The sequence below is a fragment of the Brevundimonas sp. TWP2-3-4b1 genome, assembly GCF_049897665.1.
Taxonomy (GTDB): Bacteria; Pseudomonadota; Alphaproteobacteria; order Caulobacterales; family Caulobacteraceae; genus Brevundimonas; species Brevundimonas subvibrioides_B.
Genome location: NZ_JAFCWQ010000002.1, coordinates 1 through 56,692, shown reverse-complemented (window position 1 = coordinate 56,692; position 56,692 = coordinate 1). Strand labels below are relative to the sequence as shown.

The window sequence follows — 56,692 nt, the reverse complement described above, 5'->3', positions numbered from 1 at the left end:
GCAGGCGCCGCCGCGGTTCGAATACCGGCTGACCGAGGCAGGCCGCGACCTCTATCCGATGATCATGGCCATGCACGGTTGGTCGGAACGATGGCTGTGCCCGGACGGCTCGCCGCTGCGGCTGATCGAAACCGGGACGGGCGACCCGATCTCGGCAGTGGTCTGCGACATCGCGACCGGGCGGAAGATTGACCCGCGCAACATTCGCTGGGAGGTCGAGGCGGCGGCGCCGGTCGAGACCAGCGCCGCCTGAGTCCGATCAGAAACTACGGCTGATCGCGATGCCGTAGGAGCGTGGCGGGCCGAAGACGCTGAAGCCCACCCCGACGTTCTTGATGATGTGCTGCTGGTATTCCTCGTCGCCCAGGTTTTTGCCGTAGACGGCGATCTTCACCCCGTTCGCGGCCTCCCATGACGCATAGGCTCCGACCAGGCTGTGGGCCGGCGAGCGGACCTCAGGATTGTTAGACGGGTCGAAGAAGAAGTCGTCCGTCCATTGATAGTCGATGCGGGCAGCCAGCTCGCCGCCCCACATATCCCACTCGCCGTCGGCGTACAGGGTGTACTGGCTCTCCGGCGAACGCGGCAGGATCAGGCCGTTGTAGCGGAGGATCGAAGCGCCAGAGACGGCGTTGGACGTGTATTGGGCGTCGAGCGAGGTGTAGGAACCGCCGATCGTCAGGTTGTTCGTGACCGCGAAGGCGCTCTCGATCTCATAGCCATTGACCTCGGCCTGGGCGTTGGACGTGACCAGGTTCAGACCCAGCAGCTCATAGACCTGCAGATCGTCGTACTCGAGCTTGAAGGCGGCGGCGTTGAAGCGCAGCCGGCCGTCCATTACAGTCGACTTGATTCCGAGCTCGTAGTTGTCGAGCAGTTCCGAGCGCAGCGGCGTGCCGGCCTGGACGCCCGTCTGGGCGCCTGACGGGAAGGACCCGGCCTTGTAGCCCCGGTCATAGGAAGCATAGAGGCGCACGTTGTCGAACGGCTCAACCGCCAGGGCGATCTTCCAGGTCGGCTCCTCGAAGCTGGCGTCGGCGCGGACGTTGTAGGGGGACCCGGTCGGCCCCAGGGGGATGCCGACGGGCGGGTTGAGACCCAGGTCATTGTCCAGCGCGACCTGATGGATCTCGCGCTCGTCATGGGTCCAGCGGGCGCCAAGCGTCAGTTCCCAGATATTGGCGAACGGAATGGTCGCCTGACCGAAGGCGGCGTAGCTCGAGTTCGCGGCCGTCTGGTTGAATGTGGTGTCACCGCCGAACGACGGCGGCGCGATCGGCAGCGCGGCCTGGACGATGAAGCGCTCCGAGCGGTCCACGTCCTCGCTGAAGTAGTAGACACCGGCGACCCAACTGACTGCCGAGTCCGGCTTGGAAACCAGGCGGAACTCCTGGCTGAACTGGCTGGCGTCCTCCGTGGCCCGGTCATCAACCATCAGCGGGAAGTTCGGGAACGGCAGCCCGCCGAGGTTATCGCGCCAGCTGTATTCGTTGTTGCGATAGGAGGTCAGGGAGACGACGTCGAACGCCTCGGCGGCATACTCGGCCCGCACCGTGGCGCCCCAGTTGTCGCGGTCCTGATAGTTGTCGGGCGAGGAATAGCTCTGGCGAACATCCAGCCCGGTGCGAAGGCCGTTGATGAGGGCGACAAAGGCCGGAGCCGTGCTCGACGTCGTGACCGGAATACGGGCGTGACCGTCCATCCGGTCGCGAGAAACATCGACCGATCCGGTCAGCGTCCAGGGACCGGCCTCGGTCATCAGCGAGACTCGCGCGCCGAACTGGTTGCCGCCCTCCAGCCCTCGCTCTGAGGGCACGTTCTCGGCATAGCCGTCGTTGGAGTTGACGCGGACGGCCAGGCGGGCGGCCGAAGCCTCGCCCATCATGCGGTTGATCACCGCCTCGCCGCCCCATTCGTTGAAGCTGCCATAGCGCAGCAGCGCCATCGTCGTGTCTTCAAGCTGGGGCTTGCGGGTATAGACGTTCAGCGCGCCGCCCGAGGCGTTGCGGCCGTACAGGGTGCCCTGGGGCCCGCGCAGGATCTCGACCCGCTCGATGTCGAGGAAGGCCAGGGAACTGGCTCCAGCTCGACCGATCGAGACTTCGTCAATGGAGACCCCGATGGAGGGGTCGCTGGCGGCCGAGTCGCTCGTGGTGCCCACCCCGCGGATGTAGAGCTGGGGCTCGCCGATATTGAACTGGGTCAAGGTCACGCCCGGCGCCTTGGACGCCACATCCTGGATGCCCTGGGCCGCCGTGCGCTCCAACGTCTCGGCGTCGAAGGCGGTAATGGCGATCGGCACGTCCTGCAGCGACTGTGCGCGACGCTGGGCGGTGACGATGATGTCGTCCAGCGAGGCGGCCTCGTCCTGCGGCGCGGGCGTTCCAGTACTTTGGGCGAAAGTCGGCGTAGCCAGGCCGGCGGCCAGAATCAGCACGGCGGCGGACGCGGTCTTCCCGATGATGGTCTTCATGTTGGCGGTCCCGTTCCCATGATTGGCCCCCTGTTGCCGGAAGCTCTGCCGAGAGGCTTGCGCCAACAGACCAGATTTGCAAGTCCTTTTACGCAAGTGTTGAGCGAGGAGAGTTCATGGCCGACCGATCGCTGGAGAACCGTGTTGTCATCGTCACGGGGGCAGGGCGCGGCCTGGGTCTGGCCTATGCGCTGGATCTGGCAGCGCGGGGCGCGAGTGTGGTGGTCAACACCCGACCCAGGGCTCAGGGCCAGCCGGCCTCAGCCGATGCGGTAGCCGCCCGAATCCGCGCGGAGGGCGGCAAGGCCGTGGCCTGCGCCCTGGCCGTCGAGCAGGACGGAGCCGGAGACCGGCTCCTTGCGGCGGCGCTGGACGGGTTCGGTCGCATCGATGGGCTGATCAACAACGCCGGGGTGCCCGAGGCGATGAGCCTGCATAAACAGAGCGTCGAACAGGTGCGGGGCGTCTTCGACATCAACTTCTTCGGAACCCTGACGGCGACCCTGCCGATCTATCGGCACATGCGCGAACAAGGGGCGGGCCGAATGGTGATGACCACCTCGGCGGCCGGTCTGCACGGGGTGCACGGCATGGCGGCCTATTCGGCGTCGAAGGCAGCAGTGATCGGCCTGATGCGGGTCATCGCCCTGGAGGGCGCGTCCAAGGGCGTCCACGCCAACGCCGTCGCCCCCTACGCGCTGACCGCAATGACCGAGAAATACGTCGACGACGCCACCGCCGCAGCCATGCCCGCCGAACTGGTCGCGCCCGTGGTCAGCTGGCTGGTCAGCGCAGGTTGTCAACTGAACGGCGAGACCCTGGTCGCCGGGGCCGGCAAGGTACGGCCCGCCTGGCGGATCGAGGGGCCGGGGGTAGATTTCGGACGGGATCCGGATATGCCGCTGGAGCGGTTCAACGCGGGCCGCGAGGCGATGATGTCTGGCGAGACCTGGTCGCGTCCTTATGACGGTAACACCGCTTTCGAGGAGTTCCTGGCCGCCAGGCCTCCCAGGGCGTGAAACCTGACTTGCGTTAAGATACCGCTGCGCGTAACTTGCCTTTCTGGATGGATGGAGCTTGAGCCATGGCCGACGACGCCGCCGTAGCCCGCAGGATCTCGACGGGCGAATTGACCGGCCTTAACACCCTGAATCCCTATCTGCAGGGCCTGTACGAGCCCGTCGCGGCCGAGACGACGGCGCTGGAACTGCCGGTCATCGGCGAGATACCGAAGGATCTGCACGGGTCCTTCGTCCGCAATGGCCCGAATCCACATGAGGCTCCCGAGGGGATGCACCACTGGTTCGACGGCGACGGCATGATCCACGCCGTCTATTTCGAGAACGGCAAGGCGGAGTACCGCAACCGCTATATCGGCACCGACGACTATCGCGCCGAGAAGGCCGGCAAGGCGATCGGCGCCGGCGGCGTCCTGATGCCGTCGTCGAAGTCGCGGCCGGATTCGATGCGGGGCGAGCTCGTCTACAAGGACACGGCCAACACAGACCTTGTCTTCCACAACGGCTCGCTGATGGCCCTGTGGTACATCTCCGGCAAACCGGTGCGGGTCGATGCGCGCACTCTTGAGACGCTCGGCAACGAGGACTTTGGCGGCGGCCTGTCACGCCACGTCTCGGCCCACGGAAAGGTCGATCCGAGGACCGGGGAGTTCTGCTTCTTCGACTACTCCCTGACAGAGCCGTGGATGACCTGGGGCGTCGTGTCGAAGGACAATGTCCTGACCAACTTCCAGCGCGTCGACCTGCCCGGTCCGCGCCTGCCGCACGATATGGGGCTGACCGAGAACTACGTCATCCTGCACGACCTGCCGGTGGTCTTCACCGAGGGCGGCCTGCGCAACCACATGTGGCAGATCAAGGTGGCCGATCAGCCGGCGCGGTTCGGCGTCGCGCCCAAATACGGCACGGGCGACCAGATCAGATGGTTCGAGACCGAGACCTGCTACATCTATCATGTCGTCAACGCCTGGGAGGACGGCGACGAGGTCGTCATGACCGCCTGCATGATGCAGCCGAACGGCTTCCCGCCGAACCCGGCCTATGGCCCCTACGCCTCGATGGTCAACGTTCTGGCGCTGAACGCCGTGCCGGTCGAGTGGCGGATGAACATGGTCACGGGCGAGGTGAAGAAACGCCAGCTCGACGACCGCATCGGCGAATTCCCGGTCATCAATCTCGACCACACCGGCGCCAGGGCGAAATGGTCCTACCATGTGTCGATGGCGCCGGAGGAACTGCAGCGGTTCGATGGTCTGCTGAAATACGATCTCGGCACCGGTCAGGCGCAGGAATACAAGTTCGGCGGCGGCATCGGCGGGTCCGAGCCCGTGTTCGCACCCCGCGTCGGATCGACCTCCGAAGACGACGGCTATGTTGTGGTCTTCGCCACGGCGCCGGACGGAACCTCCGAGGTACAGGTCCTGAACGCCCAGGACTTCGACAAGGGCCCGATCGCACGCATCCCCCTGCCCGTCCGCGTGCCGGCCGGATTCCACGGAACCTGGGCGCCCGGCGACCAGATCGCGGCCTGATCCGAACCTCGGGGAGTAGCTTGTGACCGCATACATTCTGGACGCCGTGCGCACGCCGCGCGCCAGGGCCCGCCCCGACGGAGGCCTGGCCTCGATGAAGCCGCATGAGCTGGTCGGCGGTTTGATCGACGCCCTGGACGCCCGCAACGGCGGCGCGGCGCGGAAGGTCGACGCCCTGATTCTGGGAGCCGTCGGCCAGGTCGGGGCGCAGGGGGCGAACGTCGCCCTCGTGTCCAAGATGTACGCCGGGCTGCCGGACGAGGCCTATGCCTATTCGATCAACAACTACTGCGTCTCGGGTCTGACCGCGATCGGGCAGGCGGCGCAGATGGTCGAGGCGGGCGGGGCGAAAACCGCTCTGGCCGGCGGGGTCGAGATGATGTCGCGCGTGCCTTTCATGGGTGACAAGGCCGACTACTACGAGGACGCCAGCTTCCCGCCACGCACCCGCTACATCCCCGTCGTCGTCGCCGCAGACAGATTGGCGGAGGACCTCGGCGTCAGCCGCGAGGAGATGGACGCCGCGGCCCTCACCTCGCAGCAAAGGACGGCCGCCGCCGAGGGCACGCCCCTGGTCAAATCCCGAATCCCGCTCAACGGCCTCGACAGGGAGGAACCGGCCCGGGGCTCGACCACCGCCGAGAGCCTGGCCGCCATGCCCGCCGCCTTCGGCGCGCTGGGCGAACAGTATGCCGATGCTCTGGAAGGCAGGGTCATCGACCACCGACACACCGTCGCCCACGCCCCGCCGATGTGCGACGGCGCCGGCCTCGCCATCGTCACCGGCGAGGCGGCCGGGGCGCGCGCGAAGATCGTCGCCTATGCCGAGGCAGGCGGCGACCCGGCCGCGTCCCTGACCGCCGGGTTCACGGCCATGGACCGGGCGCTGGCCAGGGCGAACCTGAGCCTCGACGACATGGACCGGATCGAGTTCATGGAGGCCTTCGCCGTCACCATCGTCAAGTTCATGCGCGAGCGGAAGGTCGACCCGGACAAGGTCAATGTCGGCGGCGGCCACATGGCCAAGGGCCACCCGATGGGGGCGACCGGCGCCATCCTGCTGTCGTCGCTGCTGGATGCGCTCGACGCCTGCGAAGGACGCTACGGCATCGTCGTGGCGCACGGAGCCCAGGGCATCGGCTCGGCGATGATTGTCGAGCGACTGGGCTGATGGACGGGTCCGCGACCAGTCTGGACGACCGTCGCATAGCGCTGATCGCGCGCCATGCGCCGACGCTGGCGTCCGCCATCGACGCGGTCGAGACGCGCAAGAGCTGGAGCCCCTACAGCGACAGTCCGTCCACGAAGATCCACGGCCCCGACAAGCCGGGCGCGGGCAAGGCGGCGTTCGAGGCGCGTCTGGGCACGACCTTCGACCTGGGCCAGCCCGGCGTCGTCGGCGAGGTCGGCGAGGAGGTCTCGCCCTTTACTCAGAAGCCGCTCGGCATCCGCTATCCGCAGAGCGATCCGGAGGCCCTGGTCGTTTCGGCCGTCAGCGCCATGGGCGCCTGGCGCGAGGCCGATTTCGAACTGCGCATCGCCCTGTGCCTGGAGATCGCGGCGCGTCTCTACGACCGAAATTTCGAGATGGCCCACGCGGTCATGCATGTCGCCGGCCAGAGCTATACCCAGGCGTTCAGCGGCTCCGGCCCCAATGCGCTGGACCGGGGCGTCGAGGCCCTCGCCTATGCCGCCAAGGCGATGCGCGATGTGACTCCGTCGGCGACCTGGCGCCGCACGTTCGCCGGCGAACAGGTCACCCTGGAGAAGACCTATGTGCTGGTCCCGCGCGGCGTGGGGCTGGTGATCTGCTGCGCCTCCTTCCCGACGTGGAACGCCTATCCGGCGATGTTCGCCAGCCTGGCCACCGGCAATCCGGTCATCGTCAAGCCGCACCCCATCGCCATCCTGCCCATGGCCATCGTGGTCGAGACCAGCCGCGCCGTGCTGACCGAGTTCGGCTTCGATCCCAACCTGGTGATGCTCGCCGTCGACACCCTCACAGATCCTGTCGCGCAGACGCTGGTCGACGACCCGCAGGTGCAGATCATCGATTTCACCGGCAGCCCCCGCTACGGCGGCCATCTGGAACGCACCGTCGTCGGCAAGCAGCTGTTCACCGAGACGGCCGGGGTCAACACGGTGGTCATCGAGAGCGTCGCCGATCTCAACGCGGTCGCCCGCGCCGTCGCCCGTTCGTCCAGCCTGTTCTCGGCCCAGATGTGCACCAGCCCGCAGGTCATCTACATCGCGCCCGACCTGTTCGAGCCCATGTCCGCCGCCATCGTCGAACAGATCGACGCCATCGCCTCCGACCCCGCGCAGGCGGCCGGCATTATGGGCGCGATCCAGGGCGAGGTGTCCCTGACGGTCGTGGCCGAGGCGCGCGCCGCTGTCACGGACATGGCCGGGGTGCGGACGCTCCGCGAACCCGCACCCTACGCCCATCCGCAGTTCCCGGCCGCCCGCACCCTGACCCCGCTGGTCATCGCCGTGGAGGACGGCCAACACGTCGATCTGTATGCGGAGGAACGGTTCGGTCCGGTCCTGTTCCTGGTAAGGAAGGACGCCGACGAGGCGGTGATGGAGGCCACCTGGCTGGCCCGCACCAAGGGCTCGATCTCGTCCTACCTCTATGCGACCGACGAGGATTTCATCGAGAGGGCGACGCCGGCTTATGAGGCCGCCGGCGCCAATCTGTCGATCAACCTGACCGGCGCGATGTGGATCAATTTCGCCGCCGCATACAGCGACTATCACGTCACAGGGCTGAACCCCGCAGGCAACGCCTGCCTCGCGGATCTCGCCTTCGTCGCCTCGCGCTTCCGCATAGTCCAACGAAGACGGCCCGGGGCGTGAGCGGCGACGTCTTCATCGCCGGGATTTCGATGACCCGCTTCGGCAAGCGGCCGGACGACAGCGTCAAATCCCTGACCGCCGAGGCCGTGACGGCGGCCCTTGCCGACGCGGGCGCAGCCGTCGGCGACATCGAGGCGGCCTGGTTCTCCAATACGCGCCAGCCGATGCTGGAGGGCCAGAACACGGTGCGGGGCCAGATCGCCCTGCGGCCGCTGGGCCTGACCGGTATTCCGGTGGTGAACGTCGAGAACGCCTGCGCCTCCGGCTCGACGGCGCTGCTCTCGGCAATCCACTGGATCAAGGCCGGCGCGGGCGATATCGCCCTGATCGTCGGGGTCGAGAAGATGGTCTGGCCGGACCGCCCCGAGCGCGTTGCCGCGGCCTTCGCCGGCGGCACGGACATCCACGACCGCGAGGGGGTCGTCGCCTATATCCGGTCGATGGGCGGCGAGGACCCCGGACCCGATCGCAGCCTGTTCATGGACTTCTATGCAGCCCAGGCCCGCGCCCATATGGCTCGCCACGGCACGACCCAGGAAGACTTCGCCCGTATCGCGTCCAAGAACCACAGCGTCGGCGCCCTGAACGAGCGCGCCCAGTACCGCACGCCCATGACGGTCGACCAGGTCCTGGCCGACAAGCCCGTGGTCTTCCCCTTCACCCGCGCCATGTGCGCCCCTGTCAGCGACGGTGCGGCGGCGGCGGTGGTCTGTTCGGCGGCCGGTCTGGCGCGCCTGTGCGGGCCGGGGCGGGCTGTCCGCGTGCGCGCCTGCGTCCTCGTCAGCGCCAGCGACCGGGCGGCGAACGACTTCGAGAATCATATCGGCCGCCGCGCGGCGGCGAAGGCCTATGAACAGGCCGGCATCGGTCCGGTCGCCGTCGATCTCGTTGAGGTCCATGACGCCACCTCCTATGCCGAGGTGCAGCAAATCGAGAACCTGGGTCTGGCAGAACCGGGCACAGTCGGCGCCCGCCTTCGCGCAGGCGACTTCGCCCTCGGCGGCCGGACCCCGGTCAATCCGTCGGGCGGTCTGGTGTCCAAGGGGCATCCGGTCGGGGCGACCGGGATCGCCCAGCTGTTCGAGTTGACCACCCAGTTGCGCGGCGAGGCCGGGGCGCGGCAGGTCGAGGGCGCGCGCATCGCCGCGGCCGAGAACGGCGGCGGCTTCCTCGGCGTCGAGGAAGCCGCGACCGTCGTGACCATTCTGGAGCGGGCGGCATGACCCACCCGATCCGCGCCCTCTATGACAACCGGGCCGCCAAGGCCGATCGTCCCGCCCTGTTCGACGGCGATGTGACCCTGACCCACAGCGAATTGATCTCACAGGTCGAGGCGGCCGCCGGCGACCTGGCGGCGCGCGGCGTTGGACCGGGCGACCGTGTCGGACTGTGCGCGCGGAACAGCTGGCGCCACGTCGTCGCCTATCTGGCCATCCTGCGGGCCGGCGCGGTCTGGACGCCGCTCAATCCCCGCAACGGCGCCCGTTTGAACAGCGACTTCCAGGCGCGTGCGAATCTGGCCCTGACCCTGATCGACGCCGCATCGAGCGAGTCCGCCCGCGCCTCAGCCAACCCCCTGTCGCTGGAGACCTGGCTGGATGGCCTGGGCGCCGCGACGCCGCCTCCGATCGCGGACGATCCCGGCGCGCCGTTCGCCCTGAAGTTCACCGGCGGCTCCACCGGCGTGCCCAAGGGCGTCGTCCAGAGTCAGGTCAGCGGGGCGGCCGCGTTGCGCTCGCTGGCCGAGTTCTACCGCTTCACCGCCGGCGATGTGAACCTGGCCGTCGCGCCCCTGACCCACGGGTCATCCCACTATGTCCTGCCCGTGCTGGCGGCGGGTGGAGCGCACATCCTGCTGGCCGAACCCGACCGCGCGGCGATACTGACCGAGCTCAAGACGCGGGTGACCACCGTCTTCATGCCCCCGACCCTGATCGCCTTGCTGATGGGCGAGGCCGAGTTCCAGCCCGACGACTTCCCCCGCCTGCGCCACCTGACCTATTTCGCCGCGCCCATGTCGCCGGACCGGATCGCAAAGGCTATCGCCCGTTTCGGCCCCGTCGTCTCCACCCTGTACGGCCAGACCGAGGCGCCCATGACCATCACCGGCCTGTCGCCCGCGGAGATGGCTAATCCCGACAAGCGCGCCAGTGTCGGCCGGTTATTCGCCGGGACACCGGTGCGGCTGCTGACCGCCGATGGCGATCTGGTCGAGCGGGGCGAGGGCGAGATCATGGTCGGCGGCGACCTGACCCGGACCCACTATCTGGACGCGCCCGAGCTGACGGCGGCGTCGCGCCACGAGGGCTGGCTGAAGACAGGAGACATCGGCCGGATCGATGACGACGGTCTGCTGCATCTGATCGGCCGGTCCAAGGACCTGATCATTACCGGCGGCTACAATGTCTATCCGGGCGAGGTCGAGGCGGCGCTGAACCTGCATCCGATGGTGCGCGAGGCGTGCGCCTTTTCCGAGCCCGACGACGTCTGGGGCGAGCGCCTGGAGGCGGCGGTCTCTGTAGCCCCCGATGCGGACGCCGCCGCCATCACCGACTTCGTCCGGGACCGGATCGGCCCGGTGCGCACGCCCAAGCGGCTGCACCTGCTGGACGCCCTGCCCCGCAATCCTGTTGGCAAGGTGGTGCGAGACGACGTCCGCGCCCTATGTCGAACTACGCAACGACCGCTGGAGCTTGCCCGATGATCGTGATCCCGAAGGACCGCATCAAGGAGATGAAGTCGAAGGGCTGGTGGGGCGACCAGACGCTGGACGACCTGTTCCAGAAACATGTCGCCGCCCATCCTGACAGCGAGGCTCTGGTCGATCCGTTGAACGCGGCCGATGTCGTCGGCGGCCAGCCCGACCGCCTGACCTGGCGCGAGACCGCCCATGCCGTCGATCGGCTGGCGGCGGTCCTGGTCGCGCATGGGATCACCAAGAACGAGGTCGTGGTCATCCAGCTGCCCAATATCGCCGAACTCAGCATCGCCTATCTGGCCTGTCTGCGTCTCGGCGTAATCGCCAGCCCGGCCCCGGTCCAGTACCGCGAGAGCGAGCTGGCCTACATCATCGACCGGACCGATGCCGTCGCCGCGATCACTGCCGACCGGATCGGGAAGCAGCAGCACGGCCAGATGATCGTCGCGCTCAAGGCCCGCTGCCCGACGCTGAAGACCGTTTTCGTCCTGGGCGAGACCTGCCCGGCCGGCGCGCTCGATCTCGAACCCCTGATGGACGGGGTCACGGGCAAACAGCACCGCGCGGCGCAGAAGGCGGCCAGGGACGCCCGCATCACCGCCGATGACATCTTCACCATCTGCTGGACGTCCGGCACCGAGGCCCAGCCGAAGGGCGTGCCGCGGAGCCATAACGAATGGATCATCATGGGCGCCGGCGTCATCGACGCGGCAGACCTGGAGCCTGGGGCGCGGCTTCTGAACCCGTTCCCGATGGTCAATATGGCCGGTATCTCGACGGCCTTCGTCGGCTGGCTGCTGCTGGGCGGCGTGCTGATCCAGCACCAGCCGTTCGACCTGCCGATCCTGCTGCGCCAGATCCGCGAGGAGAGGATCGACTACACCGTCGCCCCGCCCGCCGTTCTGAACCTGCTGCTGCAGAACGAGGCGCTGCTGGAGGGCATCGATTTCAAACGATTGAAGTCCATCGGCTCGGGCTCGGCGCCCCTGTCGGAATGGATGGTGCGGACCTTCCACGAGAAGCACGGCGTGCAGATCGTCAACTATTTCGGCTCCAACGAAGGCGCCTCCTTCCCCAGCGCCCTGAAGGACATTCCGGACCCGGCCGAGCGGGCCACCCTGTTTCCGCGCCTGGGCGACGGGTTCAAATGGAACTGCCTGCTTCATGACCGGATCTTCACCCGGCTGGTCGATCCGGAGACGGAGCGGGAGATCACACAATCGGGCCAGCCCGGCGAGCTGCGGGTCAAGGGCGCGACCATCTTCTCGGGCTACTGGCGCGCGCCGGAGATCAACGCCCGGGCCTTCGACAGGGACGGCTGGTTCCGCACCGGCGACCTGTTCGAACTGGCCGGCGACCGGCTGCAGTATCTGAAATTCGTCGGGCGGCTGAAGGACATCGTCATCCGGGGCGGGATGAACATCTCGTCCGAGGAGATCGAGAACCACCTCGTCGCCCACCCGACCGTGGCCGAGGCCGCCGTCGTCGGGGCGCCCGACCCGAACCTCGGCGAGCGTCTGGCGGCCTTCGTCGTCTTCCGGCCGGGCCAGACGGCGACGATGGACGAGATCAATCGCTTCCTCACCGTCGAGCGTCAGGTCGCCGTCTACAAGCAGATCGAGCGGCTGGAAACGCTGGACGCCCTGCCCCGCAATCCGGTGGGCAAGGTGCTGAAACGCGACCTGCGCGCCGCCTTCAACCAGACCGAGACCGTATGACCCCCCCCTTCGACACGCTCCGCCTGCCCGTCTTCGCCGCGCCCATGTTCCTGGTCTCGGGGCCGGAGATGGTCATCGCCGCCTGCAAGGCCGGGATCGGCGGGGCCTTCCCGACCACCAACTGCCGCACGGTCGAGGACCTTGACGGCTGGATGGCCCGGATCACCGGAGCCCTGAAGCCCGGCGACGCGCCCTGGATCGCCAACCTGATCACGCATTCGACCAATGCGCGTCTGGCCGAAGATCTGCGCCTGGTGGCCCAGTACAAGCCGCCCGTCGTGATCACCGCCCTTGGGTCGCCGAAGCCGGTGATGGAGACGGTCAAGGCCTACGGCGGGCTGGTGTTCGCCGACGTCATCTCCATGACCCTGGCGAAGAAGGCTGCAGCTGCCGGGGTCGACGGCCTGGCCTGTGTGAGTGCGGGCGCGGGCGGACACACCGGGCACCTGTCGCCCTTCGCCTTCATCTCGGCGGTGCGCGAGTTCTTCGACGGCTATATCGCGGTCGGCGGCGGCGTGGGCGACGGGGCCGGGATCGCGGGGGCGGTCGCGGCCGGGGCGGACTTCGTCTACATGGGCACCCGCTTCCTTGCGGCCACCGAGAGCATGGCCCAGCCGGCCTACAAACAGATGGTCATCGACGCCGGGCCGGACGATCTGGTGGTGTCGGACTCGGTCACCGGCACAGCCGCCTCCTGGCTGAAGCCGTCGCTGCGGGCTGCGGGTCGGGACCCGGACAATCTGGGCGGGCCGGCCGTGCGCGACTATGCCTCCGGCGGCGACACCAAGCGCTGGCGCGACATCTGGGCCGCCGGCCAGGGCGTCGAGTCGGTCAAGGCCGTGGAGCCGGTCGCCGACGTCGTCAGCCAGCTCGAGCGAGAGTACATCGCCGCAATCGAGCGCTTCGAACGCAAGACGTCCAGGCGCCCGGCTCTCTGCGGGGCGGCGTGAGCGAACCCGTCCGGTTCAAACTGGACCCGACCGTCGACGGGCTGGACCTGCTGAGGCGCTGGATGGCGGCCGGCGACGGGGTCGGCGGCTTCCTGAAGCGCCTGGGCGCGCATCCGTCAGAGGCGCGCGAAGGCTTCGTGCGGGTGGCGCTCGACATCGACCCGGGTCACGCCAACTTCATCGGCCTGGTCCATGGCGGCGTGACGGCGGCCCTGATCGACATGGCCGGCGGGGCGGCGGTGATGAGCATTCTGAAGCCCGGCCAGACCCTGGTGACGAGCGATCTGACAATGCGGTTCCTGAACGCCGCGCCCAGCGACACCGCGCGGCTGGAGGCGACGGGGACGGTCACCTGGCGGGACGACCGCAAGGCCGTGGTCGCGGCCGAGGTGCGCGCCGACGCGGGGCTGGTGGTGGCGCAGGGGACGGTGGGCGTGGCGATCCGGGCTGGGAGATAGATCCTCCCCCATTGGGGGAGGTGGCGCGTAGCGCAGCGAAGTGACAGGGGGGGCTCACCCCAAACGCCGTATTCCCGGCGAGCCCCCTCCACCGCTTCGCGGTCCCCCTCCCCCGATGGGGGAGGAATGGCGCGCTAAATCCCGACCACGAAACTGACCGTCGTCGTGGTCGACCCGCCGATGTTCAGGGTCTGGACGGTCTTCGCGCCCTCGACCTGATAGTCGCCGGCCGTGCCTGTGGTCTGTTTGAAGGCATCCAGAGCCATTCGCACGCCGGTGGCTCCCACCGGATGCCCGCAGCCGATCAGCCCGCCCGACGCATTGATCGGCAGTTTCCCGCCCATCTCGATGTCGCCGGCCTCGATGGCCTTCCAGCTCTCGCCCGGCGCGGTCAGGCCCAGGTGGTCGATGGCCATATATTCGGTCATGGAGAAACAGTCGTGGGTCTCCACCGCGTCGATGCCCGACAGGTCGAGACCGGCCCGGGCGCGGGCGTCGTCGATGGCGCGCTTCACCTGCGGGAAGACATAGGGCTGACCCTCGCTGGCCTTGATCTTGCGGCCGTAGTCGATCGGGGCGTTGCGGTGGCCCCAGCCCTTGATGCGGGGGATGCTCTCCAGCGGGATTCCGCGTTTCCGGGCATACTCAGCGGCGCGCTCCGGCGAGGCCAGGATGACCGCGGCGGCGCCGTCGGTGACCTGGCCGCAGTCGGTCTTGCGGACGCGGCCCTCAATGACCGGATTGGCCTCGTCGTCGTCGGTGAAGCTGGCGTTCGAGAAGCTGTAGTTGCGGGTCTGGGCGTTCGGATTGCGCCGGCCGTTCTTGAAATTGATTTGCGAGATGCGACGCAGGTGCGCCTCGTCGATGCCGTAGCGGCGGTCGTATTCCTCGGTCAGGTCCGAGAAGGCGCGTGGCCAGGCGTAGGTCGCGTCCAGATATTCGTGCCCGGCCCAGGCGGCGGCGCCCAGATGCTCGGCCGCTGTCACGCCGGGGACATTGCGCATCATCTCCAGGCCCAGGACCATGGCCGTGCCGTAGCGGCCGGACTCGATATCGGCGGCGGCGGCCATGATGGCCATACTGCCTGAAGCGCAGGCGGCCTCGTGGCGCGAGGCGGGCATGCCGGTGAACCGCTCGTCGGCCATGGCGAAGAAGCCGCCCAGCATCCCCTGACCGGTGAACAGGTCGCCGACGAAGTTGCCGACGTGGCCCACGTCGATGTCCTCGGGCTTCAGACCGGTCTCGGCCAGGGCGCCGTGGACGGCCTCCGCGAAGCCGTCGCCGATCTCCAGCCCCTCGCGGGCATAGTTGCGCGCGAAGTCCGACTGCCAGCCGCCGAGGATATAGGTCATGTCAGGTTATCCTTACGCTGCCTTGGCTGCCAGCATCGCCTTCGAGGCCCGGATGGTCTCGCCCTGTTCCCAGGTCGCATGGGTGCCGCTGGAGATCCGCCCCGGCAGAATGATGCGCGCCACCGGACCGTCGGCCAGTTTGCGCGCATCATAGATGACGCATTCGGACCGGTCCTCAATCATGTCGGTGACATAGGTGATCAGGTAGCCGTCGTCCTCCTCGGTCGTCCCGACGCGCGGCGCGAACCCGGGCTCCGAGCCATAGCGTTCCGGCCCGAAGTCGACGGCCCAGCTGTCCAGCGTCTCCATGTCGTGCTTGACCAGACCAGTGAACAGGAACCAGCCCGGCTTGGACACGGCGGAATAGGCCCAGCGATATTTCACGCCCGCGAACTGGTTGTTGATGATGCCGAACTCCAGCACCCGGTCGTCCAGCCGCTGCTCCGTCGTCTCGCCGGTCGTCAGGTTGAAGCGCCAGCGGTGCAGCTTGGGCTGCAGCATGTTCTGATCGAGGAAGGTCATGATCCGCTCATGCCCCGGCCAGGCGTCCGGGCTGGTCTTGGGCACCGGATTGTCCTGGAAATAGCCGTCCAGAACCACCGCGTCGCCGTCTTCCCAGGCGTTCAGGAAATGCAGCACATAGGTGGCGTCACCCTCGAACCATCGGACGTCGGCCTCGCCGCCGAAGCGGGGGATCAGGCCAAAGCGGGACTTCATGTCGGGGTGGAAGCGGGCGACGTGGAAGCCCTTGGGCAGCAGATCCTGCTCCCAGAACAGGGGGAAGTCGTTGAGGATCGACCAGTTCGTCGTGAAGGCCATGTCGTGCGGCAGGCGCGGCCCGGGCAGGGGCACGGGCGTGAGGTGCTTCAGCCGATTGTCGGCGCCGACGACGCCGTAGTGCATGTAGGGGGCGGCCTTGGAATAGTTGAAGAACAGCAGTTCGCCCGTCTTCGGATCGACCTTCGGATGGGCCGAGATGCCCTCCGGCGGGCACCAGCCGTCCGTGCCCATCGGCTCCAACGTATAGGGATCCAGCCGATAGGCCTCGCCGCACTGGTAGAAGGTCGAGAGAATGGCGCCGGCGTGAATGATGACGTCGGTCGAGGACGAGTCCTTCAGCCCGCCGTGCGCGCCCCAGCCGGGCTTCTCGGACAGCGACGGATGCTCGGCCAGACCGGCCCACAGGGCGCGACCCGCCTCCTGCTCCGCCTCGAAACCCTCGGTGCGGACGAAACGGTTGCGATAGCTGGCCTTGCCGTCCCTGAACGAGATCGCATGCAGCATCCCGTCGCCGTCGAACGGATGATAGCGGCCCAGAGGCTGATGCACCGGGTTTTCGGTATTGCGCACATAGACGCCGTCGATATCGGTCGGGATTACCCCGATGACCGGCATGTCGTCGGCGGTGTGCTCCTCGTGCTGAGGCGTCCAGGCGCCCTGCATATAGGGATGCTCGCGGTCGGTCAGTGTGACCTTAAACGGCGTCCGTGCGACGCCGTCCTTGAAGGCTGTGCGGGCCTCGCCCGGCTGTTCCAGTCCCATCGGTCGCTCCTCAAGCCGCCGGGCCGTCGCCCAGTGGGTTGCGTTAGCATACCATGCTTGCGGCGAATGGCGAGGGGGGATTAGTATGAAAGTGAAAGCGATGCCGGACACGCCGGCGCAAGAGGGAAACGACCATGGCCGATCATACCCCGCCCGCGCTGGATTTTGACGACCTCAGGCCGCCCAGCCCCTTCATGATGCCGGAGCATGACGCTTGGCGGAGCAAGCTGCGCAGCTTCGTGAACGGCTATATCGCGCCGCATCTGGACGAATGGGACGCCGTCTCCGATTTCCCTGACAGTCTCTACAAGGACGCCGCGCGTGAGGGCATCAGCGGCATGGGCTTCCGTGAGGACCTGGGCGGCACCGGCGAGAACGTCGACCTGTGGCAGCGCATCATCTTCGCCGAAGAATTCTTCCGCATGGGCTCCGGCGTGGTCTTCGCTGACCTCGCCACGCCCTGGATCGCCCTGCCGCCGATCATCAACGGCGGGACGCCCGAGATGCTGGACCGCGTCGCCCGGCCCGTGCTGGCCGGGGACAAGAAAATCGCCTTCGCCGTGACCGAGCCCGGCGGCGGGTCGGACGTGTCCGGCTTCACCACCACGGCCGAACGCCGAGGCGACGTCTTCGTCGTCAACGGCGGCAAGACCCTGATCTCGGGGGCGATGAAAGCCGACTATCTGCTGACGGCGGTTCGCACCGGCGGCCCAGGCATGGGCGGCCTGTCGATGCTGCTGATCGAGACGGACCGGCCGGGCGTGACACGCGGCTCCCTGCCCGGCCTGCAATGGTACAACCGCAACAATGGCTGGCTGAACTTCGAGAACGTCGAGGTGCCGGTGAGCAACCTCGTCGGGGTCGAGAACCGCGGCTTCGCCGGCCTCGCCAGCCAGTTCAACATCGAGCGGTTTTCCGGCATCGCCGCTACCCTCGGCATGACCCGGACCTGCGTCGCCGAGGCCATCGCCTTCGCCCGCGAGCGCCAGACCTTTGGCAAATGGCTGATCGACCACCAGGTAATGCGCCACAAGATCGTGGACATGGTCCAGCGCATCAAGGTCGCCTACGCCATGCTGGATATCCTGGTCTGGCGCTTCGGCCGGGGCGAGGTCCCGGTCGCGGATCTGGCCCTGCTGAAGGTCCAGGCGACGACGACTCTGGAGCACTGCGCGCGTGAGAGCCTGCAGGTTCTCGGCGGCCGCGCCTATACCGGCGGCAACCGGGTTGAACGCATCTATCGCGAGGCCCGCATCTTCGCCATCGGCGGGGGTTCGGAAGAGATCCTGCGCGACCTGGCGGCGAAGCAGATGGGGTTCTAGCCACCCCGGCACCGCACAAAAATAGGCCCCGCTGCTCACACAGCGGGGCCCAGGTGTCTCAGGTCAGGAAAACCCGGATGAAGCGGCTCAGAAGTTGCGCCGCAGAGTGACCCCGTAGGTGCGGGGGTCGCCGAGGAAGGCCGAGTAGGATCCCGCCTGGAAGGTCGCGGGGATCACGCGGCGAAAGTAGTCTTGGTCGAAGACGTTCCGGGCGAAGACGTCCAGCTGCCAGGCCTCGTTCGCGTCCCGCAGGGAGAAGCGGACGTTGGCGGTGGTGAAGCTGTCCTGTACGCGGTTCGGGTCGAAGCCGCCGGTGAAGAACTCGGACGAGTAGCGGGCGTCGGCATAGGCGACCCCGGTCAGGCTGTCGCCGATCGGGAACTCCCAGGTGACCGACGAGACGTTGACCCAGTCCGGCGACTGCTCCAGCTCCCGGCCGGAATACTGACGGTTCAGTACGTTCGTCGGATAGTAGGCGTCCGTATAGCTGAGACCGCTGGTCAGGGTCAGGCCGGGGGTCGGCTCCCAGGTGACTTCCAGCTCCGCGCCCTTGGTGATGACCTCGGCCAGCGAACGGACCACGAAGCTGACGCCCGTGAACTCGATCAGCTGGAAGCCTTCGAACGTCTGGTGGAAGGCGGCGAAGTTGGCGCGCAGCGAGCGATTGAAGAACTCGCCCTTGATGCCGATCTCATAAGCGTCGACCGTCTCCTCGACGAAAGCAAGGTCGGCAGCGTTCGGTGTGGCCGGGGTGGTGAAGGCGGCGCGGTCGAAGTTGTAGCCTCCCGACTTGTAGCCCCGCGAGTAGGACGCATAGGTGTTGAGCGACTGGCTGACCCGATAGGCGATGTTCACCGTTCCGGTCGTGGCCTCTTCGGTGCGCGCGTCCGTGTCGCCCGAGGGGTTCAGTCGCGTGTCCCAGAAGGGGGCGCAGAACCGGGTAATGCCGGCGGCGTCGCTGGTGCGGACGGCGCTGTCGCAGGCCGGGTTGAAGTTCTCGCCCCGGTAACTGATCTCCTTGTCGTTCTGCGTGTAGCGCAGGCCTGCAGTGATGCTGAGCGCATCCGTGACGCGGAAGACGTTGTGGGTGAAGAAGGAGAGGTCCTGCCCGCTCTGCTCACCGATGCCGCGCGCGCCGTCGCCGGGCCGGAAGGCGGCCAGGGTCGAGGCCTGGAAGGTCGCCGCGCCGCCGTAGATCAGCGGATAGTCGGCGCCCATCCGGAAGGCGCTATCGTTCAGCACGGTCTCGTCGGAGTAGAACAGGCCCACCAGCCAGTCCAGCCGGCCGTTTTCACCCTGTAGACGCAGCTCCTGGGTCAGAACGTCGAATTTCTGGTGCAGGCCGTCGGGCGCAAAGAACCCGAGGTCGGCGCCCGAGTGGTCGAAGTCCTGGGAGCGGAAGGCTTCCCAGCTGCGGAAAGCGCTGACCGAGTTCAGCGTCGCCCAGCCCAGATCCCACTCGGCCGAGGCGGACACGCCCATATCCTCGATGTCCTCCTGGTTCTGGCGGATGTTGTTCTTGGAGGCGCGCCGGTCGAACGGATTGGTCGAGGGGTATCCGATGCCGCCGCGCGCGGCCGCCAGCTGGTTGACCAGATTGTAGGTCGGGCCGGCGATGGCCAGAAGCGCCACGCAGCAGTTCTCGTTGCGGTTGGTGTAGTCGGCCGTGAAGGTCCAGCTCAGGGTCTCCGACGGACGCCACAGCAGCTTGCCGCGCACGAACTGGCGGTCGAGGTTGTCCAGGCTCTCGCCCGAGTTGGCGTCGGAATGGAAGCCGTCACGCAGCTCGTAGCTGCCCTCGATGCGCAGGGCCAGTTCATCGTCGACCAGCGGGAAGTTCGCGGCGCCCGAGATCCGGCGATCGTTGAAGTTGCCGTAGGACCCGGTGATGTTGCCGCTGATACCGTTGAAATCCGGCTGTTTCGTTGTGACGTTGATGATCCCTGAAGAGGTGTTCCGCCCGAACAGGGTGCCCTGCGGGCCCCGGAGGATCTCGATGCCCTGCAGGTCGCCCAATTCCGAAAGGGCGACCCCCGTGCGGGCCCTGATGACGCCGTCGATGATGACGCCGACGGAGGATTCCAGACCGGGGTTGGTCGAGGTGGTGCCCACGCCCCGGATGCGGATCGAGGAGTCCGCGCCGCCGCCGGGCGTCTGGAACTGAACGCTGGGGGCCAGACTGGTCAACTCACGGATATCGCTGACGCCGGAGTTCTCCAGCTGCTCGCCGCTGACTGCAGTCACGGCGACCGGCGCCTCAATCAGACGCTGCGCGCGGCGTGTGGCGGTGACGATGATCTCATCGACGACCGTCGCCTCCTGCCCGGCAGGGGCGGTCTGGGCCAGGGTCGGCGTCGCGGAAAGCGTCGCGGCGATGAGCAATGCGGATACGCTGACTGTGCCTCTGATGTTCACGCCCAATCCTCCCATGAGCCCCCGTTAGCCGAGGTGCTTCTGGTGACAATGTGTAACTGGCGAATTGAGACTGTCAAATAGCTTTTGTAATCAGACCGACTTGTGTGCTTCAGTGTGAGCAAGGCGACACGCTCCAGCTTAACTGAGGTTGCGTCGGTCGAGACCGACGGAGATTCGGCGGATTTTCGGGCAATAGAGCATTCGAAAACAGGGAGTTGCGAGTGTATTATCGCTGTTCATACAGCTTCGTTCCGCGATCAACCGACAGGATCGGTGACGCGAGTGCGAAACGAACGGGCGGTCATCTCGCAACTGCGAATGTCACTTTCATCTTGAGATTGAACAGGGTCGCGGCATGAGCGTGGATGAGGGTGTGACGGGCGCAGGGCAACCGGCGGCGCCGAGGATACGGCCCCATTCCGGCTGGGCCTGGTTCGCGGTCGCGGCCCTCATGGTGGCCTACACGTCCAGCTTCATCGATCGCCAGATCCTTACCCTTCTGGTTCAGCCGATCCGGGCCGATCTGACCATCACCGATACCCAGTTCAGCCTGCTGGCCGGGATCGCCTTCTCCCTGTTCTACACCGTCATGGGCGTGCCCCTGGCGAGGCTGGCGGATCGGGGCAGCCGACGCTGGATCATCTTCTGGGGCATCGTGGTCTGGAGCGTGATGACCGTGGCCTGCGGTCTGGCCAACAGCTTCTGGGCCCTGTTTGCCGCGCGCATCGGCGTCGGCATCGGCGAGGCCGCCCTCTCGCCCGCCGCCTATTCGATGATCTCCGACTATTTCCCGCCGCGTCAGCGCGCGCGCGCCCTGGCTGTCTATTCGATGGCCCCCTACCTCGGCGCCGGGCTGGCCCTGATGATCGGCGGAGCGGTGATCGACGCCATAGCCCAGGCGGGAGCGATGCAGTTGCCCTTCGTCGGCGAACTGGCGCCCTGGCAGCAGACCTTCGTCCTCGTCGGCGCGCCGGGCCTGCTGATCGCCGCCCTGTTCATCATCGTTCGCGAACCGCCGCGTCACGGCGTGACCCGGTCGGGTGTCCAGGCCGGGGTCCTCAAATACATGTGGTCCCGAAAGTCGACCTTCTACGTCCTGATCATGGCCTTCTCGATCTTCGGCATGGCGGGCATCTCCTATCTGGCCTGGGCGCCGGCGGTGCTGATCCGCCAGCACGGCATGACGCCCGCCGAAGTCGGATTCGCCTACGGGGCCGTGCTGCTCGCCGCCGCCACGCCGGGCGTTCTGGTGGGCGGCTGGATGACCGACTGGTTCGCCAGCCGGGGCCGCACCGACGCGCCGGTCCGGGTCGCCATCCTGGCGCTGATAGCCAGCATTCCCTTTGCCGTCGCCATGCCGCTGATGCCGACGCAGGGCATGGCCATCGCCGCGCTCGCAGGCTTCAGCTTCTTCGCCGGCGTTATGAACAGCCTCCCGGCCACCGCGCTGCAGACCGTCGCCCCGAACCAGCTGCGAGCGCAGATCACCGCCATCTATTTCCTGATCGGCAACCTGGTCTCCCTCGGCCTCGGCCCCACCATCGTGGCCGCGATCAGCGACAATGTCCTGGGCGGCGACGAGAACATCGGCCTGTCGCTGGCCATCGTCAGTGGCATCACCATCGCCAGCGCCTCCTTCCTTCTGGGCCGGGCGCTGAAACCCTTCCGGGACAGCGTGGAGGAGGCCCGTGAGTGGCAGGAGCCGGCCCGATGAGCGGCCTGACCAAGGATCAGCGCCTCTCCCTCCCCTGGTTCGACCCGGCGCCGCCCTCGGCCGAGGACTGTGTTATTCCCCGGCTCATTGACCGCTGGGCGGCCGAGACGCCGGATGTGGTCTTCATCCGCTTCGAGAGCGGCGAGACCTGGACCTGGGCCGAGACGCGCCGGCGAGCGTTATCAACCGCCGCCGCCCTGCAGGCGCGCGGCGTCAACGGCGGAGACATCGTCGCGGCCTGGGCCCCGAATGGGCCGGCCCTGCTGCGGGCCTGGTTTGGCGCCAACTATGCGGGCGCGGTCCTCGCGCCCATCAACACCAGTTTCCGCGGCAAGCTGCTGGAACACGCCGTCGGCAAGACCGGTGCGAAGGTAATGATCGTCCACCCCGATCTTGCGCCGCGTCTGGAAGGGCTGTCGCTGGGCGCCGCCGAACGTCTGATCCTGACCGGGCCTGCCGAGCCCCTGAACCTGCCCGTAATGATCGAGGGCGAGTCCGCTCTGGACGGCGATCCCGCCGCCTGCACTCCCGTGCCCCAGCATCCGTGGGACCCCCCGGTGATCATTTTCACCTCCGGCACCACCGGTCCGTCGAAGGCGGTGATCACCTCCTATGTGCAGGAGTGGACCACGGCCAGGGTGACCTACGGCTATATGGTCCAGTCCGACCGGATGCTGGTGAACCTGCCGATGTTCCACGTCGGCGGCATCGCGGCGATCACGGCGGCGGTGGCCTGCGGAGGCTCCGTGGCCCTGTTCGACGCGTTCGACACCCGCCGGTTCTGGGACACGGTGCGCGAGACGGGCTCGACGGTCTGCTCCGGCCTGATCGGGGCCCTCACCTCCTTCCTGATGAAGGAGCCGCCGAAGGCCGACGACGCCGAAAATCCCCTTCGCATGGTGACCCTGTCGCCGATCAACGAGGATACGGTCGCGCTCGCAAAGCGGTTCGGTTTCGATTACCTTTCCGGGTTCAACATGACCGAGGTGTCGGGCCCGCTGATCAGCGCTGTCAACGATCCGGTGATGCGCTCCTGCGGACGGGTGCGCGTCGGCATGGAGTGCCGCATCGTCGACGACCAGGACAACGAGGTTCCACACGGCCAGCCCGGCGAACTGGTGATCCGCTCGGACAATCCCTGGACGCTGTTCAGCGGCTACCTCGGCGATCCGGAGGCGACGGCCCGGGCCTGGCGCAACGGCTGGTTCCACACCGGCGATCTGATGTGGCGGGACGCCGAGGGCTGCTTCTTCTTCGTCGACCGCAAGAAGGATGCGATCCGCCGACGCGGCGAGAACATGTCCTCACTGGAGATCGAGATCGAGGTCGTCGCCCACCCGTCCGTCCGCGAATGCGCCGCCTACGGCATCGACCTCCCAGGCGGCGAACAGGAGGTCATGGTGGCCGTGGCGCCTGTCGACGGCGCCCGGATCGACCCGCGCGAATTGATCGAATGGCTGATCCCGCGCATGACCCATTTCATGGTGCCTCGCTACGTCCGGGTCGAAACCTCACTGCCCAAGACCCCGACCAACAAGATCCAGAAGACCGGCCTGCGCGACCAGGGCGTCACCGCCGCGACCTTCGACCGGGAGGCGGCCGGGCTGGTGGTTCGACGCCAGAAATTGACGGTTGCTTGATAAGACCTGACGGCGGCGCCTAATAGGGAGAATGTCCCGCGCCGCGCCGAAAATTCGTCTGGTTCCAAAGAGCTCCATCAACCGGGCCCTCAATGCCCTCGGCGATCGATGGAGCCTGCTGGTCGTCCAGGAGGCCTTTCTGGGGGCCACACGGTTCGAGGAATTCCACGCCCGTCTGGGCGGCGCCCGCTCGACCCTGTCTAGCCGACTCGCCGCCCTCGAGCGCCACGGCATCCTGGTCAAGAAGCCCCACCGCGACGAGGGTGTGCGCATGGCCTATCACCTGACGCCGCGCGGCCTCGGCCTGTTCGATTCCATGATGCTGATGTGGGGCTGGGGCGTGCGCTGGGGCGTGACCGGCGGCCGGGCCCCCACCGTCTTCACCCACACGGAGTGCGGCAAGCCCATGCTGCCCGAACTGCGCTGTGGCGGCTGCGGCGAGCCCCTCACCCTGCACACCTGCACCTACACCGCAGGTCCCGGACAGGGGATGGAGCGGTTGCCGGTGCAGCGGATGCATCGTCGCCGCCAGCCGAACGACGAGGCGCCGACCATCGAACTGGTCGATCTGCTCGGCGACCGCTGGACTGCCCTTGTGGTCAGCGTCCAGTATTTCGGCCTGCACCGTTTCGACGAGATCCAGGGCGTTCTCGGCATCGCGTCCAACATCCTGACCGACCGTCTGCGAACACTGGAGATGTCGGGGATCTTCGAGCGACGCCTCTACGAGATGACGCCGCCCCGCTATCAGTACCGGCTCACCAAGAAGGGCCAGGACCTCTATCCCCATGCCCTGGCCATGATGACCTGGGCCGACACCCACCTGAAGGATCGGGCCGGGCCGCCCGTCAAGATCCGGCACGTCTGCGGAGAGCCACTGAATCCGCAGATCAGTTGCAGCGCATGCAGGGGTCGTCTGACACTTGAGACGGTGGTGATGAAGGCGGGACGGATCAAGCCTTCGGCCTGAGATCAGTCTGGGTTTGAAAGCGACCTCAGAGCGCTTGCATTAGCAGACTTATCGTCCTAGCGTTTCTCCAGCGAGAACGCATGGGAGACGACGCGTGGCTGACAACATGAAGGTCGTGGAGGCCATGATGGCCGCCTGGAAGATGCGCGATGTGGAGGGCTTCATCGCCACCCTCGCCGACGACATCGAATACCACTGGCACCCCACCAAACGTCCGGCCGTCGGCAAGGACAAGATGCGGAAATTCCTGTCCAACTACGAGGCCGGCTTCGACCAGCAGGAGTGGCGCGTCACCCATTCGGCCGAGAACGGCGAGGTCCTGTTCGTCGAGGGGATGGAAGTCCTGGTCGACCGCGCGTCGGGCGTGAAGATCGACAACCCCTTCGTCCAGGTCTTCCAGGTCCGCGACGGCCTGATCTACCGGATGCGCGACTACTACGACACGTCACAGGTCCATGCCCCGGCCAGGCCCGAAGCGCAGAAGGCCTCGGCATGAGTGCGCCGATCGAAAGCCTGCGGGCGCTGATGGCGGTGTCGGAGGCGCGCGACAAGCCCGCCTTCCTCGACTTCTTCGCTGACGACGTCGAGTACCACTACCACGTCGGCACCCGCCCCCTGGTCGGGAAGGAGTGGGTCGACAGGTTCATCACCAAATACTGGGCCAACCACTCGGCGACGAAGTGGACGCTCATGAACTGGGCCGAGAACGGCGATAAGGTGCTGACCGAGGGGCAGGAGGACTACGTCAACGCCGACGGCGTCAGCGTCTCCCATCCCTACATGGGCATCATCGAATTCCGGGACGGCAAGATTGTCGCCTGGCGCGACTATTTCCAGATGAACGATCCAGCGGCCGCCCAGGGCGGCGTCGGTTAGGTTTACTTAAAATAAGACAATAACTTGCGTCCTTTTAATGCGAGATCGCGTTCGGAATTGTACTCTCTGGACTCGGTGTTCTCCGAGTCCAACTCTCGCCTTCAAACGGCTTGCATCCGCTCGGCCCTGAGCGCACCGCGACGCACCTTGCCGGCGTCGTCGCGCAGGCGTTCGGTCGTGACCTCCAGAGACCGAGGCCGCTTGTAGGGCGCGATCCGCTCGGCGAGTAAGGCGTTCAGCCCAGCCTCGTCGAGCACCCCGTCCGCCGTCTCGACGATGGCGTGCACCCGCTGGCCGAAGTCGGCGTCGGGCAGGCCCACCACCACGCTGCACAGGACGCCGGGGAAGCTGTCGATCGCCGCCTCGACCTCGGCCGGATAGACGTTGGCGCCACCCGAGACGATCATGTCCACCCGCCGATCAGCGAGATAGAGCCAGCCGTCCTCGTCCACATAGCCCATGTCGCCCAGGGTCTCGAACGTCCCGTTCGCGCGCGGCTCGGCGCCGAGGTATTTGTAAGTCGTCCCCTGCCCCCGCAGCGGCATGAAATAGATCTCGCCGACCTCACCCGGTGCGCACGGCTGACCGGTCTCGTCGAGCACCTTCATCTCGAAGCCGGGCAGCACCTTGCCGACCGAGCCGGGGTGATCCAGCCATTCGACGCCGCGAATGCCGGTGCCGCCCAGGGCTTCGGTGCCGGTGTAGATTTCCCAGACTGTTTCCGGTCCGACCCAGTCGATCCACTTCTGCTTCAGCCATGGCGGACAGGCGGCGGCGATATGCATCACGGCGTCCACCGACGACATGTCGTACTTCGCCTTCACCTCGTCCGGCAGGGACCAGATGCGGTGCATCATGGTCGGCACCTGGAACAGCCAGCTGACCTTGTACCGGTCGACCAGCCGCAGCGTTTCCTCCGCGTCGAAGCGCGGCATCAGGATGATGTGCACGCCCCAGCCCATGGCCAGACAGGTCATGCCGAACGGCGCGGCGTGATAGAGCGGCCCGGGGTTCAGCAGCACGTCCTCGGGGATCATGCCGAGCAGCAGGATGTCGGGATCCGCCATGGCAGGGGCCATGTCGACGATCACCTTGGGCCGCCCGGTCGAACCGCCGCTGGCGATGGCCTTGAGGTGTTTCGATGCGATCTCCGGCAAGGGAGAGGCGTCGGCAGAGGCGTCCCAGGTCTCCGCCTCCGACAGCCGCCTTGTCGCGCCGGCCTTGGCCGTATCGTCGATGACGATCAGGCGCGGCTGGAGCAGTTCGATTATGCCCGCCAATTCTGCTGCTGGCAGCTTGTGCGACAGGGGCGCCGGCGTGGCGCCGAGCGCCCACACCGCGAACGCCAGCTCAAGGAACGCCGGACAGTTGGGCAGGGCGATGGCGACGAAGTCCCCCTCGACCACCCCCGCCTTCTGCAACGTCCGCGCCCGCCGGTTGACCCGGTCCGCCAGCTCGCGCCGCGTCAGGGTCACGCCTTCGAAGGTCAGGGCCGGGCGGTCCGGATCACGGTCCGCATGGATGTTCAACAGCATGCCGACCGCCCGCACACCGGACAGGTCCGTCATCGCCGTCGACAGGGTGCGGGGGCGGTTCGGACGACGCATCGCGGATTCCATCAGGCGGGGTTCGTCCCGTCAGCCGCCGCCGCGCGCTTGGGCGGCCACGGGATCAGGGGACTGGTCCGGGCAATGTAGTCCGCATATCCGGGCCGATGATAGGTCAGCCGCTTCTCGTACGAAGGACCACCCGAATATTTGAGGAACAGCACCAGCAGCAGCAGTGGCCCGACGATGCCGAACAGGCCCAGCGTCGTCTCGGCGGCGATGCCGAACAGACCGAACCATGTGCACAGATCGCCGAAATAGTTGGGGTGCCGCGTATAACGCCACAGGCCGCTGTCGAACACCTTGCCTGCGTTGGCCGGGTCCGCCTTGAACTTCACAAGCTGATAATCGGCCAGGCTCTCGAAGCAGATGCCGAACACCACGAGCGCGGCGCACGCCCAGCCGAGGGTCCCGACCTCCACCGGCGTCGACGACATCTGACCCAGTTGCACAGGCAGGCTGGTCGCCCACAGGATCGGCGCCTGGGTCATGAAGACCAGGCGCCAGGACGCCTTGCCGAAGCTCCAGCTCTTCCCCTCCATGGCCCGGTCCAGCATCTTCACATAGCGCCTGTCCGGCCCGTGCGAGCGCCAGCGCCACAGGATGTAGAGCCCAAGCCGCAGCCCCCAGACGCAGGTCAGGACGGTGATCAACTGCATCCGTTCGGGCGCGCCGTCGGCCATGAAGAAGGTCGTCACCGCCATCAGGGCCAGGCCCAGCGCCCACCATGCGTCGATGAAGGATACGTCCTTGATGGCGCACCCGACCCGCCACAGGATCACGAAGGACGCCAGGGCGATCAGGAAGTTGATCCCGAGAATGCTCAGGATTTCGGTGATGGGCGGCATGGTCTGGTCTCCCCGTTATTGATCCGGCGTCTAGCGGCCGGTCGACAATTCCTTGGCGTGCAGCATCTTGGCCATGCCCCGCTCCATCCCCTTGGGATCGCGGGCCAGGGCGGCGCGGCTCTCGATCGCGAACCGGTCGGTGTCGATCTCGTCGATGCCGCGCGTGATGCCCTTCATGGCGGCGCGGGCGATATCCTCGGGCGCCTCCTTGGCGCCTTTCACATGCGAGGCCATCCGGGTGTCGACCGAGCCGACGATCAGGGAGGTGACGCTCGTCCCCTGCCCGGCCAGCTCGGCGCGGATGCAGGATCCGGCGGCGCGCATGGCGAACTTGGACGGGCTGTAGCCGCCCATGTTGGGCACGGCGACGATGCCCCCGACCGACAGCACGTTCAGGATCGCGCCCCCGCCGTTGGCCTTGAGCGCCGGAGCGAAGGCCCGCGCCATCTGCAGCGGCCCGAAATAGTTGACCTCCATCTCGTCGCGCGCAGCGGAAATGTCGTCGGAGCCGATCAGCAACTTGTTGTGGAACGCTCCGGCGTTGTTGACCACCACAGAGACGTCGGGACAGGCGGCGGCCGCGGCGACGATCTGGTCCGGCTTCGACACATCGAGGCGCACCGCGACTACCTTGCCGGGATACTGTTCCTCGAGGTGTCTGGCCGAGGCCGGATCGCGAGCGCCTGCATAGACCCTGGCCGCCCCCTCGGAGATCAGCACATGGACGAAGCCTTCGCCGATGCCACGGTTGGCGCCGGTGACGATGGCGACACAGCCCTGGATGTCCATGCGCTCGCCTCAGGCCGCAGTGTAGATGATGTCGTCAGGCTTCTTGGCCCCGCGCCGCAGCACCGAGGCGTCCCGGGTTATGGCGCCCCGCGCCCAGGTCTCGGAGAGCTCGTGCTCCTCGTTCCATTCCCAGCACATGGTGCGGCGGAAGATACGCCATTCGGCGCCCCGCTTCTCCATCTGATCGACGCAGCGGGCCAGTGTCCGGGTGTCGAACTCCTGTCCCTTTACCGTGAGGCGCGAGGCGGTGAGGATGTAGCATTCGGCCGTCGCCGTGGTCGCCGACTTCAGATCGATGATCAGGTTCACGGCCATGTGATTCATCAGCCCGGCCTTGGGCAGTCGCTCCTTGATCACGGCCACCCATTCGGACGCTGGCCCGTCGAAGGTGCCGCCATGATCCTCCCAGCCGTCCGGCCAATAGGCGCGTTCAACGAGGTCGAGGTCGGCGCGATCGCAGCCGCGAAGGAACTTCAGCAGCACCTCCTCGATCGCCTTCTTGTCGAGCAGAGCCTGCACCTCGGGGTCGCGGTCGGCCATCCTGATATCCTCCGATGACTGTTATTCAGTCTTGAAACAAAAGTGACATGGCTTGCGTTAGCGGGCAAGCCGGCCTGGCCGGTTTAGAGCCTCAGCAGGCCCGGCGGCGCCGCGACGACGCGCGGGAGGGCCTGGATCACCATGGCCGCCACGGCGAACTGTTCGGGCCGGGTGCGGACCCCATCAGGGGCCGTGTCGACCAGATCCATCGCGATCCGGACGCCAGGCAGGCCGTCGACCTCGATCTCCCAGTGCGGCTTGCCGGCGAACGGCGCCTGGGCCGGATCCATGATCCAGTTGACCTCGTGGGTGATGCGCCGGACGCCGTCGATCAGGCCGTGCACGCGCCAGGTCGTCGCTGAGACCGTGCCCTTGGGAATCAGCCCCGCCGCGATAGTCAGGTCCCGCTCGGCCAGGCTGACTTCATGGTCCGGTTCGAACCGGTCGAGCGACAGGCCGAGCCTCTGGGCCAGCCCCTCGACGCTCTGGGAGAACATGGCCGTGAAAGTCTCCGCCAGCGGCCCGTTCGTCAGATCGATCTCTCCCGCCGCAGAACCGAAACCCAGGGCCCCGAAGACGTAGTCGGGGTTAGGAACCGTTGTGCAGTCGATGATCTCCCGGGTCGCGATGTTGCGGTGCGACAGGCACAGGGCGACGGCGTTGACCGCCATCCGCTCCGCCACCCAGCCGGGATTGACGCCGGTCCCCGCCAAGGTCGCCCCGCCCTTGCGCGCGCTGTCCGCCAGCCCGTTCGCATAGTCGAGGCCCAGGGCGGCGGGCTCGAAATAGTGGTTTATGCTGACCACGTTCTTGCCGGATTCCAGCAGCCGCTTCACGTCGGCGTCAGGCCCGACATAGGCGGACAGCATCGGGGCGTGGATCACCACGTCGGCGTCGAGCGCCAGAATCTCGTCGATCGAACGGGTGGCGATCACCCCCGTCTCAGGCCGCCGCGCGATGTCGCCCGCGTCGCGTCCGGCCTTGGCCTCGCCGTAGACGAACAGGCCGACCAGCTGGAACCGGTCATCGTCCAGCACGGCCCGCAGACAGGCCTTTCCCATCGAGCCGGTCGCCCACTGGATCACCCGGATGGGCATGGTCATCGCGCCTCCCGACGCAGTCGACGCGTCTTCTGCATCAACGGTGAAGCGATAAGTCCATAAACGCAAGCTGCTTGCCAAGCGCCTCCGAACGATTAGTGTGCTTACGCAAGCGACAGCGGATCGCGCGGAGAGACGTCCATGGCCGAGCCCCCCTTCTGGCAGGCGCTGATGAAGTCGGTGAATTTCTACGCCCGCTTTGCGCCGTCCTTCACCCGCGTCGGCTATGTCGCGCGCGGCCTGCCGTTCAGGCCGGTGAAGGCGAACTACGCCGGCCAGAACTGGCTGGTGACCGGCGCAACGGGCGGCCTCGGCAAGGCCACGGCGCTGCGCGCCACCGCCAAGGGCGCCACCGTCTACGCCGTCGGCCGCAATGTGCAGGCCCTCGGCGACCTGGTGCGTGAGGCCAAAGGTCCCGGCAAGATCGTGCCCGTCACCTGCGACCTGTCATCGATGGCCGCCGTCGCCGGCCTGTCGAAACGGCCCGAGATCGCCGCGGTCAAGTTCGACGTCGTCGTCAACAATGTCGGCCTCCTGATGCGCAACTATCAGGCGACCCACGAGGGGCTGGAGACCTCCTACGCCACCAACCTGCTGGGCCACTGGATCTTGACCGAGGACCTGCACAGGGCCGGCGAACTCAAGGCCGGCGCGGCGATTATCAACGTCGTCTCCGGAGGCCTCTATAATCTCGCCCTCAACAAGAAGATGCTCAACATTCCCGAGGAGCATTTCAACGGTTTCGCCGCCTATGCCGCCCACAAGCGCGCGCAACTGGCCCTTGCCGAGCACTGGCGCGCCGCCTGGGCCGCCGACGGGATCAGAACCTACGCCGTCCACCCCGGCTGGGCCGACACCGCCGGGGTGAAGACCAGCCTGCCGAAGTTCCGCAGGATCCTCGCCCCGATCCTGAGGAACGACCACGAGGGCGCCGACACCATCGACTGGCTGGCCGCGACCCGTCCGCCCGAGGTCGTCGACGAGATCTGGTTCGACCGCAAACCCCGCACCGCCCATGCCTACCCGCACACCCGCAACCCACGTACGACCATCCCCGACATCGTCGCCTTCCTCGAGGCCGACCGGCAGCTTCTGGCGGTCTGAAGCCTTGCCGCCGCCGTCCCGATCCGCGATGGATCGGGGATGGCGAGCGACACGACATCGACCGAGGGTTGGCGGTTCTGGATCGACCGGGGCGGCACCTTCACCGACATCGTCGCCCGCGCGCCCGACGGCGCCCTGACCACTGCCAAGCTCCTTTCGGACAACCCCGATCAGTACGAGGACGCCGCCGTCGAGGGCGTGCGCCGCATCCTCGGCGCCGGTCCCGGCCCCCTGCCGGCGGGCGTCGTCTGCGACATCCGCATGGGCACCACGGTGGCGACCAACGCCCTGCTCGAACGCAAGGGCGAGCCGACGGTCCTGGCCATCACGCGCGGCTTCGGCGATGCGCTGCGTATCGGCTGGCAGGCCCGGCCCGACATCTTCGCCCGCCATGTCGTCCTGCCCGAGCCGCTGCACGACCGGGTCATCGAGATCGACGAACGCGTCCGGGCCGACGGGGCCATCGACCACCCGCTGGACGAGACCGCCGCCCGCGCCGACCTGACCGCCGCCTTCGCCGACGGCTATCGCGCCCTCGCCATCGTCCTCGTCCACGGCTGGGGGTTCACCGATCACGAGACCCGCCTCGCCGGGATCGCCGGCGAGATCGGCTTCAGCCAGATCTCGGTCAGCCATGAGGTCGGCGCCCTGATCAAGCTGATCGGGCGCGGCGATACGACGGTGGCCGACGCCTATCTGTCGCCTGTGCTCGACGCCTATGTCGCCCGAGTCGGTCGCGCGCTCGGCCCCGACGTCCCCCTGATGTTCATGCAGTCGTCGGGCGGGCTCGCCAGCCCCTCCGCCTTCCGGGGCAAGGACGCCATTGTGTCCGGCCCGGCCGGCGGCGTGGTCGGAATGGCGGCGACGGCGCAGGCCGCCGGCTTCGACCGTGTCATCGGCTTCGACATGGGCGGCACCTCGACCGACGTCTCCCACTATTCCGGCAGTTTCGAGCGGACCTCGGACGCCGTGGTCGCGGGCGTCCGACTGCGCGCCCCCATGCTGTCGATCCACACGGTGGCGGCCGGCGGCGGGTCCATCTGCCGCTTCGACGGATCACGCCTGCGTGTCGGTCCGGAATCCGCCGGCGCCGTCCCCGGCCCGACCGCCTACCGGCGCGGCGGCCCGCTGACGGTGACCGACTGCAACGTCCTGCTCGGCAAGCTGCGTCCCGAGTTTTTCCCCGCTGTCTTCGGCCCCGACGGCGACCGGCCGCTCGACAACGCCGCCGTCGCGCAGAAGTTCGACGCCCTCGCCGCCGAGGTCGCCGCCGCCACCGGCCGCCCGACGGATCCGCTCGACCTCGCCGAGGGCTTCATCGCCATCGCCGTCCAGAACATGGCCGAGGCGATCAAGTCGATCTCCATCCAGCGCGGCCATGACCTGACCGGCTATGTCCTGAACTGTTTCGGCGGCGCGGGCGGCCAGCATGCCTGTCTCGTCGCCGATGCGCTCGGCATGACGACCGTGATGCTGCACCCGTTCGCGGGGGTCCTGTCCGCCTACGGAATGGGCCTCGCCTCGGTGCGGACCATCCGCCAGACGACCGTCGCCGCCCCGCTCATCCCCGTCTCCGACCCCGTCTTCACCGACCGCATCGCCGCCCTCGAGGCCGAGGCCCGCGCCGACCTCCTGGCCCAGGGTCTGCCCGCCGCCTCCATCACCACCGAGGCCCGCGCCGAGATCAAGTTCGCCGGCAGCGACACCTCCCTGACCGTCGCCTTCGGCCCTGCCGCCGACATGGCCGCCGCCTTCGGGACCCTGCACCGCCAGCGCTTCGGCTTCTTCGCCGAGGACAAGCCGCTGATCGTGGAGATGCTGGAGGTCGAAGCAATCAGTTCTCCCTCCCCTTCATGGGGAGGGTCGTCGCGCAGCGACGGGGTGGGGTCCGAATCGAGAGTTCGCAGGGACGGACAAACCCCACCCGACCTCGCTCCGCTCGGCCACCCTCCCCATGAAGGGGAGGGAAAAAGTGTCACCGTCCGCCTCGCCGGCGCGGACCACGACACCCCCATCCACCACCGCGACCATCTGGCTGCCGACACCCGCATCCCCGGCCCCGCCGTGATCCTCGAATCCACCGGCACCACGATCGTCGAACCCGGCTGGTCCGCCCGCGTCGACGCCTCGGCCAACCTGATCCTCGAGCGCACCACCCCGCTCGCCGGCCGCGCCCCCGTCGGAACCCACGCCGACCCCATCCTGCTGGAGGTGTTCAACAGTCGCTTCATGGCCTGCGCCGAACAGATGGGAGAGGCCCTGCGCGCCACGGCCTGGTCGGTGAACATCAAGGAACGGCTCGACTTCTCCTGCGCCATCTTCGACAGCTCCGGGGCCCTGATCGCCAACGCGCCGCATATCCCGGTTCACCTCGGCTCGATGGGCGAGAGCATCCGCGTCGTCATCGCCTCGCGCGGTACGACCCTGAAGCCGGGCGACGTGGTCATGCTGAACGCCCCCTACAATGGCGGCACCCACCTGCCCGACATCACCGTCATCATGCCGGTCTTCCTCGACGCAGAGGCGGCGCCCGCCTTCTTCGTCGCCGCGCGCGGCCACCACGCCGACGTCGGCGGCATCACGCCCGGCTCCATGCCCGCCTCCTCCACCACGGTCGAACAGGAGGGCGTCCTCATCGACGACTTCCTGCTGGTCGAGGGCGGCCGCCTGTGCGACGCCGAAACCCGCGCCCTGTTCGCATCGGGCGCATACCCCTCGCGCAACGTCGATCAGAACGTGGCCGACCTGAAGGCCCAGGTCGCCTCCTGCCAGCGCGGCGCCGATGAGCTCAACCGCATGGTCGTCGAGTTCGGCCGCCCGGTGGTCGAGGCCTATATGGCCCACGTCCAGTCCAATGCCGAGGAAGCCGTCCGCCGCGCCATTGCCGCCCTGAAGCCGGGCGCCTTCGCCTATGAGATGGATGACGGCGCCGTCATCCGCGTCCGCATCGACGTGGACGCCGAGGCCCGCACGGCCGTCGTCGACTTCACCGAAACCAGCGACCAGCGCCCCACCAATTTCAACGCCCCGCTGTCGATCACCCGCGCGGCGACCCTCTATGTCTTCCGGACGCTGGTGGACGACGCCATCCCACTGAACGAGGGCTGTATGAAGCCCATCACATTGATCGTGCCGCAGGGGTCGATGCTGAACCCCCGCTATCCGGCGGCGGTCGTCGCCGGCAACGTCGAGACCAGCCAGGCCGTCGTCGACACCCTGTACGGCGCGCTGGGCATCCTCGCCGCCAGCCAGGGCACGATGAACAACTTCACCTTCGGCGATGCGACCCGCCAGTATTACGAGACCATCGCCGGCGGGGCGGGCGCCGGCCCGAACGCTCCGGGCGCCAGCGCGGTCCAGAGCCACATGACCAACAGCCGCCTGACCGACCCCGAAGTGCTGGAAACCCGTTTCCCGGTGTTGCTGGAAGAGTTCTCCATCCGCCGGGGCTCCGGCGGCGCTGGCGCGGCGCGGGGCGGCGACGGAGCCACCCGACGGATGCGGTTTCTCGAACCGATGACCGCCGCCATCCTGTCCGGCCACCGCCGCATCGCGCCCTTCGGGGCGGCGGGCGGCGACCCGGGCGAGGTCGGTGCGAACCGCATCGAGCGGGCGGACGGGTCAGTGGAAATCCTGGGCTCGACCGCCGAAACCTCCATGCAGCCCGGCGACGTCTTCGTCATCCAGACCCCCGGCGGCGGCGGGTTCGGCAAGCGCTGAACCCACCTCCGTGCACCCCGGCGAAGGCCGGGGTCCAGATCCCGGACCCGGTCGACGGGATGAGCCTTCGGGTCTCTCGTCCCGGAGAGCGTCTTCCATCTGGACCCCGGCCTTCGCCGGGGTGCACGGTGTGAATTGAATCGAGGGGGAAATCGTCGATGCTCGTGCTGCTCGGAATACTGGTCGTGGTCGCGGGCTTCGTGGCCAGGATCAACCCGCTGCTGGTCATCCTGGCTGCGGCCATCGTCACCGGCGTCTGCGCCGCCATTGCGCCCGGCGTCAGCGCGAGCGCCCTGTTCCAGGCCGGCGTCGCGACCCTGACCGCCTTCGGAGACGCCTTCAACGACAACCGCTATTTCCACGTCGTCTGGCTGATCCTGCCGGTCATCGGCCTGCTCGAACGGGCGGGCCTGCAGGAGCGTGCCCGCATGTCGATCGCCAAGGTCCGCGCCGCCTCGGCCGGTCGCCTCCTGATCGCCTATCTCCTCCTCCGCCAGGCCACCTCCGCGCTGGGCCTGACCTCGCTCGGCGGCCACCCCCAGATGGTTCGTCCCCTCGTCGCCCCCATGGCCGAAGGCGCCGCCGAGGTCGAGGCCGGCGGGACCCTGCCCGACCCGGTCCGTCACCGTATCCGGGGCATGTCGGCCGCGACCGACAACATCGGCCTGTTCTTCGGCGAGGACATCTTCATCGCCATCGGCTCCATCATCCTGATGGTCGGCTTCCTCGAACAGGCCGGCATCATCGTCGAGCCGCTGCAGTTGTCGGTCTGGGCCATCCCCACCGCCATCGCCGCCTTCCTCATCCACGGGGCCCGCCTGCTGCTGTTCGACCGCTCGATCCGCAAGGCGATCTCCGACGCCCGCACGGAGACGGGCCAATGATCACCCTGGATCAGGTCTATATCCTCGTCGGACTGATGTTCCTGGCCTTCGCCATCCTGACGTTGCGCGACCCCGCACACCCGACGCGGATCCGCAGCGCCATGTTCTGGGGCCTGCTGGCCGGGTCCATGCTGTTCGGCTCGCATCTCGGCGGCCTGGGCAACGGCCTGCTGGTCGTCGCCCTCGTTGCGCTCGGCGGCCTGTCGAAGCTCGGCGTCGGCAAGCCCGAAACCACCACGACGGAGCAACGACGCGAGGGCGCCGCCCGGCGCGGCGACGGACTGTTCCTGCCCGCCCTGATCGTCCCGGTCGTCGCCGTCGGAGGCACACTCGCGGCCAAGCACACGGAATGGGGCGCGGCCCTGTTCTCCTCGACCCAGACGACCCTGATCGCCCTTGCGCTCGGCTGTTTGATCGCCCTCGGCGCCGCCATGGTCTGGCTGCGGCCGCCGGCCGCCGCGCCGCTCCATGAAGGGCGCCGCTTGATCGATTCCATCGGCTGGGCCGTGCTCCTGCCCCAGATGCTGGCCGCGCTCGGCGCCATCTTCCTGGCCTCCAACGTCGGCAGCGTGGTCGGAGAGCTGGTGACCCAGGCCGTGCCGATGAGTTCGCCCCTGATCGCCGTCCTCGCCTACTGCCTCGGCATGGCCCTGTTCACGGTCATCATGGGCAACGCCTTCGCCGCCTTCCCGGTCATGACCGCCGCCATCGGCCTGCCGTTCGTGGTCGGACAGTTCGGCGGCGACCCGGCCATCGTCTGCGCCATCGGCATGCTGGCCGGCTTCTGCGGCACCCTGCTGACGCCCATGGCCGCCAACTTCAACGTCGTGCCGGCGAACCTGCTGGAGCTGCCCGACCGCAACGCCGCCTTCAACGGCGTCATCCGCGCCCAGGCCCCGACCGCCCTGATCCTTCTGGGGGTCAACATCGCCCTGATGTATTTCCTCGCCTTCCGGTTCTGACATGTCCCAGGCTCTCGACGCCGCCACGACAGCCCGCTTCGCCCGCGCCGCCCTCGGCCATGTGACGAAGGCGTATCCAAACAAGCTGGATCACGTCCTGAACGGGCCGGAGGATGCGCTTGGCCCGCGCGCTCTGCACCCGGTCTTCTTCGGCAGTTTCGACTGGCACTCCTGCGTCCACGGCTGGTGGACCCTGTTCACCCTGCGCCGCCTGTATCCAGACATGGCCGAGGCCGTCGCCATCGCCGATCTGGCGGACGAACTGTTCACGCCCGCCAACGTCGCGGCGGAGGTCGCCTATCTCGACCGGCCCAACGCCCGAGGCTTCGAGCGCCCCTACGGCTGGGGCTGGCTGCTGATGCTGCAGACCGAGCTGCGTCGCCACTCTGACCCGCGCGGCCGCGCCTGGGCCGAGATCCTGCGACCACTGGCCGAGGCCTTCGCCGACCGGTTCAAGACCTTTCTGCCGATCTCGACCTATCCGGTGCGGACCGGGACCCACTACAACACCGCCTTCGCCCTGCGGCTCGCGCTCGACTACGCGGAGAGCGCCGCCGACGCGGAGTTGGCCGACCTGTGCCACATCGCTGCCCTGCGCTGGTATTCCGGCGATCGCGACTGCCAGGCCTGGGAGCCGTCGCAGGACGAGTTCCTGTCACCGACGCTGATGGTGTCGGAACTGATGCGGCGCGTGATGCAGGATCAGGACTTCGGCTCCTGGTTCGATCTCTATCTTCCGCGCCTCGAACAGCGCGAGCCCGCGACCCTGTTCGCCCCCGCCACGGTCAGCGACCGGTCGGACGGCAAGATCGCCCATCTGGATGGGTTGAGCCTCAGCCGGGCCTGGTGCTGGCGGGGCGTCGCATCGTCTCTGGCGCTGGATGATCCGCGCCGCCCTGTCGCCCTGAAGGCGGCAGAGGTCCACCTCAACGCCGCCCTGCCCCATGTCACCGGCGACTATATGGGCGAGCACTGGCTGGCCAGTTTCGCCCTCCTGGCCCTGCTCGCCGAACCGGATTGAGTCAGACTTCCCCAGACTTCCGGACAAAAGAAAGGGGCGGCCGATACCATCGGCCGCCCCCAACGTTTTAGCTTCGACGCGCCTTTAGAAGCGGGCGCTCACGCCGACGTAGTAGCGGCGGCCGAGCACGTCATAGGCGGACGGATCGGTGTTGGCCGCGACGGCCGGCGCATAGACGGGCGCCATTTCGTCGGTCAGGTTGTTGATGCCGGCGCGGATCGCGACGGTGTCGTTCACGGCCCAGGAGCCGTTCAGGTCGAAGTAGTCGATCGCGTCGATGACCTGGGCGCGGTTGTTGAAGTTCACCGCCGAGCCCTGGTAGCGCCAGCGAACGCCGAGGCCGAAGGAGCCCATGTTCCAGTTGACCGAGGTCAGCGACTTCCACTCAGGCAGGGTCAGGCCGAACGAGTTCGACAGGGTGCCCGTGCGGTCCGTGAAGGTGCCGCCCGGCAGGTCCTGACGCTTGTACTCTTCCAGCTTGGTGCCCGTGACGTTGACGGCCAGCGAACCCCAGTCCGGCAGACCGAGGTCAACCAGAGCGGCGGTCCAGTCGACCTGGAAGTCGATGCCCGAGGTCACGAGAGCGCCCAGGTTGGCGTTGGTTTCGAACGTGTTCGAAACCTGGCCCGAGGCGCGGTCGCGGCTGAACAGCTGGCAGTAGACGTTGTTCGGATCGTAGGTCGTGTTGGACGCGCCGTCGAAGTTGAAGCAGCGACGCAGCTGCTCGGTGACCGACACGGTGCCGACCACGTTGGCGATCTCGATGTTGTAGTAGTCGACCGAACCCGAGAAGCCCGAGAGCCAGGGGTTCTGGAACGGCGACTGCAGCACGACGCCGACGGTGTAGGAGTCGGCGGTTTCCTCGAACAGGTTCGGGTTGCCGCCCGACAGACCCGAAACCTGCTGGTTCGGGAAGGTGTAGGTGTCGATAACCTGGCTCGGAACGCCCTGCGTGAGGCAGAGGGCGCGGACTGCGGCGTTGGTCGAGGCCGCCAGGTTGGAACCCGAGGTCGAACGATAGGCGGTGCGGATGTCGCAGGGATCCGCCGACAGGGCCGGAGCGCCGCCCGAGGTCGGCGAACCGATCGACGGGAAGTTCAGGTTCTGCGGGCTGAACAGTTCGCCGATCGACGGAGCGCGAACGGCGCGCTGAATGCCGCCGCGAACGGTCAGGCCGTCGAAGACGATCCAGTTGGCGTCCGCCTTGTAGGATTCGACCACGCCGACCGAGTCATAGCTGGAGACGCGGTAGCCGAGGTTGGTTTCCAGGCGCTGGATGAACGGCAGATCGCGCAGCAGCGGGATCAGGATTTCACCGTAGCCTTCGTACACCTGGTCCGAACCGGACAGGGAGTTCTGGGCGTTGAAACCGGCGATGTCGTTCTGGACCGTCAGGACCGTGGTCGTGCCGTTGAACGACGGCAGCAGCGCCGTGGCCGACAGCGAGGCGTCGGCGATGAAGTCGTAGTTCTGCTCGCGGTAGGTGCCGCCCAGGGCGACGCGGACTTCACCGGCCGGCAGGTCGAAGACGCCGCCTTGCAGGTTCACTTCAAAGACGCGCTGGTCATTGACGGTGGTGTTCTTCGATTTCCGGCCGATGTAGTTGGCGCAAGCCGCGCTCAGCGTCGATTGACCGAACGGGTTGAAGCCGCCGGCGCAGAGCGACGCGCCGCCGTCAGCGGCATCGAGCAGCCGCTGAACCGCCGAACGCGACACGTTGCCGGTCTGGGTCGTGGTGTCGTCGACGCGGCCGTAGGACAGATAGGCGTCGTAGGTCCAGTCGCGCGTGCCTTCCAGATCGCCGCGGACGCCCGTGGTGAACTGATAGACGCTGACGGCTTCGTTGCCGACGCGCGAGCCCAGGGCGCTGAAGCGCTTGTCGAGGCGGAAGGTGCCGGCCGGGTTCGGACGGCTGTTCAGGACGGTACGCAGCTCCGACGAGATGAACGGGTTCGTCGACGGGATACGGAAGCCCGTGGCCGTACCGGCGGCCGGCGTGGCGGCCAGCAGGTTCGAGGTCTCGTACTGCGAGAACAGGAACTCGGTGTAGACCTCAACCGACGGGTTGATCTCATAGGAGGCCGCCGCGAAGGCGTTGTAGCGGTTCTGCGGCAGGACGCCGTAGTTCAGCGGGCCCGTGTTGTAGGCGAAGTCTGTCTGCTGCAGCGGGCCTGCGGTGCGGAAGCCTTCGAAGTCGATGCCGCCCGGCGAAGCGTAGTCGCGGGCGCCCTGATACGTGAACAGCGTGCCGTTGTTGTTGAAGCCGAAGGTGTTGGAGTTCACGCCGCCGGTGATGAAGCCGCTGACCACGGCCGTCGTCGGCAGGTTCTGGGCGTCGAAGATGGTCGAACCCAGGGGCGAGGCGCCCGAGAAGCCCGAGATCGCCGAGAACGGGCGAGCCGCGTTGAAGATCGGCGAACGGTGCGAATAGTCGAACGACAGGACGGCGTGGCCGCGGTCGTCGCCGAACTTGCCGCCGATGGTCAGGTTGACCGAGTTGGTGTCGGCGTCGTTACGGTCGGTTTCGCCATACTGGAAGTCCATCCGGACTCCCTCGAAATCGTCGTCGAGCAGGAAGTTCAGCACGCCGGCCACGGCGTCCGAGCCGTAGGTGGACGAGGCGCCGCCCGTGATCGTTTCGATCGAGCTGATCAGCGAGGTCGGCAGGACGTTCAGATCGACGACCGAAGAGGCGTTGGAGGCCACGATGCGGCGACCGTTCATCAGCACCAGGGTGCGGCCGGTGCCCAGGCCGCGCAGCTGCACGTTGGCCTGACCGCCGTTGGACGGGTTGTTCGACGTGGCGTTCGCGGCGGGCGTGAACTGCGGCAGGTCGTTGATCAGGGTGTCGATGTTGACCGAACCCGTGGCCTGGAAGTCCTCGGCGGTGACCGTGACGATCGGCGAGTTGGCGACATAGTCCTGACGGGCGATGCGCGAACCGGTGACGACGATGTCGTCGACCTGGTCGTCATCGTCCTGTGCGCTCTGCGCCATGGCGGGCGCGGCCATCAGGGTCGCGGCGATCATCGCGCCGGCGAACATCGAGGTGCCGAGAAGTCGGCGACGGTAGGTAGTGTCGGTCAAAGGGGCTTCTCCATGAGCAGTGTGTTTTTAGGCCGGACCTTTGGCCCGCCCGTCCCGAAACCCGCGCGGACGCAAATCTGGAACTTGCGCGGAGCGTTACCGCACACCGGCGCTCGGTCAATGAGGATGGCCGAAACACGACGCTTTCGTAAAAGATTGTCACATTCAGACCACGCACCGGCCCCATTGCCGCTACGGGGAAAATATCGCCTAAGAAGGGGGGATCACTCTTCCCGGGGATACCAACATGCGCAAGAAAGCTCGACCTCTGACAGTGTCGGGGCTCATCCTGGCCGCGGCGGCTTTCGCCGCCCCGATGACCGGCCATGCGCAGGACGCGGCGACCGCCAGACCCGCGCTGCTTGAGGGTTTGCTGGCCTGCCGGGCGATCACGGCGACCGACGCACGGCTGGCCTGTTTCGACGCCGCGACGGCCGCGTTCGACACCGCCGAACAGCGGGGCGAGGTCACGGTGATCGACCGGGACCAGGCGCGCGAGACCCGCGCCCGCCTGTTCGGTCTCGACCTCGCCACCGCCAATCTGTTCGGACGCCTGCGACAGGATGACCCGGTCGACGCGATCGAGACGACTTTAGCCAGCGGGCGCCAGGATGGACGGGGCCAGTGGACCTTTGTCCTCGCCGACGGTGCGATCTGGCGTCAGATCGACATGGAGCGCGTCACCGCCCGTGTCGCGCCGGGGGCCGTGGTGCGCATCCGTCAGGGCGCGGTGGGCAGCTATCTGCTGAGCGTCGGCGGTGCGCGATCGGTTCGCGTCCGTCGCGAACGCTGACCCTGCCGTCAAAGCCGTGAAAGGCCATGGCCCCGAATCGACGGCGCGTCTCCAGACCCTGGAGCAGGCTGTCGCAGCCCGTCCCGCGAGCGCCGTGGCCGAGCACAATCTGGCCGCCGCCCTTGGCGACATGGGTGACGCCGAGGGGGCTCTGGCGGCTGTCCGGCGCGCCTTCGCCAAGGGCGGCGACGCGCCTGAGACCTGGCTGGTGTTCGCCCGCGCCCTGATGTCGGCGAGCCGGCTCGCAGAGGCCGAAGAGGCCCTGCGCCAGACCCTGACGCGTCGACCGGACTATGCCGACGCCCTGCGGGATCAGGCCCAGCTGATCTGGATGCGGAGCGGCGACGCCCATGCGGCTCTGGCCGCTATCGACGCCCGGCTCCAGTCGGCGCCGACCGCGCCGCTGGCCGGCCTGCGCGCAGGGATCGCGCGAGACATCGTGGGCGACGAGGCGGCCTACCGCGGGCTGGAACCGTGGCTGACCGGGCGCCACCCTGCGTCTCTCGACGCGACAGCCTCGGCCGCCGCCTCGGGCTTCGATCCGGCCCTGGCCCTCAAGCATGCCGAGGCTGCGGCAGGCGCCGCGCCGGGCGATGCAGACGCCCGGGTGGCGCGCCTGGCGGCCCTGATGGCCTGCGGTCGATCCGGCGAGGCCCTGCCGGGACTGGATGCGCACCTTGCGACCACGCCGGGCGATCAGTACGCCCTCGCCCTGCGCTACGTCGCCTGGAGGGTGGTCGGCGACCCGCGCGCGCTTTCCGCCGGCGACTATCGCCGGCTGACCGCCGCGTTCGATCTGGCCGGGCCCGTCGGCCAGGATCGCGAGGCGTGGCTGGCCGAAGCGGCCGCCGGTCTGCGCGCCCTTCATCCTTTCCGGGCCCAACCCCTGGGCCAGTCGATCCGCTCGGGCGTGCAGGCTGCGCTGGACCCGCGTTTCGCCGGCGATCCGGCCATCGACGCGATCTTCAGCGGCCTGACAGACCCCATCCAACGCTACATCGGCGCGATGGCCGGCCGGGACGACCCGATGAGCCGGCGTGCGGGTGGAGGCTTCGAGATCATCGGGGCCTGGTCCGTGCGGCTCACCGCCGGAGGGCGCCACAGCGACCACATCCATCCGAACGGCTGGGTCTCCTCAGCCCTGTATGTCCAGACCCCGGAGCTGTCGCCGGACCAGCCCAGAGCCGGCTGGTTGCGGTTCGGAGCCTGTCGCCTCGGCATCGGGCTGGAGCTGGCTCCGGAACACTGGATCGAGCCGAAACCCGGCCGCGTCGCCCTGTTCCCGTCCTGGATGTGGCACGGCACCGAGCCGTTCACGGGCGGCGGCGAGCGCCTGACCGTCGCCTTCGACGTGCAGCCCAGGTGAGGCTGCCGCGCCGACCCTGCGCTCAAGCAGCGAGGCTCCGCGAGCGAGCGGTGGCGCCCTGAAGAATGGTAGCGAGCCGCCGCGCGGCGAGCGACAGCGCCCTACCCTTAAATCGGCATCCGCATGATTTCCTGATAGGCGGAGATCACCTGGTCACGCACCGCGATCACGGTCTGCAGCGAGGCCTCGGCGCTGGAAATCGACGTGACCACGTCGATCATCGAGCCCTGCCCCTGGACGGCTTGGGTCATATTGGTCTCGGCCACGCGCGTCTGTTGCGTCATGTCGCCCATGACGTTGGACAGCATCTGCGAAAACTCGGGACCGCCCGCGACCGCGGCGCCTGCCGTCGCTCCGCCGGCTCCCTGGGCCTGGGCATAGGCCCGGGCGGCCATCAACGGGTTCATCGACATCGATCAGGCCCTATCGCTTGAGGATATCGAGGGTGCGGCTTTCCATCGACCGCGCCGTCTCGATGACGTTCAGATTGGCTTCGTAGGCCCGCTGCGCCTCGCGCATGTCCATGGCCTCGATCAGGGTGTCGACGTTGGGTCGCAGGACATAGCCTTCGCCGTCGGCCGCCGGATGGGTCGGGTCGTATTCGCGCCGGAAGTCGCTCTGGTCCGGCCGAACCTCGGCCAGCGACACCCCGGTGGCCCCGTCGATGCCCCGCGCCTCGAAGACCGGGATCTGGCGGCGATAGGGATTGCCTCCGGCCGTCGGAGCCGTCGATTCCGCGTTGGCGATGTTCTCGGCGATGATCCGCATGCGCGACTGCTGCGCGGTCAGGGCGGAGGCGGCGACCGCCATGGCGCTGTTGCGCGGCGTGCCGTTGCGGCCGTTGATCGGATCACTCATCGGGCGCTTCCCTTACGACTCATCGACCCGGAACCTTGGCCGCCAGGCCGATCATGGCCATCGCCTTGCTGTAGAGTCCGATCGCGGCGTCATAGGCCATGCGGCTCTCGGCCATCTTCAGCATCTGCTCCTCGACCACCACAGCATTGCCGTCGAGCGTGGTTTCGGAATCCGGCGAGGCCTCCGACGTGAAGCGGGCCACCGGCGCGCCGTTCGGTCCGCCAACAGGCATGTGGCCGGCCGAGGTCTGGACCATGCGCAGTCCTCCTCCGTCCCGCATGGCGGCGGCGAAGTCCGTCGGGGCTCTCAGGTCACGGCCGACGTAGCCGGGCGTATCCGAGTTGGCGACATTCTGGGCGATCAGACGCTGGCGTTCGTCCAGCCAGGTCATGCGGCCCTTGATCTGGCTCAGAAGGGAGATGTCGGCGACGCCCATCGGGATCGTTTCCTTGATCGATGGGCAGAAAATGCCGCCTGTATGGTTAACGAGGGCTTATCTAAACGCGACGTTAACCACGTTGGTTAAAGTTCCCTCGAGTTCTCCGGGGGCCCTTCAGAATGAACTTCCTCGATCTCGCGCGCGCCATCTTCGGCCTCGCCTTCACCCTGGGCCTGATCGGCCTGGCCGCCTGGGCCGCGCGTCGCTATGCGCCCCAGTTGATGGCCAGGCTCAACGCCGAGCGCGGCGAGCGCCGGCTGAAGGTCGTCGAGACCCTGGTGCTGGATCCCGCCCGCCGCCTGGTCCTGGTCCGGATCGACGATGAGGAACGCCTCCTCCTGCTGGGCGAAGGCCGCGAGTTGATCGAACCGCGGGGCGTCGAGAAATGATTTTCACCGGCATCGTCTCCTCCCTGTCGCGCAGCGATGGGGAGGTGGCGCGTAGCGAAGCGAAGAGACGGAGGGGTTCTTCTCTGGGCCAGGAACCCCTCCGTCACGACGCGAAGCCGCGCCGCGCCACCTCCCCATCGCCAAGAGGCGACAGGGAGGAGAAGTGGTTCGCCGTCCCCACCTGCGCGGAGTTCCTGAGCGCCCTCAAGCTGTCCGCGATCACCACCCTGCTCTGCCTCATGTGGCCGCTGGCCGCTTTCGCCCAGGATGCGGCGGCCGCCGGCGGCGCGGGCGCTGCGATCAATGTCGATCTCGGCACCGGCGCCGGCCTGACCGAGCGCGTCGTCCAGCTGGTCGGTCTGATGACGGTCCTGTCGCTGGCGCCGTCGATCGTGATCATGACCACCAGCTTCGTGCGCATCATCGTTGTGCTGTCTCTGCTGCGCACCGCGCTCGGCATGCAGCAATCGCCGCCGAACGCCGTCCTCGTGTCCCTGGCCCTCTTCCTGAGCGCCATCGTCATGGCTCCGACGTGGCAGGACGCCTATGATTCGGGCATCCGCCCCCTGATGGATCAGCAGATGGAACTGCCCCAGGCCTTCGATCTGGCGTCGGAACCTGTGAAGACTTTCATGCTCGCCCAGGTGGACCAGGGAGACCTCGCCCTGTTCACCCGGCTGAGCCGTCTGGAGGTCCCCACGACGGCCGCCGAACTGCCCCTCCGGGTCATCGTTCCCAGCTTCATGATCTCGGAGTTGAAGAAGGCCTTCGAAATCGGATTTCTCCTTTTTATTCCGTTCCTTGTGATCGATCTTGTGGTCGCCAGCGTGCTCATGTCCATGGGTATGATGATGCTGCCGCCGGTGGTGATTTCACTCCCGTTCAAGCTGATCTTTTTCGTGCTGGTTGATGGCTGGAGACTGGTCGCCGGGAGCCTGGTCGAGAGCTTCCGACAGGCGTCCGGAACGGGCTAGATTCCCACCCTCAAAGGCTTTGCGCGCCATTGGCGCTTGCCAAGTCGCCCAAAAGGCGTGTTGATCCATCCGTCGTCGCCCGGAATCACGGGCGAGCTTTTCGGGAAACGACCCATAATGACCACTCAAGCTGAACTCATCGCCGCCGTCGCCAAGGATGCCGGTGTCAGCCAGGCCGACGCCGGCCGCGTGCTGGAAGCCATCGTCAAGAACATCCATTCATCGCTGACCGGCGGCGGCGATGTACGCATCTCCAACCTGGGTGTTTTCGACACCGCCGCTCGCGCCGCTCGCGAAGGCCGCAACCCGGCCACGGGCGCGACCATCAAGATCGCCGCGTCGAAGGCCGTGCGCTTCCGCGTGTCGAAGCCGCTCAAGGATGCGGTCAACTCGTAAGACAGGGCTCTAGCCGGCCGCGGGCGCCGCGGCGGCTGGAGCAGTGGGACGGGCGGGCGTCGCGGAAGCGCGATTCCCGCCCGTTTTTTCTCTGAGCTGGGTCTTCATCTGGTTGACCCAGCCGGTGAAGGTGTCGGCGCCGGCGGTCAGTCCGGCGAAGTCCTGGGCGTTCGCCGCCCCTTCCATTCCATCCAGCCCGTCCAGGGCGATGCGCAGCGCCGCCGCCGACCGCGCACGGTCCTTGAACGGGGCATAGTTCCGCGACAGTCGCGACAGCGCGGCCGCATCCCTCGCCAGCGAGTAGCCGACGCCGGCCCGGATCACCTGGCTTTCCTCGGCCGGCGTCAGCGCCGTGGCCGTGTCCTTGTAGCGATCGCCCAGCCGGGCCTCATACAGCGCCGCCGCACCGGCCCAGTTTTCCTGCTTCCAGAAGATGTCGGCCCGGACCTGCTGCGCCTCGGCGCTGCGGTCGTCGGCCAGGGTTTCCAGCGCGTGGTCGTATCGGCCGAGATCCATCAGCGCCCGCGCTTCCAGCGCCCGACGCTCGGCGTTCAGGGCGGTCGGCAACAGGGTCGTGCGCGAGGCCCAGATGGCCTGCAGAGCCGGCTCTGGCTGGCGGTCCATCAACAGGACCGTGGCCAGGGTCGTCGCGACCTGGGCCTTGGCGACACCCTCCAGCCGGTTATCGACCTGGTATTTCAGCAGTTCGGCGGCCTGGTCCAGCAGATCGACGTCGACCAGACGCCGGGCCAGACGACGCACCATCTCGTCCCCGTCGGCGCCCACCGGCGTCAGGTCGCGGAAGTCGTAGAACAGGGCCAGCGCCTGCACCGGCTGGAGCCCATCGGCGGCGCCGTCCAGGAACAGGGTGCGGAAGGCGTTCGACAGGTCGGTCTGCAGTTCGACGGACCCCGGAAGGTCGCCCAGCCGCTTGCCCGCCCCGCGCAGTGCATCCAGCGCCTCGCGATAGCGCCCCTGCGACAGATAGAGGCCGCCCAGGGTGCGGATGACCGACAGTTCGGTCGCGTCTCCGCGCCAGCGCCACTTCAGCTGCTCCAGCTGGGCGGCCGCGGCCGTCGGCGTCAGCGTGCCCTTGGCGAGTTCGATACGGATCACGCCGAGCTTGGCCGGGGTGGCGATGCCGTCCAGCGGCGCCCGGCCGATGGCCTTGTAAACCGCCAGAGCCCGGTCGGTGGCCCCCTCCAGTTCGAACAGCCTCGCCTGCACCAGGCGGGCGACCAGTTGGTCGGCGGCCGGCGCCTCCTGCGAGAAGCTGTAGGCCAGCAGCGACTTCGAAGCGTCCAGATCGCCGGTCTCCAGCGCCGCCATGGCGTGGGCCGCGCCGAAGCGGGCGCGCCAGATCGGCGGGAAGTCGTCGATGGCGGCGGCCCCGCCGGCGAAGGCGCGGCGCGCTTCTTCCCAGTCGCCCCGCTCGGCCGCCAGCCAGCCCTGCCAGACCTTCGTTGAGGGATCGCCGGCCAGAGCGCCGGACGAGAAGTCCAGCGTCGCCTCTTCCAGCCGCCCGATGGAGGCCCGGGCCGCGCCGCGCAGGCCGCGCAGTTCCGGCTCGCCCTGCAGGGACGGTGTTTTCGCGAACATGGCGTTGACCACGCCGATGGCCTCGAAACCGAGGCCCGATCCAACCAGGAACCGCGTCAGGGCCAACCGCGCCTCGATCGGCGCGCGCGGGTTATCGGAGGCGGCGATCGCCTCCAGCGCCGCCGCGTCCTGGAGCTTGCGGTAACGGGTGGAGAAGCCCTCTTCGCCCGGATCGGCCCATGCGCTCAGGATCAGGGCGGGAAACTTGGCCTTCCCCGGCGCCTCGGCATGGGCGGGCTCGGCCGCCTCGAGCGCCATCGAAGGCGGCGACAGGAGCAGGCCGCCCGGCCGCGACAGGGTGACCAGGTCGCCCTCGGCCTTGATCGACAGATCGTCGGTCGGCGTCTCGATCGCCAGCCCCTGGGCCGTCGGCAACAGGGTCAGGTCGATCGTACGGCGCGTGTCGGCGAACCCCTTGCCGGGAGCCAGGGCCGTAACGGCGGCGAACCGGTCGCCGACCATCGGATCGGTCAGCCAGACCGTCCGGGTCGCTCCGGCCATACTGGCCACAAGCGACGTGTCGCCCGTGTCGTCGCGATCGATCACGACGCTGGCAGGGGGCGCGGTCGGCCCGCCGATCGTGACGGTCCAGGTCGCACCTTCTCCCTTGGCGGAGACCGACAGGGCTTCCGGCGCCGAGATGCGGATGGCGGTATAGTCTGGCCCCACGGCCCAGCGCGCGTCCCCGGCGACCCCCAGGTCGCTTGCCTTCGACATGTCCATGCGGGCGGCGGTGTCGAACACCACCCATACCGCGTCGCCTCGCCTGAACACGGCCGCGCCCACCGGCGCCCCCCAGGCGAACGACAGGCTGACCTGTTCGGCGGCCTTGGTCGCGATGACAGGCACCGCGCCGCCCGCGGGCACGGCCGCTCCGGCAGGAGCGGCCGGCGCGGCGCCGGCGGGATAGAGGTTCAGCCAGACCGCACCATCCGCGCTTCCGGTACGGGCGTCCGACCCTTCCGCCAGGGTGATGACCAGTTCGGTGGCGTCCAGGGCGGCGCGGGTCTCGACCTTCTCCACGCCCGGGGGCGGATCATTCTTCAGGCGGCTGACGTCGGGGGCGGCGGTCGAGCCGATCCGCACGACGACGGTCTGGCCGTCGCGACGCACGCGCGACCGCGATCCGACGATCCCGGCGAACTCCACCCGGGTGAAGCCGTCATTGGCGCCGACGCGGATGGTGATGGGATCCAGGGCGGCTGCGGCCTCCTGGGCGAAGGCCGGAACGACGGCCCCCGCGATCGGCGCGAGCGCAATCGTCCCTGCGACGCCGAGCGCCGCCGTGGTTCGTCCTATCGCGGTGCTGGAGCGCGGGCCTGCCATTCGCGCGCACACTCGCGCGATCGCCCTTTAGAGGCGGTTAATGGGATGTGACCGAAGGCCCCCTTGCGACGCCCGGTCGAAGCGCCGACGTGAGAGGCGTCAGGAGCCATCATGATCCCCGCCGAAGCCCCCGCCTATCCCCGTCTCTCGACCCTCTCAACCGGTCTGCGCTGCCGTTGCCCCCGTTGCGGTGAGGGTCCGCTACTGCAGGGATATCTGACCATCCGGCCCGCCTGCCCTGTCTGCGACCTGGACTACGGTTTCGCCGAACCCGCAGACGGCCCGGCCTTCTTCGCCATGTCCGCCATCGGCATTCTCGGCATGATGGCCTTCATGGCTTTCGAGTTCACGGTCCACCCGCCGATCTGGGTCCATTTCGCCTTCACCTTCCCCCTGATCGCGGCCGCCTGCCTTCTGGTCCTGCGGCCGTTCAAGGGCTGGATGGTGTCCGAGCAATACGTCCACAAGGCCGCCCCGCCTGAATGGGAGAGCGTCGGCGGCCACGGCGAAGGCTCGAAGTGGCGATAGCTCGCTGAAGGGATGGCGATCCCGGAGGGAAGCCACTTTGAGCTCAAAAACAGGGACCTAATACGGTCTAACCTGGCTTGGAAACGGCTGACCAGCATTAGCTTCTAGCCGATCTGTCTAACCGCGTCGGGCTTCCGAAACGCGGACGTTGCTAATTGCCGCTTTCGACCCGCTGCAGACATTCGAACGTGCCCCTCTGGCGTTCAGATGATCCTGGCCCCAGCTTTCAGGGACAGTTCGGGAGTGGCGGCGATGACTACCAAGGCCCATTGGGAAAACGTCTACCAAACCAGGGCGGTGGACGAGGTAAGCTGGTATCGCCCCCACTTGGAGACTTCGCTGAGGCTTATCGAAGACGCCGCACCGGATCGCGATAGCGCTGTCATCGACGTTGGTGGCGGCGAGGCGACCCTGGTCGATGATCTCGTATCACGCGGCTACATCGACGTAACTGTGCTCGACATTTCTCAAGCGGCGATAGGGGTGGCGAAGGACCGGTTGGGCCTTGCTGCTGCCCCTGTGCATTGGATCACCGGCGACATCACCTCCGTCGAGTTGGAGGCCGCTCGCTACGATCTCTGGCACGACCGGGCGGTCTTCCATTTCCTGACAGGTGCAGACGACCGAGCCGCGTATGTGCGTCAGGTCGCCCGCGCAGTTCGGCTGGGCGGTCACGTCATCGTCGCCACATTCGGCCTGGATGGGCCGGAAAAGTGCAGCGGTTTGGATGTCGTTCGCTACGACGCAGAAAACCTGCACGGCGAGTTCGGCCCGAAGTTCCGTCTGCTGGACAGCGTCACAGAGTTACACGAGACGCCTTGGGGGACGCCTCAGCAGTTCATGTATTGCTTCTGTCGAGTGGGGTGAACCGATCGCAGCCGCTCGTGCTTTTTCAGATTGCATCCAGCGCGCGGCGGAGACTGGCTCCGATCTCCCCGGCCTTCGCCTTCAAACCCGGGTTCTGGATCGCCGACATCGAGGCGACCGGATCGACCGCAGCGATCTCGCTGCCGCCTCCGCCCGCTAGCTGTTGGACGATGACATTGCACGGCAGCATGACGCCGACCTTGTCTTCCTGAAGGAGCGCTTCATGCGCCGCCTTCGGATTGCAGGCGCCAAGAATCACGTAGGGCCGGAAGTCGACGTTCAGCTTCTGCTTGAAGGTGTTTGTGACGTCGATTTCGGTGATGATCCCGAAGCCTTGGTCTGTCAAAGCCTCGCGTGTGCGTGCGACGGCCTCTGCGAACGGGAGGTCGCTGGTCTTGCTGTAGTAGTAGGTCATGGAAGGCTCCTTCCCGCCTTTAACCATCAGAAGGCCTCGACGTTGCGAACCATCATGGAGATCGCAACCACAAATGGGCGTGGTGCTCGGCATTGGTTTGCCCGGGAGCCTGGACCAAGGCCGGCTCATCTGAAGCCCCTGGCGCACTTGGACTGGCGATCTGAACTAACGACCCCGGCGTTCGTTCAAAAGGCGGCCGAACTCGGCCACAGCCGCCGCGTTCCGGACGTCCTGTTCGGTTTGCGGGTGGCCTGATCCAGAGGATCTACCCCATGTTCAACGTCACAGAGCGGCCTGTCAGGCGGACCGCGATTGCCTTGACAGCGCTTTCGCTACTCGCGACCGCCGGGTGCGCGGCCAACGCATCAGAATCCGGTATGGCGATGCAGGATCGGCCGATGTCCGGCATGAGCATGCCACAGTCAGGCTCAAGCACCGGCATGATGGGCCAGGGTCACGCGATGCCGCCGGGCATGGCTATGCCGCCGGCCGCCTCCGGTAGTGGCATGATGGGCCAGGATCATGCGATGCCGCCCGGAATGAACATGCCTCGGACAGCCTTCTCCGAGGCCGAGATGGGCATGCACCGCGCCATGATGATGGCGACCGACGTGAACACACAGCGCACGTGGGCCCGGAAGATGATCGCCCACCATCAAGGAGCCATCGCGATGTCGCAAACTCTGCTGGCAAGCGATGCACCAGACCCCGAAGCCCGCCGCATGGCTCAGGCCGTAGTTGATTCTGTGACGCCAGAAATCGCCGAACTCGAATCGTGGCTTGAGCGTCATCCGGGCTGATTTTTCGACGGCGGCACGGCGGAGCTTCGACTCGCTCCGCCGGCGCCGTCCGGGAAGCGCCACGGAGAGCATGTCGCCTATCCCCCTTAGTAGACATCGACCGTCCTCCGCACTCCGGACCTACTAGGGTGGCGAACCCAAGTTAGACGCGTCGCCGATAACATTATGCTTTTATTGATGTTTATAGAAAATTGGCGACCCCGGAGGGACTCGAACCCCTGACCTCTGCTTTAGGAAAGCACTGAAGTAGCTGTAAATGGGCGTCAAAGCGGATCGATCCCCAAGACTGAAATGCCCGCCACCATTGGACCGGTTGTCAAATCGGACCCAAGCGCGCACAGTCTAGCCTATGTCCTGCGTGCCCCCAGATTCGCTCGGGGGCACAGCTCCGGGGCACATCGCTTGGCGGTGAAGGGCAAACTATGGCGAAGGTCAACTTGACCGATCGCGCGGTCACGGCGGCGAAGGCTGCTCCTGGCCAGCGCCTTGAAATCTGGGACGCCATGACACCGGGCCTCTGCCTGCGCGTCACTGATGCGGGCGTGAAGTCGTGGGTTCTCCGATACCGGACGCTAGACGGACGTCAGCCCCGGCTGAAGATCGGCGACGCCGCGCGTATGGGTCTTCGGGCGGCACGGCTTGAGGCGGGCAGGCTCAGGAACGAAATCGACAAAGGGGCTGACCCCCAAGGCGAGAAGCGCAAAGCCCGCGTCATGGCGAAGGGGCTCACGGTCCGCACCTTCGGAGACTTGGCCGCCGCCTACTGGGTCGCCTGCGAAACGGGTGAATGGAAACCGAAGAAGAAGCGGAAGCGCCCTCAGACCATCGCATATGAGAAGGGTATTTACGCCCGCCACATCGAGCCCGGCCTAGGATCACTGACCCTCTCAGAGATCAATCGCGCGACCGTTAAAGGCCTGTTGCGGGGCATGACCGCCAAGGGCATCGGGGCGCAGACGAACCGCACCCAGGCGCTGATCCGCCAGATATTCAACTTCGGCATTGCCGAGGAACACGTCGCCATCAACGCCGCCATGGGATTCGACTCCTTCCACGACGCCAAGTCCCGCCGCCGCATCTGGGCCGATCCCGAGTTGAAGCTGCTTTGGGCTGCCCTGTCCGATCCGAGCGACCTTCGCGACGGGGACGGCGAGCGGGTCTATGTCAGCCGTCCTGTGGCGATCGCGATCCAGCTTTGCGCTTTGCTGCTTCAGCGCCGCGTCGAAGTCATCGGCATGGCGATTGACGAGTTGAACCTAGAAGCAGGCACATGGGTAATCCCGCCCGAGCGGATGAAGAGCGGCAAGCCGCATCAGGTGGCGCTCCCGCCTCGCGCCGTCGTCCTGATCCGGGAAGCCCTCGCCATCGCGGCAGATGCGCAGGCGAGACGGGAGGCGGCAGACAGCAACGCCAAGCGCCCGAACCGCATCGTCGTGTTCCCCGGCCCACGCGACCCGAACACACCGATTCGGCCGGACAGCCTCACTCATGCGATGGACAAGTTTCGCTCTTGCATCGGTGTCGACGGCGCCACCATCCATGACCTCCGCCGAACTGGGTCCACGATCCTGACCAGCGAACGTCTCGGCGTGTCGCCTTTCATCCGGTCCAAGGTGCTGGGCCACGGCACGGATGCAGGCGGAGGCGCTGCGGTCTCTTCGGCCCACTATGACGTCAATGAGTACGTTACCGAGAAGCGCCGCGCTTTAGAGGCTTGGGAAGGGCTGTTGCTGGAGATCGTCGGGGAGCGCCAGGTTCCATCAAACGTCGAAGTGCTTTGGAGGGCGGGAACGTGAACTCGTTTTGGGCCCAACCCTCGGCATGGCGACGTGACATACCGAGCCATATCTTCCTCGCGCGAGCGGTTTCGCAGGCCGGGCTCGCATTGTTTGGATCCGAATGGGCCGATGCCGATCTGGCGGTTCAAGGCGCGCAGCGCTTATCGGCGAATCCACCTCTCCCGATCCCCGCAAGCTTAAGCAGACGCACGCCTGCGCAAATGCCGCCTTCGGCGGAGGAGTGGGAAGCGCGCAGAAGGACAGCTGACCTTATCAACACCAACGCCGCACCTCGTCTCGGCCGAGCATCTGCGGCAAAAAGGGCAGTCCTCGACGGCTTGGCTTCCGGCAGGCTCGTCCACGATCTGATGGACCCGAAGACCGGGACGATGATCGTGGGCCGACCTGAGCACTGGTACGTCCAGAACACTGGGAACCGCTTCCACTGCTGCCAGATGAACCCGCGCGAGCCGAACAGCTACGCCGTGGCGGGTGGAGGATTTTATCCGATCTACATCACCAGGGAGTCCCTGGAGGGTTGGCTTCTCTCGCTCGGGTCTGGTGGAAGCAAGCAGGACTGGAGTGCGTCACCGGAGATCACACTCAAGGAGTGGTGCACTCTTGCCGTCTTTGAAGAGGCCCGCCGCCGTCGGCTTAGGGCGGTCTCCAGCAATCCATCTGAGGCCGAAATTTACCGCACCATAGCCCACATGTGGGAAATCGCCGGGCGAGATTGCGGGCCGACGACGTGGAAGACGGTGCAGCAATACTACATCGCCGCTAAGTCCAATCGGACCGGTCGCTAACTGAGGGCTGCAACGACGCTATTCGATTAGCGCGTCCAGCGACGCCCATCCTGCCCCAGTCGCACCGAAGCAACTTGCGGAGGATGACACTGAGGCTCGAAGGATGACCGACAGGTTCGTTTCTATCCCTGATTTCTGCAAGCGCACCACCCTGTGCCGGCAGACCGTTTACAACATGATCGAACGCGGCGAGATCGCCCGACCGGTCAAAATCACCCCAAACCGCGTCGCCTTCCCCGCCCCCGTGGTGGAGGCATGGTTCGCCTCCAAGACGGAGGCTGCCAGCGCATGACCGACAGCAAACCGCCCGCCATGCGCGGGCACGACGGGCGATCCGTATCTGTTCAGCTTGGCGGCTTTGAACCTGATCAGGATACCCCTCATCCCTTGGTTCATCAACTAGCGACCTACCGCGAGGCCGACGCCCTCCTCAGGGCTGCCTTAATCCAACGAGGTGATGAACCGCTCCGGTCCATCGCCATCGCTGCGTGCCTCCGCAACGCTGCTGTTCAGGCTGGCATCCATGCAGGGGTGGTTCGATGAGCTATCCTGACACCATGCCGGGTTGGAAAGGCTCTATCGAGACTGGCCGAGAGGGCGCAGCCAGCTTCGCCCCGAAGCTCAAGTCGCGGCAGGCCGAAGTTTTGGCTGATCTGAAGGCAAACGGGCCCTCGACGGCCGAACTAATTGCCGAACGAACAGGTCGACATTGGTACCTGACCCGGCCCCGGATTTCGGAGCTGAAGGCCCAGGGGCACGTGGTTGCGACAGACGAGCGCCAACCGACAGGGATGGGCGGCAAGACCCATGTTGTGCGGCTGTCGACCCCGGAAGAGTTCACAACATGGCTGGCGGCTCGGGAGGCCCGACAGTGAGCGCCATTCCGATCTTTGCCGCCAGACGCGAAGGAAGAACCCCGGCGACAGCGCCGGGGGGACTTCCCTTCATCGACCTCCCGTCCTGGGTCGGCCGCAACGCTCCGGACCGTTCTTTCCTTGTTCCGGGCCTGATCCCAGATGGCTGCGTCACCAGCCTCTATGGTGACGGCGGGAGCGGCAAGACCTTGCTGGCCCTCTGGTTGATGGTCGCAATGGCATCCCGGTACGAGCGGACGTGGCTCGGCGAGAGGCCATTGGGCTGGAAGTCGGTCGGCCTGTTCGCTGAGGATGACGAGGCGGAGGTGGTTCGTCGCCTGCAACGGATCTGCCAGGCCGAGGAACTGGATTTTTCGAACATCGCTTCGAACATCACGGCGCTCTCATGCGTCGAGATGGACGCAACGCTGGCCTACTTCGCAGACACCGGCGAGTTGGTCATCACGCCGCTGATGGAGTCACTTCTGGAGCGGGTTCGCTCTGAGGGAGCGGCCCTGCTGGTCATCGATTATGCGGCGGCAGTGTTCGGCGGGAACGAGATCGACCGGAATCAGGTCTCGGCCTTCCTGCGTCGGCTCAATGCGATTGCCCGACAAGAGCAGATCGCCATCCTGCTGCTGGGTCATCCATCGGTCACCGGGATGGCCACGGGCGGACGCGGTACATCGGGATCAACAGCGTGGCGCAATCAAGTGCGGTCCTTCCTGCATCTGACGGTCGATGACGTCCAGGATGATCCCGACGAGCGGCGCTTGCTGACCCTTACGCTCTCGAAGGCCAATTACGCCCGTGCGGGTCGCGTGTTTCGGCTGGCGAGCGACGGTGCCCGTTTCGACGTCGTGTCCGACGAGGCCTCTGCAACCCGGCGGTCAAAAGGTCCACGACTGTCGTCCTCGCAGAAGATTGCCCTGAACGCCCTCAACAAGGCGATTTCAGAGGCAGGGGAGACAAGCCCGGGCGGACCCATCCCCAACGGCGTGCGAGTGGTCAGGATCGAGACCTGGCGGCACTACGCCTACAGCGCTCGCATTTCGGAGGCCGACACCCCCGAAGCCCGCCGGAAGGCCTTCCAGACCGCTCGAGCGGGCCTTCAGGCCAAGGGGATCGTCACCATCAACGAACCCTTCGTCTGGGTGTCAATCGGCGTCCAAAAGGGACCCCTACAGGCGTGCAATAGGGACCCCCTTTTGGTGTTCGGGATGGACGTCACGAGCGCACCGCTTGCGAGGGTTGGGGCGTAGGGAGGGCGTAGCCCGACTGGAGGCTCAACCCTCGCTTGGCGT

Annotated in this window: 49 protein-coding genes and 1 pseudogene (1 of these 50 cut by a window edge); 35 read left to right on the top strand and 15 right to left on the bottom strand. The window is 67.1% G+C overall.

Annotation, left to right across the window (positions count from 1 at the left end):
• Positions 1-253, top strand: the 3' end of a protein-coding gene (locus ACP7A5_RS02635; RefSeq protein WP_426040455.1) for a winged helix-turn-helix transcriptional regulator. 704 nt of this gene lie to the left of the window's left edge; the window shows 253 of its 957 coding nt (coding positions 705-957); its start codon lies off the left edge, out of view; the stop codon is at positions 251-253.
• 6 nt (positions 254-259) lie between these two features.
• Here ACP7A5_RS02635 and ACP7A5_RS02630 read toward each other — a convergent pair whose 3' ends face one another.
• Complete coding sequence (locus ACP7A5_RS02630; RefSeq protein WP_426040454.1) at positions 260-2,473, bottom strand: TonB-dependent receptor; 2,214 nt, start codon at positions 2,471-2,473, stop codon at positions 260-262.
• Positions 2,474-2,589: 116 nt separating this feature from the next.
• Here ACP7A5_RS02630 and ACP7A5_RS02625 point away from each other — a divergent pair, with 116 nt between their 5' ends.
• From ACP7A5_RS02625 to ACP7A5_RS02585, 9 genes are all read left to right on the top strand, one after another.
• Positions 2,590-3,492 carry an SDR family NAD(P)-dependent oxidoreductase gene (locus ACP7A5_RS02625; RefSeq protein ID WP_426040453.1) on the top strand — a complete coding sequence of 301 codons (903 nt, stop codon included), beginning with the start codon at positions 2,590-2,592 and terminating at the stop codon, positions 3,490-3,492.
• 65 nt (positions 3,493-3,557) lie between these two features.
• Entirely contained in the window at positions 3,558-5,024 is a 1,467-nt protein-coding gene (locus ACP7A5_RS02620; protein ID WP_426040452.1) for a carotenoid oxygenase family protein, read from the top strand.
• 22 nt (positions 5,025-5,046) lie between these two features.
• Positions 5,047-6,195 carry an acetyl-CoA C-acyltransferase gene (locus ACP7A5_RS02615; protein WP_426040451.1) on the top strand — a complete coding sequence of 383 codons (1,149 nt, stop codon included), beginning with the start codon at positions 5,047-5,049 and terminating at the stop codon, positions 6,193-6,195.
• The gene (locus tag ACP7A5_RS02610) at positions 6,195-7,883 is read left to right on the top strand and encodes an aldehyde dehydrogenase family protein (protein ID WP_426040450.1); all 1,689 of its coding nucleotides are present in this window, start codon (positions 6,195-6,197) and stop codon (positions 7,881-7,883) included. Before ACP7A5_RS02615 ends, ACP7A5_RS02610 begins: the two co-directional genes overlap by 1 nt.
• Positions 7,880-9,106 (top strand): thiolase family protein, encoded by a 1,227-nt coding sequence (locus tag ACP7A5_RS02605; protein ID WP_426040449.1) that lies wholly within the window; start codon positions 7,880-7,882, stop codon positions 9,104-9,106. Before ACP7A5_RS02610 ends, ACP7A5_RS02605 begins: the two co-directional genes overlap by 4 nt.
• Positions 9,103-10,587 carry a class I adenylate-forming enzyme family protein gene (locus tag ACP7A5_RS02600; RefSeq protein ID WP_426040448.1) on the top strand — a complete coding sequence of 495 codons (1,485 nt, stop codon included), beginning with the start codon at positions 9,103-9,105 and terminating at the stop codon, positions 10,585-10,587. Before ACP7A5_RS02605 ends, ACP7A5_RS02600 begins: the two co-directional genes overlap by 4 nt.
• Entirely contained in the window at positions 10,584-12,299 is a 1,716-nt protein-coding gene (locus tag ACP7A5_RS02595) for a class I adenylate-forming enzyme family protein (protein ID WP_426040447.1), read from the top strand. The genes ACP7A5_RS02600 and ACP7A5_RS02595 overlap by 4 nt, the downstream gene beginning before the upstream one ends.
• Positions 12,296-13,249, top strand: coding sequence for an NAD(P)H-dependent flavin oxidoreductase (locus ACP7A5_RS02590; RefSeq protein WP_426040446.1), 954 nt, complete (start codon positions 12,296-12,298; stop codon positions 13,247-13,249). Before ACP7A5_RS02595 ends, ACP7A5_RS02590 begins: the two co-directional genes overlap by 4 nt.
• A complete protein-coding gene (locus tag ACP7A5_RS02585) occupies positions 13,246-13,707 on the top strand; it encodes a PaaI family thioesterase (protein WP_426040445.1) in 462 nt (153 codons plus the stop codon). Before ACP7A5_RS02590 ends, ACP7A5_RS02585 begins: the two co-directional genes overlap by 4 nt.
• Positions 13,708-13,841: 134 nt before the next feature.
• Here the strand turns inward: ACP7A5_RS02585 and ACP7A5_RS02580 are convergent, their stop codons facing one another.
• Both ACP7A5_RS02580 and ACP7A5_RS02575 read right to left on the bottom strand, forming a co-directional pair.
• The gene (locus ACP7A5_RS02580) at positions 13,842-15,059 is read right to left on the bottom strand and encodes an acetyl-CoA acetyltransferase (RefSeq protein ID WP_426040444.1); all 1,218 of its coding nucleotides are present in this window, start codon (positions 15,057-15,059) and stop codon (positions 13,842-13,844) included.
• Positions 15,060-15,071: 12 nt separating this feature from the next.
• Positions 15,072-16,601 carry a carotenoid oxygenase family protein gene (locus ACP7A5_RS02575; RefSeq protein ID WP_426040443.1) on the bottom strand — a complete coding sequence of 510 codons (1,530 nt, stop codon included), beginning with the start codon at positions 16,599-16,601 and terminating at the stop codon, positions 15,072-15,074.
• A gap of 134 nt (positions 16,602-16,735) precedes the next feature.
• Here ACP7A5_RS02575 and ACP7A5_RS02570 point away from each other — a divergent pair, with 134 nt between their 5' ends.
• A complete protein-coding gene (locus ACP7A5_RS02570; protein ID WP_426040442.1) occupies positions 16,736-17,923 on the top strand; it encodes an acyl-CoA dehydrogenase family protein in 1,188 nt (395 codons plus the stop codon).
• Positions 17,924-18,010: 87 nt separating this feature from the next.
• Here ACP7A5_RS02570 and ACP7A5_RS02565 read toward each other — a convergent pair whose 3' ends face one another.
• Positions 18,011-20,338: a TonB-dependent receptor gene (locus ACP7A5_RS02565; protein WP_426040441.1), complete on the bottom strand. Its 2,328-nt coding sequence runs from the start codon at positions 20,336-20,338 to the stop codon at positions 18,011-18,013.
• A gap of 355 nt (positions 20,339-20,693) precedes the next feature.
• Between ACP7A5_RS02565 and ACP7A5_RS02560 the strand changes: the two genes are divergently transcribed.
• The 5 genes from ACP7A5_RS02560 to ACP7A5_RS02540 all read left to right on the top strand — a co-directional run bounded on the left by ACP7A5_RS02560 (position 20,694) and on the right by ACP7A5_RS02540 (position 25,538).
• Positions 20,694-22,052 carry a spinster family MFS transporter gene (locus ACP7A5_RS02560; RefSeq protein WP_426040440.1) on the top strand — a complete coding sequence of 453 codons (1,359 nt, stop codon included), beginning with the start codon at positions 20,694-20,696 and terminating at the stop codon, positions 22,050-22,052.
• The gene (locus ACP7A5_RS02555) at positions 22,049-23,692 is read left to right on the top strand and encodes an AMP-binding protein (RefSeq protein WP_426040439.1); all 1,644 of its coding nucleotides are present in this window, start codon (positions 22,049-22,051) and stop codon (positions 23,690-23,692) included. The genes ACP7A5_RS02560 and ACP7A5_RS02555 overlap by 4 nt, the downstream gene beginning before the upstream one ends.
• A gap of 31 nt (positions 23,693-23,723) precedes the next feature.
• On the top strand, positions 23,724-24,662 hold the full coding sequence (locus tag ACP7A5_RS02550) for a winged helix-turn-helix transcriptional regulator (RefSeq protein ID WP_426040438.1): 939 nt from the start codon (positions 23,724-23,726) through the stop codon (positions 24,660-24,662).
• Between the two features lie 94 nt (positions 24,663-24,756).
• On the top strand, positions 24,757-25,158 hold the full coding sequence (locus ACP7A5_RS02545; RefSeq protein ID WP_426040437.1) for a nuclear transport factor 2 family protein: 402 nt from the start codon (positions 24,757-24,759) through the stop codon (positions 25,156-25,158).
• Positions 25,155-25,538, top strand: coding sequence for a nuclear transport factor 2 family protein (locus ACP7A5_RS02540; RefSeq protein WP_426040436.1), 384 nt, complete (start codon positions 25,155-25,157; stop codon positions 25,536-25,538). The genes ACP7A5_RS02545 and ACP7A5_RS02540 overlap by 4 nt, the downstream gene beginning before the upstream one ends.
• A 101-nt stretch (positions 25,539-25,639) precedes the next feature.
• On the opposite strand, the gene ACP7A5_RS02535 is transcribed toward ACP7A5_RS02540, so the two are convergent.
• The 5 genes from ACP7A5_RS02535 to ACP7A5_RS02515 form a co-directional block, all read right to left on the bottom strand.
• The gene (locus ACP7A5_RS02535; protein WP_426040435.1) at positions 25,640-27,145 is read right to left on the bottom strand and encodes an AMP-binding protein; all 1,506 of its coding nucleotides are present in this window, start codon (positions 27,143-27,145) and stop codon (positions 25,640-25,642) included.
• A gap of 11 nt (positions 27,146-27,156) precedes the next feature.
• The gene (locus ACP7A5_RS02530) at positions 27,157-27,993 is read right to left on the bottom strand and encodes a DUF1295 domain-containing protein (RefSeq protein ID WP_426040434.1); all 837 of its coding nucleotides are present in this window, start codon (positions 27,991-27,993) and stop codon (positions 27,157-27,159) included.
• Positions 27,994-28,023: 30 nt separating this feature from the next.
• Complete coding sequence (locus ACP7A5_RS02525; protein WP_303695136.1) at positions 28,024-28,782, bottom strand: SDR family oxidoreductase; 759 nt, start codon at positions 28,780-28,782, stop codon at positions 28,024-28,026.
• Positions 28,783-28,791: 9 nt separating this feature from the next.
• Positions 28,792-29,322 carry a nuclear transport factor 2 family protein gene (locus tag ACP7A5_RS02520; RefSeq protein WP_303695135.1) on the bottom strand — a complete coding sequence of 177 codons (531 nt, stop codon included), beginning with the start codon at positions 29,320-29,322 and terminating at the stop codon, positions 28,792-28,794.
• Between the two features lie 83 nt (positions 29,323-29,405).
• Positions 29,406-30,425 carry a hypothetical protein gene (locus ACP7A5_RS02515; protein WP_426040433.1) on the bottom strand — a complete coding sequence of 340 codons (1,020 nt, stop codon included), beginning with the start codon at positions 30,423-30,425 and terminating at the stop codon, positions 29,406-29,408.
• 138 nt (positions 30,426-30,563) lie between these two features.
• On the opposite strand from ACP7A5_RS02515, the gene ACP7A5_RS02510 reads away from it, so the two are divergent.
• From ACP7A5_RS02510 to ACP7A5_RS02490, 5 genes are all read left to right on the top strand, one after another.
• On the top strand, positions 30,564-31,526 hold the full coding sequence (locus tag ACP7A5_RS02510; protein WP_426040432.1) for an SDR family NAD(P)-dependent oxidoreductase: 963 nt from the start codon (positions 30,564-30,566) through the stop codon (positions 31,524-31,526).
• A 39-nt stretch (positions 31,527-31,565) separates the two neighbouring features.
• The gene (locus ACP7A5_RS02505; RefSeq protein WP_426040431.1) at positions 31,566-35,246 is read left to right on the top strand and encodes a hydantoinase B/oxoprolinase family protein; all 3,681 of its coding nucleotides are present in this window, start codon (positions 31,566-31,568) and stop codon (positions 35,244-35,246) included.
• A 158-nt stretch (positions 35,247-35,404) separates the two neighbouring features.
• Complete coding sequence (locus tag ACP7A5_RS02500; protein ID WP_426040430.1) at positions 35,405-36,130, top strand: DUF969 domain-containing protein; 726 nt, start codon at positions 35,405-35,407, stop codon at positions 36,128-36,130.
• Entirely contained in the window at positions 36,127-37,092 is a 966-nt protein-coding gene (locus ACP7A5_RS02495; RefSeq protein WP_426040429.1) for a DUF979 domain-containing protein, read from the top strand. The genes ACP7A5_RS02500 and ACP7A5_RS02495 overlap by 4 nt, the downstream gene beginning before the upstream one ends.
• A gap of 1 nt (position 37,093) precedes the next feature.
• Positions 37,094-38,113, top strand: a complete 1,020-nt coding sequence (locus tag ACP7A5_RS02490) for a DUF2891 domain-containing protein (protein WP_426040428.1) — start codon at positions 37,094-37,096, stop codon at positions 38,111-38,113.
• An 84-nt stretch (positions 38,114-38,197) separates the two neighbouring features.
• Here ACP7A5_RS02490 and ACP7A5_RS02485 read toward each other — a convergent pair whose 3' ends face one another.
• On the bottom strand, positions 38,198-41,200 hold the full coding sequence (locus ACP7A5_RS02485) for a TonB-dependent receptor domain-containing protein (RefSeq protein WP_426040427.1): 3,003 nt from the start codon (positions 41,198-41,200) through the stop codon (positions 38,198-38,200).
• Positions 41,201-41,447: 247 nt separating this feature from the next.
• Between ACP7A5_RS02485 and ACP7A5_RS02480 the strand changes: the two genes are divergently transcribed.
• Positions 41,448-41,993, top strand: a complete 546-nt coding sequence (locus ACP7A5_RS02480) for a hypothetical protein (RefSeq protein WP_426040426.1) — start codon at positions 41,448-41,450, stop codon at positions 41,991-41,993.
• 16 nt (positions 41,994-42,009) lie between these two features.
• Entirely contained in the window at positions 42,010-43,359 is a 1,350-nt protein-coding gene (locus ACP7A5_RS02475; protein WP_426040425.1) for a putative 2OG-Fe(II) oxygenase, read from the top strand.
• A 107-nt stretch (positions 43,360-43,466) separates the two neighbouring features.
• On the opposite strand, the gene ACP7A5_RS02470 is transcribed toward ACP7A5_RS02475, so the two are convergent.
• From ACP7A5_RS02470 to ACP7A5_RS02460, 3 genes are read right to left on the bottom strand one after another with little or no spacing between them, the layout of a single operon-like run.
• Positions 43,467-43,766 carry a flagellar hook-basal body complex protein FliE gene (locus ACP7A5_RS02470; protein ID WP_426036904.1) on the bottom strand — a complete coding sequence of 100 codons (300 nt, stop codon included), beginning with the start codon at positions 43,764-43,766 and terminating at the stop codon, positions 43,467-43,469.
• 16 nt (positions 43,767-43,782) lie between these two features.
• A complete protein-coding gene (gene flgC / locus ACP7A5_RS02465) occupies positions 43,783-44,217 on the bottom strand; it encodes a flagellar basal body rod protein FlgC (protein WP_303695124.1) in 435 nt (144 codons plus the stop codon).
• 19 nt (positions 44,218-44,236) lie between these two features.
• On the bottom strand, positions 44,237-44,653 hold the full coding sequence (locus tag ACP7A5_RS02460; RefSeq protein ID WP_426040424.1) for a flagellar basal body rod protein FlgB: 417 nt from the start codon (positions 44,651-44,653) through the stop codon (positions 44,237-44,239).
• 122 nt (positions 44,654-44,775) lie between these two features.
• Here ACP7A5_RS02460 and ACP7A5_RS02455 point away from each other — a divergent pair, with 122 nt between their 5' ends.
• The 3 genes from ACP7A5_RS02455 to ACP7A5_RS02445 all read left to right on the top strand — a co-directional run bounded on the left by ACP7A5_RS02455 (position 44,776) and on the right by ACP7A5_RS02445 (position 46,415).
• Entirely contained in the window at positions 44,776-45,045 is a 270-nt protein-coding gene (locus tag ACP7A5_RS02455) for a flagellar biosynthetic protein FliO (protein WP_425988071.1), read from the top strand.
• Positions 45,042-46,019, top strand: coding sequence for a flagellar type III secretion system pore protein FliP (fliP, locus tag ACP7A5_RS02450; protein WP_426040423.1), 978 nt, complete (start codon positions 45,042-45,044; stop codon positions 46,017-46,019). The genes ACP7A5_RS02455 and fliP overlap by 4 nt, the downstream gene beginning before the upstream one ends.
• Before the next feature lie 117 nt (positions 46,020-46,136).
• A complete protein-coding gene (locus ACP7A5_RS02445) occupies positions 46,137-46,415 on the top strand; it encodes an HU family DNA-binding protein (RefSeq protein WP_303695120.1) in 279 nt (92 codons plus the stop codon).
• A 9-nt stretch (positions 46,416-46,424) separates the two neighbouring features.
• On the opposite strand, the gene ACP7A5_RS02440 is transcribed toward ACP7A5_RS02445, so the two are convergent.
• Positions 46,425-49,340 carry a tetratricopeptide repeat protein gene (locus tag ACP7A5_RS02440; protein WP_426040422.1) on the bottom strand — a complete coding sequence of 972 codons (2,916 nt, stop codon included), beginning with the start codon at positions 49,338-49,340 and terminating at the stop codon, positions 46,425-46,427.
• Between the two features lie 111 nt (positions 49,341-49,451).
• Between ACP7A5_RS02440 and ACP7A5_RS02435 the strand changes: the two genes are divergently transcribed.
• Complete coding sequence (locus ACP7A5_RS02435) at positions 49,452-49,868, top strand: DUF983 domain-containing protein (RefSeq protein ID WP_426040421.1); 417 nt, start codon at positions 49,452-49,454, stop codon at positions 49,866-49,868.
• Positions 49,869-50,120: 252 nt separating this feature from the next.
• The gene (locus tag ACP7A5_RS02430; protein WP_426040420.1) at positions 50,121-50,735 is read left to right on the top strand and encodes a class I SAM-dependent methyltransferase; all 615 of its coding nucleotides are present in this window, start codon (positions 50,121-50,123) and stop codon (positions 50,733-50,735) included.
• A gap of 25 nt (positions 50,736-50,760) precedes the next feature.
• Here ACP7A5_RS02430 and ACP7A5_RS02425 read toward each other — a convergent pair whose 3' ends face one another.
• A complete protein-coding gene (locus tag ACP7A5_RS02425) occupies positions 50,761-51,150 on the bottom strand; it encodes a DUF302 domain-containing protein (protein ID WP_426040419.1) in 390 nt (129 codons plus the stop codon).
• Between the two features lie 272 nt (positions 51,151-51,422).
• Between ACP7A5_RS02425 and ACP7A5_RS02420 the strand changes: the two genes are divergently transcribed.
• From ACP7A5_RS02420 to ACP7A5_RS02390, 7 genes and pseudogenes are all read left to right on the top strand, one after another.
• The gene (locus ACP7A5_RS02420) at positions 51,423-51,950 is read left to right on the top strand and encodes a DUF305 domain-containing protein (RefSeq protein ID WP_426040418.1); all 528 of its coding nucleotides are present in this window, start codon (positions 51,423-51,425) and stop codon (positions 51,948-51,950) included.
• A 422-nt stretch (positions 51,951-52,372) separates the two neighbouring features.
• Positions 52,373-52,645, top strand: a pseudogene (locus ACP7A5_RS02415) (Arm DNA-binding domain-containing protein); the annotation flags it as partial.
• A 54-nt stretch (positions 52,646-52,699) separates the two neighbouring features.
• Positions 52,700-53,746 carry a tyrosine-type recombinase/integrase gene (locus tag ACP7A5_RS02410; protein ID WP_426040597.1) on the top strand — a complete coding sequence of 349 codons (1,047 nt, stop codon included), beginning with the start codon at positions 52,700-52,702 and terminating at the stop codon, positions 53,744-53,746.
• Positions 53,743-54,534: a hypothetical protein gene (locus ACP7A5_RS02405; protein ID WP_426040417.1), complete on the top strand. Its 792-nt coding sequence runs from the start codon at positions 53,743-53,745 to the stop codon at positions 54,532-54,534. The genes ACP7A5_RS02410 and ACP7A5_RS02405 overlap by 4 nt, the downstream gene beginning before the upstream one ends.
• A 103-nt stretch (positions 54,535-54,637) precedes the next feature.
• Positions 54,638-54,826 (top strand): helix-turn-helix transcriptional regulator, encoded by a 189-nt coding sequence (locus ACP7A5_RS02400; protein ID WP_426040416.1) that lies wholly within the window; start codon positions 54,638-54,640, stop codon positions 54,824-54,826.
• A 247-nt stretch (positions 54,827-55,073) separates the two neighbouring features.
• Positions 55,074-55,409, top strand: a complete 336-nt coding sequence (locus tag ACP7A5_RS02395) for a MarR family transcriptional regulator (RefSeq protein WP_426040415.1) — start codon at positions 55,074-55,076, stop codon at positions 55,407-55,409.
• Positions 55,379-56,650: an AAA family ATPase gene (locus ACP7A5_RS02390; protein ID WP_426040414.1), complete on the top strand. Its 1,272-nt coding sequence runs from the start codon at positions 55,379-55,381 to the stop codon at positions 56,648-56,650. Before ACP7A5_RS02395 ends, ACP7A5_RS02390 begins: the two co-directional genes overlap by 31 nt.
• The last annotated feature ends 42 nt before the right edge of the window (positions 56,651-56,692 follow it).

Excerpts from the sequence above, each read along its gene's own strand:
- ACP7A5_RS02630 (WP_426040454.1), bottom strand. The coding sequence starts at position 2,473 with ATGAAGACCATCATCGGGAAGACCGCGTCCGCCGCCGTGCTGATTCTG.
- ACP7A5_RS02625 (WP_426040453.1), top strand. The coding sequence starts at position 2,590 with ATGGCCGACCGATCGCTGGAGAACCGTGTTGTCATCGTCACGGGGGCA.
- ACP7A5_RS02620 (WP_426040452.1), top strand. The coding sequence starts at position 3,558 with ATGGCCGACGACGCCGCCGTAGCCCGCAGGATCTCGACGGGCGAATTG.
- ACP7A5_RS02610 (WP_426040450.1), top strand. The coding sequence starts at position 6,195 with ATGGACGGGTCCGCGACCAGTCTGGACGACCGTCGCATAGCGCTGATC.
- ACP7A5_RS02600 (WP_426040448.1), top strand. The coding sequence starts at position 9,103 with ATGACCCACCCGATCCGCGCCCTCTATGACAACCGGGCCGCCAAGGCC.
- ACP7A5_RS02595 (WP_426040447.1), top strand. The coding sequence starts at position 10,584 with ATGATCGTGATCCCGAAGGACCGCATCAAGGAGATGAAGTCGAAGGGC.
- ACP7A5_RS02590 (WP_426040446.1), top strand. The coding sequence starts at position 12,296 with ATGACCCCCCCCTTCGACACGCTCCGCCTGCCCGTCTTCGCCGCGCCC.
- ACP7A5_RS02580 (WP_426040444.1), bottom strand. The coding sequence starts at position 15,059 with ATGACCTATATCCTCGGCGGCTGGCAGTCGGACTTCGCGCGCAACTAT.
- ACP7A5_RS02575 (WP_426040443.1), bottom strand. The coding sequence starts at position 16,601 with ATGGGACTGGAACAGCCGGGCGAGGCCCGCACAGCCTTCAAGGACGGC.
- ACP7A5_RS02570 (WP_426040442.1), top strand. The coding sequence starts at position 16,736 with ATGGCCGATCATACCCCGCCCGCGCTGGATTTTGACGACCTCAGGCCG.
- ACP7A5_RS02560 (WP_426040440.1), top strand. The coding sequence starts at position 20,694 with ATGAGCGTGGATGAGGGTGTGACGGGCGCAGGGCAACCGGCGGCGCCG.
- ACP7A5_RS02555 (WP_426040439.1), top strand. The coding sequence starts at position 22,049 with ATGAGCGGCCTGACCAAGGATCAGCGCCTCTCCCTCCCCTGGTTCGAC.
- ACP7A5_RS02550 (WP_426040438.1), top strand. The coding sequence starts at position 23,724 with ATGTCCCGCGCCGCGCCGAAAATTCGTCTGGTTCCAAAGAGCTCCATC.
- ACP7A5_RS02540 (WP_426040436.1), top strand. The coding sequence starts at position 25,155 with ATGAGTGCGCCGATCGAAAGCCTGCGGGCGCTGATGGCGGTGTCGGAG.
- ACP7A5_RS02535 (WP_426040435.1), bottom strand. The coding sequence starts at position 27,145 with ATGCGTCGTCCGAACCGCCCCCGCACCCTGTCGACGGCGATGACGGAC.
- ACP7A5_RS02530 (WP_426040434.1), bottom strand. The coding sequence starts at position 27,993 with ATGCCGCCCATCACCGAAATCCTGAGCATTCTCGGGATCAACTTCCTG.
- ACP7A5_RS02525 (WP_303695136.1), bottom strand. The coding sequence starts at position 28,782 with ATGGACATCCAGGGCTGTGTCGCCATCGTCACCGGCGCCAACCGTGGC.
- ACP7A5_RS02520 (WP_303695135.1), bottom strand. The coding sequence starts at position 29,322 with ATGGCCGACCGCGACCCCGAGGTGCAGGCTCTGCTCGACAAGAAGGCG.
- ACP7A5_RS02515 (WP_426040433.1), bottom strand. The coding sequence starts at position 30,425 with ATGACCATGCCCATCCGGGTGATCCAGTGGGCGACCGGCTCGATGGGA.
- ACP7A5_RS02510 (WP_426040432.1), top strand. The coding sequence starts at position 30,564 with ATGGCCGAGCCCCCCTTCTGGCAGGCGCTGATGAAGTCGGTGAATTTC.
- ACP7A5_RS02505 (WP_426040431.1), top strand. The coding sequence starts at position 31,566 with ATGGCGAGCGACACGACATCGACCGAGGGTTGGCGGTTCTGGATCGAC.
- ACP7A5_RS02500 (WP_426040430.1), top strand. The coding sequence starts at position 35,405 with ATGCTCGTGCTGCTCGGAATACTGGTCGTGGTCGCGGGCTTCGTGGCC.
- ACP7A5_RS02495 (WP_426040429.1), top strand. The coding sequence starts at position 36,127 with ATGATCACCCTGGATCAGGTCTATATCCTCGTCGGACTGATGTTCCTG.
- ACP7A5_RS02490 (WP_426040428.1), top strand. The coding sequence starts at position 37,094 with ATGTCCCAGGCTCTCGACGCCGCCACGACAGCCCGCTTCGCCCGCGCC.
- ACP7A5_RS02480 (WP_426040426.1), top strand. The coding sequence starts at position 41,448 with ATGCGCAAGAAAGCTCGACCTCTGACAGTGTCGGGGCTCATCCTGGCC.
- ACP7A5_RS02470 (WP_426036904.1), bottom strand. The coding sequence starts at position 43,766 with ATGAACCCGTTGATGGCCGCCCGGGCCTATGCCCAGGCCCAGGGAGCC.
- flgC (WP_303695124.1), bottom strand. The coding sequence starts at position 44,217 with ATGAGTGATCCGATCAACGGCCGCAACGGCACGCCGCGCAACAGCGCC.
- ACP7A5_RS02460 (WP_426040424.1), bottom strand. The coding sequence starts at position 44,653 with ATGGGCGTCGCCGACATCTCCCTTCTGAGCCAGATCAAGGGCCGCATG.
- ACP7A5_RS02455 (WP_425988071.1), top strand. The coding sequence starts at position 44,776 with ATGAACTTCCTCGATCTCGCGCGCGCCATCTTCGGCCTCGCCTTCACC.
- fliP (WP_426040423.1), top strand. The coding sequence starts at position 45,042 with ATGATTTTCACCGGCATCGTCTCCTCCCTGTCGCGCAGCGATGGGGAG.
- ACP7A5_RS02445 (WP_303695120.1), top strand. The coding sequence starts at position 46,137 with ATGACCACTCAAGCTGAACTCATCGCCGCCGTCGCCAAGGATGCCGGT.
- ACP7A5_RS02440 (WP_426040422.1), bottom strand. The coding sequence starts at position 49,340 with ATGGCAGGCCCGCGCTCCAGCACCGCGATAGGACGAACCACGGCGGCG.
- ACP7A5_RS02435 (WP_426040421.1), top strand. The coding sequence starts at position 49,452 with ATGATCCCCGCCGAAGCCCCCGCCTATCCCCGTCTCTCGACCCTCTCA.
- ACP7A5_RS02430 (WP_426040420.1), top strand. The coding sequence starts at position 50,121 with ATGACTACCAAGGCCCATTGGGAAAACGTCTACCAAACCAGGGCGGTG.
- ACP7A5_RS02425 (WP_426040419.1), bottom strand. The coding sequence starts at position 51,150 with ATGACCTACTACTACAGCAAGACCAGCGACCTCCCGTTCGCAGAGGCC.
- ACP7A5_RS02420 (WP_426040418.1), top strand. The coding sequence starts at position 51,423 with ATGTTCAACGTCACAGAGCGGCCTGTCAGGCGGACCGCGATTGCCTTG.
- ACP7A5_RS02400 (WP_426040416.1), top strand. The coding sequence starts at position 54,638 with ATGACCGACAGGTTCGTTTCTATCCCTGATTTCTGCAAGCGCACCACC.
- ACP7A5_RS02395 (WP_426040415.1), top strand. The coding sequence starts at position 55,074 with ATGAGCTATCCTGACACCATGCCGGGTTGGAAAGGCTCTATCGAGACT.
- ACP7A5_RS02390 (WP_426040414.1), top strand. The coding sequence starts at position 55,379 with ATGGCTGGCGGCTCGGGAGGCCCGACAGTGAGCGCCATTCCGATCTTT.